General features: G+C 72.5%; 39 protein-coding genes. 23 read left to right on the top strand and 16 right to left on the bottom strand.

From position 1 onward, the window contains the following. Positions 1-71: 71 nt before the first annotated feature. On the bottom strand, positions 72-1,232 hold the full coding sequence (gene rhaI, locus GTY56_RS20045; RefSeq protein ID WP_161366731.1) for an L-rhamnose isomerase: 1,161 nt from the start codon (positions 1,230-1,232) through the stop codon (positions 72-74). Positions 1,233-1,492: 260 nt separating this feature from the next. On the opposite strand from rhaI, the gene GTY56_RS20040 reads away from it, so the two are divergent. The 11 genes from GTY56_RS20040 to GTY56_RS19990 all read left to right on the top strand — a co-directional run bounded on the left by GTY56_RS20040 (position 1,493) and on the right by GTY56_RS19990 (position 13,037). Further along, positions 1,493-3,010, top strand: coding sequence for a sugar ABC transporter ATP-binding protein (locus GTY56_RS20040; protein ID WP_161366730.1), 1,518 nt, complete (start codon positions 1,493-1,495; stop codon positions 3,008-3,010). Further along, positions 3,007-4,047, top strand: a complete 1,041-nt coding sequence (locus GTY56_RS20035) for an ABC transporter permease (RefSeq protein ID WP_161366729.1) — start codon at positions 3,007-3,009, stop codon at positions 4,045-4,047. Before GTY56_RS20040 ends, GTY56_RS20035 begins: the two co-directional genes overlap by 4 nt. Further along, positions 4,040-5,050: an ABC transporter permease gene (locus GTY56_RS20030; RefSeq protein ID WP_161366728.1), complete on the top strand. Its 1,011-nt coding sequence runs from the start codon at positions 4,040-4,042 to the stop codon at positions 5,048-5,050. Before GTY56_RS20035 ends, GTY56_RS20030 begins: the two co-directional genes overlap by 8 nt. Positions 5,051-5,079: 29 nt before the next feature. Next, the gene (gene rhaS, locus GTY56_RS20025; protein WP_030845249.1) at positions 5,080-6,162 is read left to right on the top strand and encodes a rhamnose ABC transporter substrate-binding protein; all 1,083 of its coding nucleotides are present in this window, start codon (positions 5,080-5,082) and stop codon (positions 6,160-6,162) included. Between the two features lie 16 nt (positions 6,163-6,178). After that, positions 6,179-6,499: an L-rhamnose mutarotase gene (locus tag GTY56_RS20020; protein ID WP_033308610.1), complete on the top strand. Its 321-nt coding sequence runs from the start codon at positions 6,179-6,181 to the stop codon at positions 6,497-6,499. Positions 6,500-6,515: 16 nt separating this feature from the next. Further along, entirely contained in the window at positions 6,516-7,940 is a 1,425-nt protein-coding gene (locus GTY56_RS20015) for a BNR repeat-containing protein (RefSeq protein WP_161366727.1), read from the top strand. 89 nt (positions 7,941-8,029) lie between these two features. Then, the gene (locus GTY56_RS20010) at positions 8,030-9,052 is read left to right on the top strand and encodes a LacI family DNA-binding transcriptional regulator (RefSeq protein WP_161366726.1); all 1,023 of its coding nucleotides are present in this window, start codon (positions 8,030-8,032) and stop codon (positions 9,050-9,052) included. 108 nt (positions 9,053-9,160) lie between these two features. Beyond that, on the top strand, positions 9,161-10,462 hold the full coding sequence (locus tag GTY56_RS20005; protein WP_161366725.1) for an alpha/beta fold hydrolase: 1,302 nt from the start codon (positions 9,161-9,163) through the stop codon (positions 10,460-10,462). Between the two features lie 28 nt (positions 10,463-10,490). Continuing rightward, complete coding sequence (locus GTY56_RS20000) at positions 10,491-11,234, top strand: PIG-L deacetylase family protein (RefSeq protein ID WP_161366724.1); 744 nt, start codon at positions 10,491-10,493, stop codon at positions 11,232-11,234. A gap of 33 nt (positions 11,235-11,267) precedes the next feature. Further along, positions 11,268-12,164 (top strand): RNA polymerase sigma factor SigJ, encoded by an 897-nt coding sequence (gene sigJ, locus GTY56_RS19995; protein WP_161366723.1) that lies wholly within the window; start codon positions 11,268-11,270, stop codon positions 12,162-12,164. Positions 12,165-12,194: 30 nt separating this feature from the next. Beyond that, positions 12,195-13,037 carry a pentapeptide repeat-containing protein gene (locus tag GTY56_RS19990; RefSeq protein WP_202510474.1) on the top strand — a complete coding sequence of 281 codons (843 nt, stop codon included), beginning with the start codon at positions 12,195-12,197 and terminating at the stop codon, positions 13,035-13,037. Here the strand turns inward: GTY56_RS19990 and GTY56_RS19985 are convergent. Beyond that, complete coding sequence (locus GTY56_RS19985; protein ID WP_161366721.1) at positions 12,999-14,495, bottom strand: cytochrome P450; 1,497 nt, start codon at positions 14,493-14,495, stop codon at positions 12,999-13,001. The genes GTY56_RS19990 and GTY56_RS19985 overlap by 39 nt on opposite strands. 109 nt (positions 14,496-14,604) lie before the next feature. On the opposite strand from GTY56_RS19985, the gene GTY56_RS19980 reads away from it, so the two are divergent. Then, positions 14,605-15,213 carry a TetR/AcrR family transcriptional regulator gene (locus tag GTY56_RS19980; RefSeq protein ID WP_161366720.1) on the top strand — a complete coding sequence of 203 codons (609 nt, stop codon included), beginning with the start codon at positions 14,605-14,607 and terminating at the stop codon, positions 15,211-15,213. An 85-nt stretch (positions 15,214-15,298) separates the two neighbouring features. Beyond that, positions 15,299-16,027: a DUF2470 domain-containing protein gene (locus GTY56_RS19975; protein WP_161366719.1), complete on the top strand. Its 729-nt coding sequence runs from the start codon at positions 15,299-15,301 to the stop codon at positions 16,025-16,027. Here the strand turns inward: GTY56_RS19975 and GTY56_RS19970 are convergent. The 5 genes from GTY56_RS19970 to GTY56_RS19950 all read right to left on the bottom strand — a co-directional run bounded on the left by GTY56_RS19970 (position 15,995) and on the right by GTY56_RS19950 (position 20,973). Then, on the bottom strand, positions 15,995-17,188 hold the full coding sequence (locus GTY56_RS19970) for a lactonase family protein (protein ID WP_161366734.1): 1,194 nt from the start codon (positions 17,186-17,188) through the stop codon (positions 15,995-15,997). The genes GTY56_RS19975 and GTY56_RS19970 overlap by 33 nt on opposite strands. A 91-nt stretch (positions 17,189-17,279) precedes the next feature. After that, positions 17,280-18,386: a hypothetical protein gene (locus GTY56_RS19965; RefSeq protein ID WP_161366718.1), complete on the bottom strand. Its 1,107-nt coding sequence runs from the start codon at positions 18,384-18,386 to the stop codon at positions 17,280-17,282. A gap of 46 nt (positions 18,387-18,432) precedes the next feature. After that, positions 18,433-19,686 carry an FUSC family protein gene (locus GTY56_RS19960; protein ID WP_161366717.1) on the bottom strand — a complete coding sequence of 418 codons (1,254 nt, stop codon included), beginning with the start codon at positions 19,684-19,686 and terminating at the stop codon, positions 18,433-18,435. Between the two features lie 111 nt (positions 19,687-19,797). Continuing rightward, the gene (locus tag GTY56_RS19955) at positions 19,798-20,292 is read right to left on the bottom strand and encodes an FBP domain-containing protein (protein ID WP_161366716.1); all 495 of its coding nucleotides are present in this window, start codon (positions 20,290-20,292) and stop codon (positions 19,798-19,800) included. A 102-nt stretch (positions 20,293-20,394) separates the two neighbouring features. Continuing rightward, on the bottom strand, positions 20,395-20,973 hold the full coding sequence (locus GTY56_RS19950; RefSeq protein ID WP_237524938.1) for a PAS domain S-box protein: 579 nt from the start codon (positions 20,971-20,973) through the stop codon (positions 20,395-20,397). 221 nt (positions 20,974-21,194) lie between these two features. Between GTY56_RS19950 and GTY56_RS19945 the strand changes: the two genes are divergently transcribed. From GTY56_RS19945 to GTY56_RS19930, 4 genes are all read left to right on the top strand, one after another. Next, positions 21,195-24,377 (top strand): cytochrome P450, encoded by a 3,183-nt coding sequence (locus GTY56_RS19945; RefSeq protein WP_161366715.1) that lies wholly within the window; start codon positions 21,195-21,197, stop codon positions 24,375-24,377. Between the two features lie 30 nt (positions 24,378-24,407). Continuing rightward, a complete protein-coding gene (locus tag GTY56_RS19940) occupies positions 24,408-25,382 on the top strand; it encodes a phosphotransferase (RefSeq protein ID WP_161366714.1) in 975 nt (324 codons plus the stop codon). Between the two features lie 93 nt (positions 25,383-25,475). Then, positions 25,476-26,765, top strand: coding sequence for an ROK family transcriptional regulator (locus tag GTY56_RS19935; protein WP_161366713.1), 1,290 nt, complete (start codon positions 25,476-25,478; stop codon positions 26,763-26,765). Between the two features lie 61 nt (positions 26,766-26,826). After that, a complete protein-coding gene (locus GTY56_RS19930; RefSeq protein WP_161366712.1) occupies positions 26,827-27,102 on the top strand; it encodes a hypothetical protein in 276 nt (91 codons plus the stop codon). A gap of 92 nt (positions 27,103-27,194) precedes the next feature. Here GTY56_RS19930 and GTY56_RS19925 read toward each other — a convergent pair whose 3' ends face one another. From GTY56_RS19925 to GTY56_RS19910, 4 genes are all read right to left on the bottom strand, one after another. After that, positions 27,195-28,223, bottom strand: coding sequence for an NAD-dependent epimerase/dehydratase family protein (locus GTY56_RS19925; RefSeq protein WP_161366711.1), 1,029 nt, complete (start codon positions 28,221-28,223; stop codon positions 27,195-27,197). An 84-nt stretch (positions 28,224-28,307) separates the two neighbouring features. Next, entirely contained in the window at positions 28,308-29,489 is a 1,182-nt protein-coding gene (locus GTY56_RS19920; RefSeq protein WP_237524937.1) for an FUSC family protein, read from the bottom strand. A gap of 166 nt (positions 29,490-29,655) precedes the next feature. Then, entirely contained in the window at positions 29,656-30,321 is a 666-nt protein-coding gene (locus tag GTY56_RS19915) for an HAD family hydrolase (RefSeq protein WP_161366710.1), read from the bottom strand. Positions 30,322-30,360: 39 nt separating this feature from the next. Then, positions 30,361-31,401, bottom strand: a complete 1,041-nt coding sequence (locus GTY56_RS19910) for a PHP domain-containing protein (protein WP_161366709.1) — start codon at positions 31,399-31,401, stop codon at positions 30,361-30,363. Positions 31,402-31,523: 122 nt separating this feature from the next. Here GTY56_RS19910 and GTY56_RS19905 point away from each other — a divergent pair, with 122 nt between their 5' ends. Continuing rightward, positions 31,524-32,333, top strand: a complete 810-nt coding sequence (locus GTY56_RS19905; RefSeq protein ID WP_161366708.1) for an SDR family oxidoreductase — start codon at positions 31,524-31,526, stop codon at positions 32,331-32,333. Positions 32,334-32,370: 37 nt separating this feature from the next. Beyond that, positions 32,371-32,607 carry a hypothetical protein gene (locus GTY56_RS19900; protein ID WP_161366707.1) on the top strand — a complete coding sequence of 79 codons (237 nt, stop codon included), beginning with the start codon at positions 32,371-32,373 and terminating at the stop codon, positions 32,605-32,607. A 20-nt stretch (positions 32,608-32,627) separates the two neighbouring features. Here the strand turns inward: GTY56_RS19900 and GTY56_RS19895 are convergent, their stop codons facing one another. The 4 genes from GTY56_RS19895 to GTY56_RS19880 form a co-directional block, all read right to left on the bottom strand. Beyond that, positions 32,628-33,173: a VanZ family protein gene (locus GTY56_RS19895; protein WP_161366706.1), complete on the bottom strand. Its 546-nt coding sequence runs from the start codon at positions 33,171-33,173 to the stop codon at positions 32,628-32,630. A gap of 197 nt (positions 33,174-33,370) precedes the next feature. Then, entirely contained in the window at positions 33,371-34,033 is a 663-nt protein-coding gene (locus tag GTY56_RS19890; RefSeq protein ID WP_161366705.1) for a DUF4230 domain-containing protein, read from the bottom strand. A 105-nt stretch (positions 34,034-34,138) separates the two neighbouring features. Next, positions 34,139-34,516, bottom strand: coding sequence for an anti-sigma factor antagonist (locus GTY56_RS19885; protein ID WP_346345522.1), 378 nt, complete (start codon positions 34,514-34,516; stop codon positions 34,139-34,141). A gap of 190 nt (positions 34,517-34,706) precedes the next feature. Further along, complete coding sequence (locus tag GTY56_RS19880) at positions 34,707-35,144, bottom strand: MarR family winged helix-turn-helix transcriptional regulator (protein WP_161366703.1); 438 nt, start codon at positions 35,142-35,144, stop codon at positions 34,707-34,709. A gap of 103 nt (positions 35,145-35,247) precedes the next feature. On the opposite strand from GTY56_RS19880, the gene GTY56_RS19875 reads away from it, so the two are divergent. Together GTY56_RS19875 and GTY56_RS19870 are read left to right on the top strand one after the other, a co-directional pair. Then, on the top strand, positions 35,248-36,702 hold the full coding sequence (locus tag GTY56_RS19875; protein WP_161366702.1) for an aldehyde dehydrogenase family protein: 1,455 nt from the start codon (positions 35,248-35,250) through the stop codon (positions 36,700-36,702). Between the two features lie 22 nt (positions 36,703-36,724). Further along, positions 36,725-37,831 carry an NAD(P)-dependent alcohol dehydrogenase gene (locus GTY56_RS19870; protein WP_161366701.1) on the top strand — a complete coding sequence of 369 codons (1,107 nt, stop codon included), beginning with the start codon at positions 36,725-36,727 and terminating at the stop codon, positions 37,829-37,831. A 746-nt stretch (positions 37,832-38,577) separates the two neighbouring features. On the opposite strand, the gene GTY56_RS19865 is transcribed toward GTY56_RS19870, so the two are convergent. Further along, positions 38,578-39,528 (bottom strand): NADP-dependent oxidoreductase, encoded by a 951-nt coding sequence (locus GTY56_RS19865; protein WP_161366700.1) that lies wholly within the window; start codon positions 39,526-39,528, stop codon positions 38,578-38,580. Between the two features lie 71 nt (positions 39,529-39,599). Here GTY56_RS19865 and GTY56_RS19860 point away from each other — a divergent pair, with 71 nt between their 5' ends. Next, on the top strand, positions 39,600-40,544 hold the full coding sequence (locus tag GTY56_RS19860) for a GlxA family transcriptional regulator (protein ID WP_161366699.1): 945 nt from the start codon (positions 39,600-39,602) through the stop codon (positions 40,542-40,544). A 273-nt stretch (positions 40,545-40,817) separates the two neighbouring features. Next, positions 40,818-42,265: ATP-binding protein (locus GTY56_RS19855; protein WP_161366698.1), on the top strand; the 1,448-nt coding region annotated here is incomplete at its 3' end.

Genomic DNA, 42,265 nt, shown 5'->3' with positions numbered 1-42,265 from the left:
AGGGGCGCGGGGAACTGCGCGATCAACCACGGTCGACCCGCACCCCGCGGGCAACAGATCCAGGCAGACGCCTACGCGCCCCACCCCGCCTGCTGCCCGCCGACCCGCTCGGCGACGATCTTCTCGGCCCACCCGGACGCCTGGTACGCGGCGATCGGGTTCGCGTCCAGCCCCATCTCGCCCCGGACCTCCGCGAGCAACGGCCGCACATCCGTGTTGTACGCGTCCATGATCACGGCATTCGCCCCGAGCACGTCACCGGCTGCCTGTGCATCGGCCAAAGCGACGCGGTCGATCAGCAGCGCCTTCGCCGTGGCCTCCTGCACGTTCATCACCGACCGGATGATCGCCGGGATCTTCGCCTCGATGTTGTGGCACTGGTCGAGCATGAACGCGACCTCGGGAGAGAAGCCACCGCCCCGCACGACCTCGTACATGATCCGGAACAACTGGAACGGATCCGCGGCCCCGACCATCAGGTCGTCGTCCGCGTAGAAACGGGAGTTGAAGTCGAATCCCCCGAGCTTCCCCTCGCGCAGCAGCGTCGCCACGATGAACTCGATGTTGGTCCCGGGCGCGTGATGCCCCGTGTCGACCACGACCTGCGCCTTCGGCCCGAGCTTCAGACAGTGGGCGTAGGCGGTGCCCCAGTCCGGCACGTCCGTCGTGTAGAACGCCGGCTCGAAGAACTTGTACTCCAGCAGCATCCGCTGCCCGTCCCCGAGCCGCTCGTAGACCTCCGCCAGCCCCTCGGCCAGCCGGTCCTGCCGCCCTCGGATGTCGTCCTGCCCGGGGTAGTTGGTCCCGTCGGCGAACCACAGCTTCAGATCCGTCGAACCGGTCGCGTCCATGATGTCGACGCACTCCAGCAGGTGATCGACGGCCTTGCGCCGCACGGAGGCCTCCGGATGACAGATGCTCCCGAGCTTGTAGTCGTCGTCCTGGAAGGTGTTGGAGTTGATCGCCCCGAGCTTCACGCCCCGCTGCTCGGCATGCCTGGCCAGCGCCGCGTAGTCGTCGACCTTGTCCCACGGGATGTGCAGGGCCACGGTCGGGGCGACGCCCGTGAACTCGTGCACCTTCGCCGCGTCGTCCAGCTTCTCGAACGGGGTGCGCGGCACACCCTGCTGTGCGAACACCTTGAAGCGCGTGCCCGAGTTCCCGTACGCCCACGACGGCGTCTCGACGGCCTGTGTCTTGAGAGCGGCCTTCGCCGCGGCGAGCTCGGTCACGTCAGGCTCCTGTGACATGGGTCGTGACGACCACTGAATGAAACGATTCAGGACGCGAAGCTATGGGCCCCCCGGAGGGGTGTCAACCCCTGCGGCCAAGACGCCTTCCCGTGATCGGCGCGTGACCTTCTGTCCTCGAAACTTTTTCGACCGGAACCCATTGACGTGACATGCGCGGCCCGCCTAACGTCCCGGCAACCCAGTTGAAACCTTTCACGACGCCGAGAGGGCCGACCCGCCGGCGTCGTCGAGGAGCCCTCATGACCCACCCGTCCATCACGGGTCCGGCCCCGGTCCTCGCACTGAAGGACGTTTCCAAGTCCTTCGGCGCGGTCCGCGCACTGCGGGACGTCTCCCTGGAGCTGTTTCCGGGGGAGGTGCACGCACTCGCCGGTGAGAACGGTGCCGGCAAGTCCACCCTCATCAAGACCCTCGCCGGGGTGCACCGCCCGGACGCCGGCCAGGTGCTGCTCGACGGTGCGCCCGTCGCCTTCCACGGCCCCGGCGACGCCCGCGACGCCGGCATCGCCGTGATCTACCAGGAGCCCACGCTCTTCCCCGACCTGTCGATCGCCGAGAACATCTACATGGGCCGCCAGCCGCGCCGCGCCCTCGGCCGGATCGACCACAAGGCCACCCACAACGCGACGGCCGCCCTGATGGAGCGCCTCGGTGTCGAACTCGACCCCGACCGGCCCGCCCGCGGCCTGTCCATCGCCGACCAGCAGATCGTCGAGATCGCCAAGGCCCTCTCCTTCGACGCCCGGGTCCTGATCATGGACGAGCCGACGGCCGCCCTCACCGGCAGCGAGGTCGCCCGCCTCTTCGGCGTCGTGCGCACCCTGCGCGACCAGGGCGCCGCCGTGCTGTTCATCTCCCACCGGCTGGAGGAGATCTTCGAGATCTGCCGGCGGGTCACCACCCTGCGCGACGGCGCGTGGATCGCCAGCGAGCCGCTGGAGGGCATGACCGAGGACGACCTGGTGCGCCGCATGGTCGGCCGCGACCTCGAGGAGCTGTACCCCAAGCAGGAGGTCGAGCCGGGCGAGGTCGCCCTGAGCGTGCGCCGGCTGACCCGCGAGGGCGTGTTCACCGATGTCTCCTTCGAGGTCCGGCACGGCGAGATCGTCGGTCTGGCCGGACTTGTCGGCGCCGGGCGCACGGAGGTCGCCCGGGCCGTGTTCGGCATCGACCGCTGGGACGCCGGAGAGGTCTCCGTCGACGGCAAGGCCCTGGTCAACGGCGCCCCGTCCACCGCGATGTCCGCCGGACTCGCCCTGGTGCCGGAAGACCGGCGCGCCCAGGGCCTGGTGATGGACATGTCGATCGAGCGGAACATCGGCCTCACCGGGCTCCGCACGACCGTGAAGGCCGGCCTCATGGACCGCGGCGCCGAGCGCAGCCGCTCCCTCGACTGGGCCGTCAGGCTCCAGGTGAAGTACGCCCGGATCGCCGACACCGTCAACACGCTCTCCGGCGGAAACCAGCAGAAGGTCGTGCTCGCCAAGTGGCTGGCCACCGGCCCGAAGGTGCTGATCGTCGACGAGCCCACCCGCGGCATCGACGTCGGCACCAAGGCCGAGGTGCACCGGCTGCTGTCCCAGCTGGCCGCCGACGGCGTGGCCGTCCTGATGATCTCCTCCGACCTGCCCGAGATCCTCGGCATGGCCGACCGCGTACTGGTGATGCACGAGGGCCGCCTCACCGCCGAGATCCCCCGCACCGACGCCACCGAGGAGACCGTGATGGCCGCAGCCACCGGGAGGGCCGCCGCATGACGGTCGTCACCCCGCAGGAAGCCCCCGTGGCCGACGTGCCCAAGTCGAGCGGAACCCGGCTGGTCGACCGCGTCTTCAAGATGCGCGAACTCGCCATCCTGCTCGTCTTCCTGGTGATGATCGCCGTCACCCAGGCCGGCAACAGCGAGTTCCTGTCCGAACAGGGCATCAAGGACCTGTTGCTCAACGCGACGATCCTGGTCCTGGTCGCCACCGGCCAGTCCCTCGTCGTCATCACCCGCAACGTCGACCTGTCCGTCGGATCCACGCTCGGCATCAGTGCGTTCGCCGCCGGCGTCCACCTCCAGGGCGGTGGAAACCCCGTCGTGGCGATCGCCCTGGCCGTGCTGCTCGGGATCGGCTTCGGACTGCTCAACGGACTGCTCGTCAGCCTCGGTCAGGTGCCCGCGCTCGTCGTCACCCTCGGCACGCTCTACATCATCCGCGGCATCGACTCCATCTGGGTCGGCTCCCGCCAGATCACCGCGGCCGATCTGCCCGGCGGATTCGTCGACTTCGGCTCCGGAGGCATCTCGGCGGTGCCGTACCTGGCGCTGATCGCGCTGGCGGTGCTCGTCGCCACCGCCTACTACCTCAAGCACTTCGCAAGCGGACGCGAGCTGTACGCGCTCGGCTCCAATCCCGAGGCCGCCCGCCTCGCCGGCATCCCCGTCCGCAAGCGGATCCTCGCCGCCTACACCTTCTGCGGCGCCCTCGCCGGACTCGCCGGCGCGATGTACCTCGCCCGGTTCGGCAACGTCGACTCCGGCACCGGCAACGGCTACGAACTCACCGTCGTCAGCGCGGTCGTGGTCGGCGGCGTCGTCTTCACCGGCGGCTCCGGCAGCGTCTACGGCGCGGCCCTCGGCGCACTGCTGCTGACCTCCATCAACAGCGTGCTGCCCGCCCTCGGCGTCAGCTCCGTCTGGGTGCTCGCCATCAACGGCATCCTGCTCATCCTCGCCATCGCGGTCGACCGGGTCGTCGCGCTGCGCGTGGCCTCCGCCCTGAAGAAGAGGAACGCCCGCCATGGCTGACATCTCCCCGAGCCGAGCGGCCGGCTGGTCCGGCCTGAAGAGGTGGGATTCCGCCGTCGGCGCCCTGCTCGTCGTGGTCCTGCTGTTCTCCTTCGGCTTCGTCGACGGATTCGGCAACGCGCTCAACCTGTCGTTCCTGATCGGCAACACCCTGCCGATCGCGCTGATCGCCCTGCCGATGACCCTGCTGGTCGTCTCCGGTGAGATCGACCTGTCGGTCGCCTCCACGGCCGGTCTGTCCGGTGCCGTGATGGGCGCCCTGTGGAACCAGGGCATGACCATCGAGACGATCATCCCGATCTGCCTGCTGCTCGGTGTCGTGTGCGGGCTGGTCAACGGTCTGCTGGTGACCAGGCTGGGGCTGCCGTCCCTCGCCGTCACCATCGGCACGCTGGCCGCCTACCGGGGCATCGCGCAGATCGTGCTCGGCTCCGACGCGGTGACCGACTTCCCGACGCAGTACCTGGACTTCGCGGCCGGGCGCATCGGGGACACCTTCATCCCGTACGCACTGCTGCCGTTCCTCGTCCTGCTCGCCATCGCCGTGGTCGCGCTGCACGCCACACCGTTCGGACGCTCGCTGTTCGCGATCGGGGCGAGCGAGGAGGCGGCGCGGTTCGCCGGCATCCGGGTCAAGCGGCAGAAGCTGATCCTTTTCACGCTGACCGGGCTGATGGCCTCGCTGACCGGCGTCTTCTGGGCGCTGCACTACGCCAGCGCCCGCTACGACAACGCCACCGGCCTCGAACTGTCCGTCGTGGCCGCCGTGTTGCTCGGCGGCATCGACTTCGACGGCGGCAAGGGCACACTGGGCGGCGCGATCGCCGGGGTGTTCCTCCTCGGCGCGCTGCAGAACGTGATGAGCCTCCAGGACGTGTCCGCCCAGTCCCAGATCGTCGTCACCGGCATCCTGCTCGTTCTGTCCGTGCTCGGCCCCCGGGTCCTGCGGCAGATCTCCACAGCGAGGGCGGGCCGCAGAGCCGCCTCGACTCCCACCTCGTAACCAGCCCTTCCTCGTAAAGGACCAACGCCATGCGTAAGTCAACCCTGCGCCGCAGCTGCGCGGCCCTCGCCACCGCCACCTCCCTCGCGCTCGCGCTCACCGCCTGCGGCGGCACCACCAAGAAGGACGTCGCGGACGAGGGCGCCTCCGCCGCCACCGCCGGCAAGGCCGACCCGAACGCGGCCACCAAGAAGGGCCTCACCGTCGGGTTCCTGCCCAAGCAGGTCAACAACCCGTACTTCACCAGCGCCGACAAGGGCGGCGAGAAGGCGCTCAAGGAGCTGGGCTCCAGCTACAAGGAGGTCGGCCCGTCCAGCGCGACCGACACCGCGGGGCAGGTCTCCTACGTCAACACGCTCACCCAGCAGCAGGTCGACGCCATGGCCGTCTCCGCGCAGGACCCCGGTGCGCTGTGCACCGCGCTCAAGCAGGCCATGAAGAACGACATCAAGGTCGTCACCTACGACTCCGACACCACACCCGACTGCCGCAACGCCTTCGTCTCCCAGGCCTCCGCCGAGGACCTGGGCCGCACCGAGGTGCAGCTGCTCGCCAAGCAGATCGGCTACAAGGGCGAGATCGCGATCCTGTCCGCCGCGCAGACCGCGACGAACCAGAACACCTGGATCGACTTCATGAAGGACGAGCTGAAGAAGCCCGAGTACAAGAACATGAAGCTGGTGAAGACCGCGTACGGCAACGACGACGCCCAGCAGTCCTTCCAGCAGACCCAGGGCCTGCTCCAGGAGTACCCGAACCTGAAGGGGATCATCTCCCCGACCACCGTCGGCATCAAGGCCGCCGCCCAGTACCTGTCGGGCTCCAAGTACAAGGGCAAGGTCAAGCTGACCGGCCTCGGCACCCCCAACGACATGCGCAAGTACGTCAAGAACGGGACCGTCGAGGCGTTCGAGCTGTGGGACCCGGCCAAGCTCGGCGAGCTGGCCGCCCGCACCGCCGTCGCCCTGTCCTCCGGGCAGATCACCGGCAAGGAGGGCGAGACCTTCAAGGCCGGCTCCATGGGCGAGTACACCATCGGCAAGGACGGCGTGATCAGCCTCGGCAAGCCGACCGTCTTCGACGCCAAGAACATCGACCAGTTCAACTTCTAGATCCTGGGGGTCGTTGATGCAGCGCGTGTGCTTCCTGCTGAAGGTCCGGGCGGAGCGCCTCGACGAGTACCGCGAGCGGCACGCCGCGGTATGGCCCGAGATGCTCCAGGCGCTCTCGGAGACCGGCTGGCACAACTACTCGCTCTTCCTGCGCGAGGACGGACTGCTCGTCGGCTACCTGGAGACCGAGGACTTCGCGGCCGCCCGGGCCGCCATGGAAGCCACCGACGTCAACGCCCGCTGGCAGGCGGAGATGGCGCCGTTCTTCGAGTCGCTGGACGGCGCCCGGCCCGACGAGGCCATGAAACCCCTCACCGAAGTGTTCCACCTCGCATGACGATGGAGTCGACGAGATGCACAGACGTACCTTGCTGGCCGCCGCCCTTGCGGGAGCAGTGGTGACCCCCGCCTTCGCCGCCGGCACGGCACGGGCCGCCGATCCCGGCCCCTCGGTCACCCGGACCGGCACCACCACGCTCGACGCCCAGGCCCTCTTCTTCGTGTCCTACGACGGGCTGGTCAACAACAACGCGTTCCAGAAGAACGGCCTGCTGACCTACAAGGGCTACCAGTACGCCGTCTGGTACACCGCCGACCGCAACGCCGTCGTCGGCCGCCGCGCCCTCGGTGCCAGTTCCTGGTCGACCGTGAAGGTCGGGCACACCCTGCGGTACAACGACTCCCACAACGTCATCTCCATGGGCGTCTCCAAGGTCGACGGCCGGCTGCACCTCAACATGGACTCCCACAGCGACGGCTTCACCTACGTCAAGTCGGTCGCCGGGCTCATGGACAACCCCGGGAGTCTGAGCTGGACCGCGAGCCGCTTCGGCGCACCCCAGTCGACGCTCGACGGCCTGGCGCTGACCTCGCAGTTCACCTACCCCCAGTTCGTCTCCACCCCGGACGGCAAGCTCCAGCTGAGCTACCGCGTCGCCGTCTCCGGCAACGGCCGCAACGCCCTCGCCGAGTACGACGGCACGAAGTGGACCAACCTCGGCGAGTGGTCCAGCTCGACCGGCACGTACACCAGCGAGCACGGCTCCTCGACGGCCCGCAACATGTACCTGCACGGCATCGACTACGACCGCAACGGCCGCCTGCACTCCTTCTTCACCTGGCGCGAGCAGAACGGCGCCGTCATGTGCAACAGCGGTGGCATCACCAACCACGACACCGGCTACGTCTACTCCGACGACCGGGGCCGCACCTGGCGCAACAACGCCGGCACCGTCGTCGGCGTCACCGGCGGCTCCGACAAGGTGTCCGTGACCGACGCCGGCCTGGTCGTGGACCCGCTCAACCCGGACCACTCCCTGATGAACCAGGAGAGCCAGTTCACCGACTCCGCGGGCCGGCCGCACGCGATCATCTCCTACGTCCCGGGCCGCTTCGGCCAGTGCACCACGAACTACGTCGCGAACCGGACCGCGAACGGCCGCGCCTTCCACGTCCGCAGGAACGCCTCCGGCACCTGGCAGAAGACCGAGATACCGGTCCCGCTGAACTCCAGCCAGCGCACCAAGTTGCTCCTGGACAAGTACGACAACGCGTACGCCGTCTTCCCCTTCGGGCGGATCGCCGGCGCCTCGGCGGCCTCCGGGTACACCGACTGGAAGATCCTCTTCGACGGCAGCGGCCTGAGTGCCTTCGGAGAGGTCGTCATCGACGAGACGCGGGTCGCGCAGGACGGGGTGCTGTCCTTCATGTACCAGGAGAAGTCCAGCGGTACGACGCCCTCGGCGCTGCACGTGATCGACTTCCGCCTGCCCGCCTGACCGCATCCGGTTCCCGGGGCGGCGTGCCGGTAGTGTGAAGCCGCCCCGGCCGCCGCCCCCCTTCGTCTCCCTCTGGAGGTCCCTGCCCGATGGCCCAGTCGGTGGGTATCAAGGACGTCGCCCGCGTCGCCGGAGTCTCCGTCGGCACGGTCTCGAACGTGATCAACCGCCCGGACACGGTCGCGACCGAGACCCGGGCCCGGGTGCTGTCCGCGATAGACCGGCTCGGTTACGTCCGCAGCGAGTCGGCCCGCCAGCTGCGCGCCGGCCGCAGCCGCATCATGGGGCTGCTCGTCCTCGACATGGGCAACCCCTTCTTCGTCGACGTGGCGCGCGGGGCCGAGCGCGCCGCCCGCCGGGCCGGACTCGGCGTGATGGTCTGCAACAGTGCCCAGGACCCGGGCGAGGAAGCCGAGTACCTGTCCCTCTTCGCCGAGCAGCGGGTGCGCGGTGTGCTGCTCACGCCCGCCGACGCGACCGGCCGCACCATCGAGGCGTTCCGCCGGCACGGCATCCCGTTCGTCCTGGTCGACCGGGTCGCCGAGGGCACCACCGAGTGCTCCGTCTCCGTCGACGACGTGGCGGGCGGCGCCCTGGCCGTACGCCACCTCGTCGACGCCGGGCACCGCTCCCTCGCGTATGTGAGCGGCCCGCCCGGCCTCAACCAGGTCCGCGACCGGCGCACCGGCGCCCTCGAAGCGCTCGCCGAGGCCGGGCTCGGGCCCGACGCGCTGCGCGAACTGCCCACCGAGCGGCTGGACGTCGCCGCCGGCCGCGACGCCGGGGCCCGCCTCCTCGGCCTCGCCGACCGGCCGACCGCCGTGTTCTGCGCCAATGACCTGCTCGCCCTCGGCGTACTCCAGGCCATGTACGCGGCCGGTGTCGGCGTCCCCGACGACCTCGCCATCGTCGGCTACGACGACATCGAGTTCGCCGCCGCCGCTGCCGTCCCGCTCACCTCGGTGCGCCAGCCCGCCGTCACCATGGGCGCCATGGCCGCCGACCTGCTCCTGGAGGAGACGGAGGAGGGCGCGGGGCGGCCGCACGAGCACCGCAGGGTCGTCCTCCAGCCCGAGCTGGTGGTCCGCCGCTCCAGCCTGTCCGCCCGCTGAGTCTGAACCGCCGTTCAGCAAGGTTTCATGATCGAAGGGCTCACGAGCGGACGTTCACTGTGATGAACTGGGACGCGGCCCGAAAATCCGTCCGTCCCGGGAGCCCTGTTGACCCACAGTTACCGCCAGCCCGGAGTCGTCCTCACCGACCGCCGCTTCACCGTCCCCCTCGACCACGACCGCCCCGGCGGCGAGACGATCGAGCTGTACGCCCGCGAGGTCGTCGCGAGCGACAGGACGCACCAGGACCTCCCGTGGCTGCTCTACCTCCAGGGCGGCCCCGGCTTCGGCGCGGACCGCTCCGTCGGCCGGCCGGGCTGGCTCGGCAGGGCCCTGAAGGAGTACCGCGTCCTCCTCCTCGACCAGCGCGGCACCGGCCACAGCACACCCGCCAACCGCCAGACGCTCCCGGGGGTCGGCGGCCCGGCCGAGCAGGCCGGCTACCTCACGCACTTCCGCGCCGACGCGATCGTCCGCGACTGCGAGGTCATCCGCGCCGAGGTCACCGGCGGCGCCCCCTGGACCGTCCTCGGCCAGAGCTTCGGCGGCTTCTGTCTCACCAGCTACCTGTCCCTCGCCCCCGAGGGCCTGGCGACGGCCGTGATCACCGGCGGTCTGCCCTCCCTGGACGCCCACGCCGACGACGTCTACCGGGCCGCCTTCCCGCGCATCGAACGCAAGGTCGCCGCCCACTACGCCCGCTACCCGCAGGACGCCGAACGCGCCCGCCGCATCGCCGACCATCTGCTGCACCACGACGTGGTCCTGGCAGGCGGCTACCGGCTCACCGTCGAGGCCTTCCAGTCCCTCGGCATCGTCCTCGGCGCCGGCGACGGCACCCACCGCCTGCACTACCTCCTGGAGAACGCCTTCGTCCGCACCCCGCAGGGCTCCACGCTCTCCGACGCGTTCCTGGAGCAGACGCAGGCCATGCTCTCCTACGCCCGCCACCCGCTGTACGCCCTGATCCACGAGTCGATCTACGGCCAGGACGCCCGGCCCACCGACTGGTCGGCCGAGCGGGTCCGCGCCGAGTTCCCGCAGTTCGACGCCGCCAAGGCGCTCGCGGGCGACGAGCCCCTCCTGTTCACGGGAGAATCGATTCACCCCTGGATGTTCGAGTGCGACCCGGCCCTGCGCCCGCTGCGCGAGACCGCCGACCTGCTCGCCGCCCGCACCGACTGGACGCCCCTGTACGACCCGGCCCGCCTCGCCGCCAACGAGGTACCGGTCGTGGCCGCCGTCTACCACGACGACATGTACGTCGACACGGCCCAGTCCTTGCGCACCGCCCGCACGATCCGGGGGCTGCGCACCTGGATCACGGACGAGTTCGAGCACGACGGCATCCGCACCGGCGGCCCCCGCGTCCTCGACCGGCTGCTGGCCCTCGTGCGGGACGAGGCGTGATGCCGGTGGCGGGGACTAACCTGCCGACATGACGGAGCCGACGAGCACGCAACTCCAGCCCATGCCGGGCGACTGGCGGCGCGCCCTCGCGGTCGTGGCCCACCCCGACGACCTCGAGTACGGCTGCTCCGCGGCGATCGCGGCCTGGACCGACGAGGGCCGCGAGGTCGCCTACGTCCTCGCGACCCGGGGCGAGGCGGGCATCGACACCATCGAGCCCGCGCGGTGCGGGCCGCTGCGCGAGCGCGAGCAGCGGGCGAGCGCGGCAGTGGTCGGCGTGTCGGAGGTGGAGTTCCTCGACCACGCGGACGGCGTCATCGAATACGGCACCGCCCTGCGCCGCGACATCGCCGCCGCCATCCGCCGGCACAGGCCCGAGCTGGTCATCACGCTCAACCACCGCGACACCTGGGGCGGCGTCGCCTGGAACACCCCGGACCACGTGGCCGTGGGCCGGGCCACGCTCGACGCGGCCGGCGACGCCGGGAACCGGTGGATCTTCCCCGAGCTCGTCGAGCAGGGCCTCGACCCCTGGGACGGCGTGCGCTGGGTCGCGGTCGCGGGTTCCAGCAGCCCCACCCACGCCGTCGACGCGACGGCCGGCATGGAGCGCGCGGTGGCGTCCCTGCTGGAACACCGCAGCTACATCGAGGTGTTGACCGACGAGGACCCGGAGACGTACGTCCGCGGTTTCCTGACCGGGCACGCCGAGGCCATGGGGGAGCGGTTCGGGGGCAGGCCCGCGGTGACGTTCGAACTGTTCAGCAGATGATCAGCGGTTGATCGACGGATGACGGGGGAGACCATGAGGGGCAGCGAGGAACTGGCCGGGCGGTTCGAGGAGCACCGCGGCCACCTGAAGGCGGTCGCCTACCGCATGCTGGGGTCACTGGCCGAGGCGGAGGACGCCGTCCAGGAGACCTGGCTGCGGCTGAGCCGCTCCGACGCGGACGACATCGGGAACCTGGGCGGCTGGCTGACGACCGTGACCGGCCGCATCTGCCTGGACCTGCTGCGCTCGCGCGCCGCACGCCACGAGGAACCGATCGGCGACGCCTTCGTCCCGGACCCGGTGCTCAGGCCTCTGGCGCACGTGGTCGACCCTGCGGAGGAGGTGCTCCAAGCCGACTCGGTGGGCCTGGCCCTGCTCGTCGTGCTGGAGAACCTGACGCCCGACGAGCGGCTCGCCTTCGTGCTGCACGACATGTTCGCCGTGCCGTTCGACGACATCGCGCCGATCGTGGAGCGCAGCGCGGCCGCGACCCGGCAGCTGGCGAGCCGTGCCCGTCGCCGGGTGCGCGGGGCCACCCCGTCGGCCGATCCCGACCTCGGGCGGCAGAAGCAAGTGCTCGACGCCTTCCTGGCGGCTTCGCGCGGCGGTGATTTCGAGGCGTTGCTGGAACTGCTGCACCCGGACGTGGTGCTGCGGGCCGACTCGGGGGCGCTCGTGCGGGGCGCGGCCGCGTCCAAGGTCGTCCAGGGCGCCAAGACGGTGGCGGAGCAGGCGCTGATGTTCGCCCGCTACGCGCAGGCCGCTCAGCTGGTGCTGGTCAACGGCTCGGTCGGGGTGGTCAACGCGCCCGACGGCCGCGTGCAGTCGGTCATGGGCGTCACGATCACGGACGGCCGCATCACCGGCCTGTACATCCTGGCCGATCCCGAGCGGCTGGAGCGTCTGGAGGTGCCCCGGCCGGCGGTGTGACCGGAATACGCCCGTCAGTTGTCGTTCCGTATGCTGAACGGCATGCGAGAACACCAGGCTGAGCAGGCGGAACTGCGCGGCGACTGCGAGCGGTGCTTCGGGCTGTGCTGCGTGGCCCTGCCCTTCGCCGCCTCGGCCGACTTCGCGGTGGACAAGGCCGCCGGCACGCCCTGCCGCAACCTCCGGGAGGACCACCGCTGCGGCATCCACGCCCGGCTCCGGCAGAAAGGATTCACCGGCTGCACGGTCTACGACTGCTTCGGCGCCGGGCAGCAGGTCTCGCAGGTCATCTTCGGCGGGCGGGACTGGCGCACCGGGCCGCGGGAGGACGCCCGCCGCATGTTCGAGGTGTTCCCCGTTGTGAGGCAGCTGCACGAGCTGCTGTGGTATCTGACCGAGGCGCTCGCCCTGCCGGCGGCCCGTCCCGTCCGGCCGGAGCTGGACAAGGCCCTGCGCAAGACCCGGGAACTCACCGCGGGAACACCCGAGGAGCTCGCCGGGCTCGACGTGGCGGCGCACCGCCAGGAGGTCAACGTCCTGCTGCTCAGGACGAGCGAGCTGGCCAGGGCCAACACCAAGGGCCGCAAGAAGGACCGCCGGGGAGCGGATCTCATGGGCGCCCGGCTCAGGGGCGCCGACCTGCGCGGTGCCAGCCTCCGCGGCGCCTACCTCATCGCCGCCGACCTCACCGGAGCGGACCTGCGGGGCGCCGATCTGATCGGTGCCGACCTGCGCGACGCGGACCTCACGGACGCCGATCTGACCGGCGCGTTCTTCCTCACCCAGCCTCAGCTGAACGCGGCGCGGGGGAGCGCCGGAACCCGGCTGCCCGGCTCACTCGCCCGCCCCGGTCACTGGACGGCGCAGGTCTGAACCCGGCTCCCGCACCGGCGTGCGGCGCTCCGGGTGCAGCCGCAGGCCCTCCGGCATCAGCGTCAGCCGTTCCGTCACGCGCAGCCGGTAGGCCGGGTCGGCCCGCAGCTCGTAGCGCCGCAGCAGCAGCCCGAGTACCAGGGTGGCCTCGTGCAGTGCGAACTGGCGCCCGATGCACGCCCGGGCGCCCGTCCCGAACGGCTTGAAGGTGTGCGCCGGCCGGGACCGCACGGCCTGCGCGTCGAAGCGGTCGGGGTCGAAGCGCTCGGCGTCGGCGCCCCACACCTCGGGGTCCCGGTGCAGCATCGGCGTCAGCACCAGCGCCCACGCCCCGCGCCGCATCGGGTGCTCCCCGGCCAGTACCGTGTCCTCGCGGGCCTGCCGGGAGAACGCGGGCGCGGTGGGCCACAGCCGCAGGGACTCGTCGAGCACCCGGCGGACGTAGCGCAGCCGGGCCACCTGCTCGTAGGCGGGTTCCGCCGCGTCACCCCACACGTGGTCCACCTCGGCGCGGGCCCGGGCGGCGATCTGGGGGTGGCGGGCGAGGTAGTGCAGGGCGAAGGAGAGTGCGCCGGAGGTCGTCTCGTGGCCCGCGACGAGGAACGTGATGACCTGGCGGCGGACGTTCTGCGGTGACAGCCGTTCCCCGGTGTCGGGATGGGCCGTCTCCAGCATGCGGTCGAGCAGGTCGCCGTCACCGCCGCCGGTGGCGCGCCGGGCCCGGACCAGTTCGTCGACCGTGTGGTTGAGGTGGGCGATGTCGGCCTCGTTGCGGCGGCTCGCGCTCCGCAGCAGCAGCGGGGCCAGCGGGAAGGGCACGGTGTTGAGCCGCTGCGCGTAGGTCAGCGTGCCCACCATCGCCGTCACGAAGGGGTGCGGCCGGGAGCGCTCGAAGGAGCCGAAGTCGTGCCCGAAACCGGTGCGCGCGATCGTCTCCAGCGTCAGCTTGGTCATGTCGCCGGGCACGTCCACCGAGCGGCCCGTCGTCGCCGCCCGGTCCCAGTGCTCCGTCAGGCGCTGCGCGACCGACAGCATCATGGGGTGGTAGCCGGCCATGGCGTCGCGGCTGAACCCCGGCGCGAGCACATCGTGGGCCAGCTGCCAGTTGGGCTCGTGGTTGTACGCCGTGAACAGGCCGTCCCCGGCGACCGGCCGCAGGTTGGCCACGCCGAGCCCCACGTGTTTGGCGAACCGCGACTCGTCCGCGAGGTCCGCCGCGTGCCGGGCGCCCCACACGAAGACGAACTCCTTGCCGAACGCCCGCCGCCGGAAGACCGGGCCCAATCGGCGGGCGTAGCGCATCGACTCCTGCACGGGGGTGCTCCGGTTCACGCCGAGCACGTCACCGAGCAGCGGGACCCTGCGCGGCGGATGCGGAATGCGGTCCAGCTCCGGCCATCCCAGCTCGGCGCTGCGGAACCCCTTGGGCTCCCCGGTCCGTATCGGCGCCTGGGTCATGACCCGATCTCCCTTGCTCCGGCGGCGGGTTCGCATGTGTTGTACGTGAGTTCAATAGCGCGGTTCAGTCTGGTCCCGTTGTTGAACCGACGTCAAGTAAAGTGCGGGCATGGCCGCGAACCAGGGCGGGCGCACGCGCCGCCGGCTCAGTACCGAGGAGCGCCGGGAGCAGCTCCTGTCGGTCGGGGCGCGGCTGTTCTCGGAGAGTCCTTTCGACGACGTGTGGATCGAGCAGGTCGCCGAGATCGCCGGGGTCTCGCGCGGGCTGCTCTACCACTACTTCCCGACCAAACGGGACTTCTTCGCGGCGGTCGTCGAGCGCGAGAGCGAGCGCATGCTGCGCATGACGGCGGCGGTGCCCGGCGTACCGGTCCGTGAGCAACTCGCGGCAGGACTCGAGACGTTCCTGGAGTACGTCCAGGCGCACGCGCACGGCTATCGGGCCTTCCACCGCGCCGACGCGGCCGGGGACCAGGCGGTGCGGAGGGTCTACCAGCGGGCCCTGGCCGCACAGGAACGGCAGATCCTCGCCGCGCTGGCCGCGGACCCCGAGTTCGGCCCGGCCTTCGAGGAGCGGCCGGAGATCCGGCTGGCCGTGCGCGGCTGGCTTGCGTTCACCACGGCCGTCTGTCTGGAGTGGCTGCGCGGCACGGAGTTGGGCCGGGAGCAGGTGCGCGAGCTGTGCGCACGCGCCCTGCTGGGCGTCCTCGCTGTCTGAAAGGTCTCGCAAAGACCGCGTGACGTGGTTGGCGTGCACCCGGATCTTCGATAGGTTAGGTGAGGCTTACCTAAGGAGGTCTGGGATGGGTGACGGCAACCACGGCTGGACAGCGGCTCCCGCCGCCGCGGAGCGGGCGCGCTCGGTGCTCGCCGCCGCGTGGTCCTGCTCCGTGACCGCGGAGGGCACGAAGGAGGAACTGGTCGGCGCGCACACCGTGGGCGAGGACGGTCGCGTGTGGGTGGACGTGCCCGAGGACAGCGCCCTGCTCGCGGCCGCGATCTGCGCGCCCCGCGGCGAGCCGTCCGCGGTGCTGGAGTTCGCCGACGTCGCGCCCGTCCCGGTCCGCAACCGGATCCGCGCCCGGCTGTGGCTCGCGGGCTGGTTCGCCGTCGAGGGCGAGCGGCTCGCCTTCACGCCCACGCGCGTGGTGCTGCGGCAGCCGTCCGGCTCGGTGGTCGTGGACCTCGACGAGTTCGCCGCCGCCGGGCCCGACCCGCTCACCACGGCCGAGGCCCGGTTGCTGACCCACCTCGCCGACTGCCACGCCGACGCCGTCGAGCGGCTCACCCGGCTCGTCGACTCCGACAGCCTGCACGGCGCGGTCCGCGTCCAGCCCCTCGCCGTCGACCGGCACGGGCTGACGCTGCGCATCGAACGTGCCCGCGCCCACGGCGACGTACGCCTCGCCTTCCACGCGCCCGCCGACGACGTCGCACAGCTCACCGAGCGCATGCACATCCTGCTCGGCCAGGCCAGTGCCGCCTCCTGCCCGCGGGCCCTACAGCGGCAGCGCACAGACGGCGACGGGTGAGGGGAACGCCTCGCCCGCGCGCCGCAGTCCGCCGTTCGCCTCGTCCACGTGGAAGACGGTGACGTCGGAGGACTTCTGATTCGCCGCGAACAGCAGTGTGCCCTCCGGAGAGAAGGCGATCTGCCGCGGGAAGTCCCCGCCCACCGGAACCGTCCCGAGCAGCCTGAGCCGGGCGCCGTCCGCCTCGACGGCGTACCGGGTGAGGCTGTTGTGACCCCGGTTGGCGAGATAGGCGTGGCGGCCGTCGGCGGTCACCAGGATCTGCGCGGGGTAGCTGGTGCCCGGACCCGTGCCCGTGGACTGCGCCTCGCCGACCTCCACCCGGCCGGAGGCCCGGTCGTACGAGCAGACCGCCACCGTGTTGTCGGCCTCGTTGGCGAGGTACGCGTACCGGCCGCCCGGGTGGAACGTGAGGTGGCGCGGCCCCGCGCCCGGCCGGGTGTGCGCCTGCGCGACCTCGGTGAGCGTGCCGGCCTTGTCGTCCAGCCGGTACGTGTAGACGGTGTCCGTCCCCAGATCGACGGCGAGGACATGCCCCCCGTCCGGGCTCGTCACGAACTGGTGTGCGTGCGGGCCCTCCTGGCCCGGACCCGGCGGCGGACCGGTGTGCCGGACGAGGTCGGAGCGCTCGCCCAGGGCGCCCGAGGCGTCGATGGGGTGCACGGCCACGCTGCCCGAGCCGTAGTTCGCGCTGAGCAGCCAGCGCCCGCCCGGATGCACCGACAGATGGCAGGGGGCCGCCCCGCCGGTGCTGCGGCTGCCCAGGACCTTCCGGTCGGCCAGCCGGACGGCGGTCACGGCTCCGTCGTCGCGCTCGTCCACGGCGTACAGCGTGCGGCGGTCCGGGTGGAGCGCGAGATACGACGGGTCGCCGACGCCGGTGATGGTGCCGCTGCCGGTGATCCGGCCCGTCGCCGCGTCGTACGTGGCCAGGCCGATGCCCTTGCCGCCGCCCTCGGCGGACGTGTAGGTGCCGAGGTACAGCGGCCGGGGTCCGGAGGGGCGACGGGCCTCCCTCGACGCGCTCGTGCTCGCCTCGGGCTCCGGGGCCGGAGTCGCCGCCGGTTCGGGGGCTTTGTCACAGGCCGGCAGCGCCGCCGCGGCGGCCCCGCCCGCCAGTGCGCCGACGAACCGGCGCCTGCTCCAGCCACCACTGTCCATGTCGCCCCTCAGGTCGTCACTCGTCCCCGTCGTGACAGCCACCTTGACGTTTCAGCGCTCCTGAGTGCAACAACGGCAGGCCCCCGGACGCCTACCAGTCCCCGTCCGCGACCGGTTCGCCCGGGGCGTCCTCGATCTGATGGATCTGCCCCGGTGCGGGCGGCTGCCAGGGCTCGTGATCGTCGCCCAGCCAGTCGCCGACCGGCTTCACGGCCTTGAGCGTGCCGGTGGGGGGAAGGTCCTGCGCGTCCTCGTCGTAGTAGTCGAACCAGGGCAGGCCCGCCCGGGTGTACGCGGCCCGGTCGACCGGCGACGGCGGTGCGGCCTCGCCGGTGATGCGGCGCCACTCCGGCGGAGTCACCAGGTGGACGAAGACCCGGCCCGCGGGTCGCTGAGACCAGTCCGTGAGCGGCCGGTCGTCCTGGTAGACCTCCTGCCGCATGGAACCGCCGACGCCCAGACCCATCGCCGCGGCCGCACGAGGCGGGCCCGCCGGAGCGGCTCCCGGGGCCGGTGCCGGAACCGACCCGGGCGCGGGCGGCGCCGCCATGGGCATCGGAGCGCCGAAGCCGGCCGAGACGGGCGGCGCCGCCATCGGCATCGCGGCGCCGTACCCACCCGGCGGCGGCACCGACCGCTGCCGCTCCGCGCGCTGTCGCTCCTCCTCGCGCCACCGCGCCAGCTCCCGGTCGTTCAGCGCGAAGGCCCGGAGCTGGACCCCGCCCCACACCTCCTCGCCCGTGACCTGCCCCTCCACGGTGGCGCCCAGGCCGAGCGGGACGGCCACGAACTGCCGGACCGTGCCCGTGCCGGAGTTGATGCCGTCCAGCCAGGGCTGGCGGGGGAGCACCACGTAGTTCTGCGGGTCGGGGGAAAGACGGTCGCTCCAGGGCCGGCCCGAGACCGCGCACACCTTGCCGACCCCGACCTGGAGCGCGGCCGGCTCCGTGGTGCCCCCGAAGCTCAGCCACATCGCCTCGCGCAGGTACACCGGCAGCATCACGCCGCCACGGGCCCGCCACGCCTCGGGAACCCTGTCCCCGTAGTCCGCGACCCGCCGCACCGGGAACTCGCCGAGGCCGGGCGGCAGCGGATGGGTGCCGGTCTCCGGAAGGCGCAGGGTGCGGATGAACCGCACGGCGGCCCCGCCCGGCAGCCGCAGTGTGTTCCCGTCGATCCGCACGCTCGTGTCGGCCATCGGCCCGCTCCTCACCTCAGGTGCCGGCCCCCTGCCGGCGTTCCCCTCAGCGAGAACGCCCGCCGAACCCCGCGCGGTTCCGCCACATCTGTTCCGTGACGCCGAGCCGCTCCCGCAGCCTGGTCAGACGGGGCATCCGGGCGCGCTGCTCGCGCGACACACGGTCCAGTTCCTCGAACAGGCGCCGGGTGCGGTGCTCGGTGTCGAGCTCGTCGAGGATGCGGTTGACCTCGGCCAGGACGGCTCCGGGAAGCTGCCAGTGCCCGGGCGCCCGCTCCGCCTCCTCGCGCAGCAGCAGGGCCAGCTTGTCGCGGGTGCCCGCCGCCGTGCGCAGTTCCGCGGCGAGACGCTCCTCCGCCGACTCGGCGCTCGTGCTGAGGTGCGTGGTCACCAGCACCGCGAAACTCACCACGGCGTCGGCGATCTCGGACAGCAGCTGCTCCAGGGCGGCGCCCGTCTCGGCCTCGAACAGCGGCTCGGGTTCGCGCTCCTTGGCGAGGTCGGTGAGGGAACGCGCCAGGACCCGCAGGACGACCGTGCAGATCTCCAGCGTGTCCAGGCCGGTGCGCAGTACGACCCGGTGCAGCACGCTGTCCTGCACGCGCGGGTTGAGCCGCAGACTGTCCTCGGCCTGCCGGAGGGCCGCGTCCACCTCGACGATGTCGTGGTCCAGGCGGCGTGCCTCGTGCAGCTGCTTCTCGGCGCGGTCCACGGGCGTGCCGCCCGCGGCCTCCTCACCCATGCGCAGCATGAGCTGCCGCAGCCGCCGGGCCAGGTCGCCGATCGACTCGCCCGCCTCCTCCACCCACACCGGCGGAGCCAGCAGCAGGTTGCAGGCGAGACCGACGACCGCCCCGATCAGCGTCTCCACCACCCGGGCCCAGGCGGTGTCCCCCACGGTGGTGACGCCGAGGACGAGCATCGCGCTGATCGCGACCTCGGGTACGTACTCCTCGACGCGGACCAGCCGCCCCACGGCCAGCGAGGCCACCAGGAGCAGCGCAAGGCTCCACCAGGTCAGGCCCACCAGCAGGCTGAACGCGATGGCGAGGAGCACGCCGGTCACCACGGCGTTCACCCGCCGGAAACCATTGGTGAGCGTGGCGTACAGCGTCACCTGTACGACCAGAAGGGCCGTCAGGGGAGCGGTGAGGGGCGCCGCCTCGGGGCTCAGGCGCAGCGCGATGACGTAGGCGATCGTCGCAGCGGTCGCCGACCGCAGCGTCTGGACGACCACGGGATCACGACGCTTCCTGACGATCCGCCCGGCCTGCGTCGTCCACTCACGTACCTCTCGCATCCTCGGGCTGTTCCCCTTCCCCGGCGCCTCGAACGCATCCGTCGACCACGTCCGTGCAGGACGCTCACGAAGGACGTTAGTGCCGGGCCGGACCACGGGCGACCGAGGGGGTCAGGCGGACACCTTGTCGAGGAAGGCGGCCAGATGGCCCGTGGTCCGCTCGATCTGCTCCTCCACGGTGAGGCTCTCCTCGAACCGGGAACCGGTCTCCAGCGCCTTCTTCCCGCGTACGTACAGGGAGCAGGCGAGGTCGGTGCACATGTACGCCCCGACGGAGTTGCCCTCACGCCCGGCCGCCCCCGCCTTGCGGGCGGTCATCAGCGAGACCCCGCCCCGTGGGTGGGTCGTCAGGCAGAGCGAACACATGCTGCGGTGCAGGAACCCGCGCTGCGCGGCCTGGAAGCGCATCGACACGCCGACGAGCCGTCCCGCCCGCTCGGTCACCAGATAGCTCCGGTCGGGCGCCCCCGGATCACGCCACCCGAGGAAGTCGAGATCGTCCCAGGGCCGTGTGCCGAGGTCCCGGGGCACGGCCAGGCGCTTGGCCTCGCCCTTCGAGCAGTTGATGAAGGAGGCGCGGATGTCCTGCTCGGTGAGCGGCTGCACGGGAGGCTCCTGGGGAGTGGTCGTCGCGAAACCTAGGGGTCCTAGGTTGTGTGGGCCAGGTCAGGTTAGACAGCGTCGGCACCCAGGGCGACCGGATTTCCGTCAGGCCTCGTCGTCCGGGACACCCGGCGGCCACACCCCCGGGGTCAGCACCCCCAGGGCGTACGCCCGGGCCACCAGTTCCGTGCGGTTGGAGGCGCCCCAGCGGGACGACAGGCGGCGCAGGTGGTAGGTCACCCCGTCCGTGGTGAGGGCCGTCTCCCGGGCCGCCCGGGCCGTGGTGGCGCCGGCGGCCAGAAGCGCCAGGATGCGGGCCTCCATCGGGGTGACCGGGGCCCCCGGCCCGGGCCCGGCGGGGGAGGGGGCGCGTTCGGCGTCCACCCGGAGCATCACCAGCAGCGCGGGGGTGTCCTCGACCGTGTCGCTGACCGGATCCGCCGTCAGTTCGCCGCAGCGCTCCACGCCGCCCGGGGCCCGCCAGCGCACCGACACCTGATAGCGCGAGCGGTGGCGCAGGCGCAGCGCCTGCGCGATGCGCTCCACCTGCGTGGCCTCGCGCGGGCTGAACAGCTCCAGCACGTCACGGCCGCGCAGCCGCCCCGGCGTCGTACCGCACTCCGCTGCCATGGCCGGATTGGCCAGCAGCACCGCCCCGTACACGTCGCACACCGCGACCGGCATCGCGACCCGGTCGAACAGCAGCAGGGCGCGGTTGCGCCACGTCACGGCCTCCTGCCGGGCCAGGTCCACGAGCCTCTCCTGCCATGCCGGGCCGCCCCCGCGCAAGAGCGGCACGTGTGCTCCCCCTACACAATCATGCAGTGCCGCGGCGCCGCCTCCCGGGCGCGGTGGATCAGGCTGGAGCGCAGTACTTCCGTACCGCGAAAGGCAGTTGCCGCGTCATGCCCCCCACCGGACAGAACCCCCCGGCCGCCGACACCCTCCCCGGCGTCCCCGTCGCCGACATCTCCGCCACCGGACCCGGCGGTGCGCCCGTCCAGCAGGCCATGGACCTGATGCGCGAGCACGGCCCCGTGTTCGTGCGGCGGCTGTACGGGCGGGACACCCTGTTCGTGGGCGACCCGGACCTCGTTGCCGACCTCGCGGACGAGCAGCGGTTCGCCAAGCACATCGGGCCGGGGCTGGAGAACGTCCGCGAGTTCGCCGCCGACGGCCTGTTCACGGCGTACAACGACGAGCCCAACTGGGCCAAGGCGCACGACATCCTGATGCCCGCCTTCGCGCTGGGCTCGATGCGCACCTACCACCCCGTGATGCTGAAGGTGGCCCGCCGGCTCATCGCGTCCTGGGACCGCGACGCCCGCGCCGGGCAGCCGGTGAACGTTCCCGACGACATGACCCGCATGACGCTCGACACCATCGGACTCGCCGGGTTCGGCTACGACTTCGGCTCCTTCGAACGGGCCGAGCCGCACCCCTTCGTCGCGTCGATGGTCCGCTGCCTGGAGTGGAGCATGACCCGCCTGGCACGCGTCCCGGGCCAGGACTACTCGGCGCAGGACGCGGCCTTCCGCGACGACTCCGCCCACCTCGCCCGGGTCGTCGACGACGTCATCGCCGCCCGCACCGGCACCGACCAGAGCGACGCCGACGACCTCCTCGGCCTGATGCTCACGGCCGAGCACCCGGCCGACGGCACCACACTCGACACCGCCAACATCCGCAACCAGGTCATCACCTTCCTGATCGCGGGCCACGAGACCACCTCCGGCGCCATGTCCTTCGCGCTGTACTACCTCGCCAAGCACCCCACCGCCCTCCGGCTGGTGCAGCGCGAGGCCGACGAACTGTGGGGCGACCAGACCGACCCCGAGCCCACGTACGAGGAGGTCGGCAGGCTCACCTACACCCGCCAGGTGCTCAACGAGGCCCTGCGGCTCTGGCCCACGGCCGCCGTCTTCTCCCGGCAGGCCCGCGAGGACACCCTGCTCGGCGGGCGCATCCCGCTGCGCGCCGGACAGTCCGCCCTGGTCCTCACGCCGATGCTGCACCGGCAGCCCGTGTGGGGCGACAACCCGGAGCTGTTCGACCCCTCCCGCTTCACGCCCGAGGCGGAGGCCGGGCGGCCGGTGCACGCCTTCAAGCCGTTCGGCACCGGTGAACGCGCCTGCCTCGGACGGCAGTTCGCGCTGCACGAGGCGACCATGCTGCTGGCCATGCTCGTCCACCGCTACCGGCTGCGCGACCACGCCGGCTACCGGCTCACGGTCAAGGAGACCCTCACCCTCAAGCCCGATGGCTTCACCCTCGCGCTCGCGCCGCGCACCGCCGCCGACCGCGTCCACCCGCCGCTGCCCGGAGCGGCCCCCGCCAAGGACGCCGAGGCGCCCGCACCGCGGGGCCTGCCCGCCCGTGTCCGCCCCGGCACCGCCGCCCTCTTCCTGCACGGCAGCAACTACGGCACCTGCCGCGACTTCGCCGCACAGCTCGCCGACGAGGCCGCCGCCGTCGGCTGCGCCACCGAGGTGGCACCGCTGGACGCCTACGCGGGCGGCCTGCCCACCGACCGGCCCGTCGTCATCACCGCCGCCTCCTACAACGGCCGCCCCACCGACGACGCCACCGCCTTCGCCGCCCGGCTGGAGGAGCACCACGACCTGTCCGGCGTGACGTACGCCGTCCTCGGCGTCGGCGACCGCAACTGGGCCGCCACCTACCAGCACGTCCCCACCCGCATCGACGAGCGGCTCGCCGCATCCGGCGCCGGCCGGCTGCTGGAACGCGCCGCCGCCGACGCCTCCGGCGACCTCACCGGCACCGTCCGCACCTTCACGGCCGCCCTGCGCACCGCCCTGCTGGAACGCTACGGCGACCCGGACGCCACCACGCCGGACCCCGGGCCCACGACCGCCTACGAGGTCCGGACCCTGACCGGCGGCCCGCTGGACGCCCTCGCCGAACGGCACGAACTCGTCCCCATGCGCGTCACCGAGGTACGCGACCTCACCGCGCCCGGCCACCCGCGCCGCAAGCGGTTCGTCCGGGTCGCGCTGCCCGACGGCGTCACCTACCGCACGGCCGACCACCTCACCGTGCTGCCCGCCAACGCCGCGGACCTCGTCACCCGCGCCGCCGCCGCGCTCGGCGCCGACCTCGACACCGTCCTGGACATCCGCGCCACCCGCCCGCGCCGCGACGGCATCGCCGTGGACCGGCCCGTGACGGTACGGCAGCTCCTCACCCACCACGTGGAGCTTCAGGAGCGCCCCGGCGCCGGGCAACTGGCCGCGCTCGCCGCCGCCAACCCGTGCCCGCCGGAGCGCACGGCCCTGGCCGCCCTCACCGACGACCCGCGCACCCTCGTGGAGATCCTGGAAGACCACCCGGCGCTGCGCGGCGCCCTGGACTGGCCGCAGCTCCTCGACCTCCTCACCCCGCTGCGCCCGCGCCACTACTCCATCTCCTCCTCGCCGGCCGTCGACCCCGGCCACGTGGACCTGATGGTCTCGCTGCTGGAGGCACCCGCCCGCTCCGGCAAGGGCCTCTACCGTGGCACCGGCTCCGGCCACCTGGCCTCCGTGCGACCCGGCGACACGCTGTACGCGCGCGTACAGCCCTGCCGGGAGGCCTTCCGCATCGACGTCACCGGCGATGCGGCACCGGTCGTCATGGTCGCGGCGGGCACCGGCCTCGCCCCCTTCCGCGGCGTCATCGCCGACCGTGCGGCGGCCGTCGCGGCGGGCGCCGAACTCGCCCCGGCCCTGTGCTACTTCGGCTGCGACGCCCCCGACGCGGACTTCCTGCACGCCGCGGAACTGCGCGCCGCCGAAACCGCCGGAGCAGTCTGCTTGCGCCCCGCCTTCAGCGAGGCCCCCGAGGGCGAGGTGCGGTTCGTGCAGCACCGGATCGCCGCCGAGGCCGAGGAGGTCTGGGCCCTGCTGGACGCCGGGGCGCGGGTGTACGTCTGCGGAGACGGTTCGAAAATGGCGCCCGGGGTGCGGGAGGCATTCCGTACGCTGTTCCGCAAGCACACACCGGGAGCCGACGAGGGGGCCGCCGAGCAGTGGCTCGACGGGCTGATCGCGGGCGGGCGTTACACCGAGGACGTGTACGCCGCCGGCTGACCGCGGACACAGGGGAGGGGTGGGCACACGGTGGTGGACTCCTGGGAGCGGGCCCGGCACGTCCTTCGGGAGGCGGGTCTGGACCCCGGCCGCCTCGCCCACCTCGCCCCGATGACCGGCGGCACGTACAACGCCGTCGAGGAACTGCGCCTCACCGACGGCAGCCGGTACGTGCTGAAGATCCCGCCCCCCGCGGTCGTCCCCGGTCTGCGGCACGAGCGCGAGCTGCTGGTCTCGGAGGCCGAGTTCTACCGCTCGGCCGCCCGCGTCGAGGTCACGGCACCCCGGCTGGTGTCCATGAGCGACGGCTTCCTGCTGATGACCGCCTGCCCGGGCGTCCCGTGGGACGGCACCCTCACCGATGCGGAACACGCGTTTCTGCGCACGGAACTCGGCCGCCAGGCGGCCCGGCTGCACCGTGTGACGGGCCCCGGCTTCGGCTACCCGTCGGGCGCCCTCGGGCCGCTCGCCCCCGACTGGCGGACGGCGTTCACGGGAATGCTCGACGCCGTCCTCGACGACGCCCGGCGCTACGGCGCCCGGCTGCCCCGGCCCGTCGACGAGGTGGCCGGGACCGCCGCGTCCGCGTACGGCGCCCTCGACGAGGTCACCGTCCCGTGCCTGGTCCACTTCGACCTGTGGCGGGGCAACATCCTCGTCGACCGTGCGGACGGAGCGGCCCGCATCGGGGGCCTCATCGACGGGGAGCGCATGTTCTGGGGCGACCCCCTGGCCGACTTCGTCTCCCTGGCGCTGCTGGGTGACATCAGGAAGGACGAGGATTTCCTGGCCGGCTACCGGGAGGCCGGCGGCCGGGCGGACTTCGACACCCCGGCCCGTCTGCGTCTCGCCCTGTACCGCGCCTACCTGTACCTGATCATGCTGACCGAGACGATTCCCCGCCGCGTCGGCGCGGAGCAGGAGCGCCGGGTGTGGGAGGGGGTCGCCCCGGAACTCCTCGCGGCCCTGGACGAGATCGCCGGGGCCACCGGGACCCACCGTTAGCTCACATCATGAAATAAGGGGTGGGGGAAGGTCGCGCCGCACCTGGCTCCGACGGTATGTTGCAGGTCGGACAGGGGATGCGGAGGAAACCTCATGGCGGCGGGGAACGGGCGCACGGTACGCGATCTCAGGCGGGCCAACCGCACGGCCGTGCTGCAACGGCTCTACTTCGACGGACCGCTCAGCCGCTTCGAACTCGGCCCGGCGACCGGTCTGAGCTCCGGCTCCGTCAGCAACGTCGTCGCCGACCTGGTCGCCGACGGACTGGTCGAAGAGGCCGGAAGCGTCGACTCCGACGGCGGCCGTCCCCGCACCCTGCTGCGGGTCGCACCCGGCAGCGGCCACATGATCGGTGTCGACGTCGGCGAGACCCGGGTCCGCGTCGAGCTGTTCGACCTCACCCTCACCGAACTCGCCCGGGCGGAGCACCCGCTCACCCCGCAGCGGTACGAGGTCGAGGTCATCGTCGACCACATCCGCCAGGGCATCGCCGAGGTGCTGGACTCCGCGGGTCTCGCCCCCGAGCGGCTCCTCGGCGTCGGCATCGGCGTACCCGGCATCGTCGAGCGCACCCCTGACCGCGGGGCACTCGTGCATGGGCAGACCATCGGCTGGGACGCCGTCCCGCTGGAGGCCCTGCTCCGCTCCGGTTACCCGCTGCCGGAGACCGTCCCGTACTTCATCGACAACGGCGCCAAGACGCTGGGCCAGGCCGAGATGTGGTTCGGCGCCGGGCGCGGGGCCCGCAACGCCGTCGTCGTCCTGTTCGGCTCCGGCGTGGGTGCGAGCCTCGTCACCCCGGACGTGGAGCAGGGCCGCGCGGTCGAGTGGGGGCACCTGACCGTACGGGTGCGGGGCCGCCGCTGCCGCTGCGGGGCGCTCGGCTGTCTGGAGGCCTACGCGGGCGCCGAGTCGCTGCTCGCCCGCTGGCGGGAGGAGGGCGGCCGGGCCCCTGACGGCACCGACGAGGAGACCGCCCTCACCACGATGCTCGCCGCGGCCCATCCACCCGAGGGCGTCGCGGCGGACCCCGTCGCGCTGGCCGTCCTGGAGGAGACCGCCGAGTACCTGGGCGCCGGCCTGTCCGACCTGATCAACCTCTTCCAGCCCGAGCGCATCCTCATCGGCGGCTGGGCCGGCCTGGCGCTCGGCGCGCGCTTCCTGCCCGCCGTACGCCGCCACGCCATGTCGTACGCGCTGCGCCACCCGGCCGGGAAGGTGACCGTCGACCTGGGGCGGCTCGGACCCGACGCGGTCACGGTCGGTGCCGCGATCCTGCCGCTCGCCGACTTCTTCGCCCGCGGCGGGCGGCGCCCCGACCCGGCGCCGCAGTACCCGCTCCCGGCCTGGCGCACGGCCCTTCAGGAGCGGACCCCGCGCTGAGGTTTCGCCGATCACCGCGGAGGTACTCGCGTGGCGCCCGGACCACAGAAGGGAGCACGCCGTGACCGACCACCGCCTCGAAGGACCCGGCGAGAACGGTGACCCCATCCCGCGGGACATGCCGGACCAGCAGGCCGACGACGGCGAGGACCCGTGGGAGGTCGCCCCGCGCTTCACGGGCACCGGCAAGGACGACAAGCAGCAGAACGACGACGAGACCGACGAGCCCGCCGGTGACGTCCCCGACACGGACGAAGCGGGGACGGGCCGGCAGGGAGCACCGCACTCGGGAACGGTTCACCCCGAGCACCCGGTACCGGACGAGCCCTCCGCCTGAGGAGGGCATCCCACCGAGGGCCGCAGCCGGCTGTGGGGGTCGGCTGCGGCCCTCGGGCATGCCCGAGGGCCCGCTCGCGCGGCTCGTCCGGATCAGCCGACCTTGCGCCCCCGCAGCGGCTCCGTCGGCGCCCCCGCGCCCTGCTGGAGGCCCAGCAGGAACTCCTCCAGCACCTCGGGCGCCGTATGCTCCGGCCGCCAGCCGAGCTCCGCTCGCGCCCGCGTGCAGTCCATCAGCGGCAGTCGCAGCACCGCGTCGAACAGGTGCGGGGAGGCGGGCAGCAGGTGCAGGCCCCAGGCGGCGGCGATCGCCGACCGGGCGGCGCCGCGCGGCAGCCGCACCGGACGCGCGTCGAACATCTCGCCCAGCAGCCGCGCGTCGACCGGAGGGTCGGCCGCCAGGTTGAACGCGCCCCGGACATCCGAGCGCAGCGCCAGCCGGTACGCGTTCGCCGCGTCGTCCGTGTGCAGCGCCTGCATCCGCAGCCCGGGGATGTCCGGCAGGAAGGGCAGCAGCTCCGGGCGGGCCAGCGGGCCGGGCAGGAAGCGGCCGCCGAAGATGCGGCGCTGCTCGCTCGCCGATTCCCGCTGGAACAGGAAGGCGGGCCGCATCCGCACCACCCGCGTCCCGGGGTGGTCGCGCTCGAACGTGTCCAGCGCCCGTTCCAGGTAAGCCTTCTCCCGGCAGTACGCGGCGTCCGGCCAGCCGTGCGTCGGCCACGACTCGTCCACCGCCTCGTCCTTCGGGCCGGGGGAGTACGCGCCGACCGACGAGGCGTGCACCAGGGTCGGCACGCCCGCCCCGGCCACCGCCTCGAAGACCCGCATGCTGCCGAGCACATTGGTGCGCCAGGTCGCGGCCGGGTCGTGCGTCGGCTGGAAGGCCCACGCCAGATGGACGACCGCGTCCGCGTCCGTGAACCGCTCCACCAGATCGGCCCGCTCGGCCGCCAGATCGACGGCGGCCCAGTCCGTCTTCGGCGGCGACCAGTCGGGGATCCGCCGGGCCAGGCCCAGCACGGAGGCGACCTCCGGGTCCTCCGACAGCAGCCGCACCACACTGGTGCCCACGTTGCCGGTGGCACCCGTGACCACGATCCTCATGCCCGTTGCGCTGCTCACCTCGTGCTCCTCTCGGCCGCGGCCCCCCGGTCGGTGCCGAGTACCCGAGGGCCGCGGAAAGCACTACGACGGTCGGAAGCCGCGTCACTCGTCCTGGTCGCGGGGGACGGTTTCCGACCAGAGGTTCTCCGCCTGGAGCAGCAGCGTGCCCAGGACGGCCGTGTGGGCGGCCCCCTCCCCGGCGTGCCGGCGCAGGTTCTCCTGCAACTCCTCGTGCAGCTCTCGCATCGCCTTCTCGGTTTCGTCGTCCGGCCGGGCGGTCACGCTGCCGTCGAGCAGATTGTCGGCCTCGGCGCACAGGGCGTCCCCGATCAGCTCCAGCAGACGGGCGTAGGCGCGCAGGGCCGGGCCCTCGGGCGGGGCGGGCGACCGCTTGTCGTCCACCGACACCGCCAGGGCCCGGGTGAGCGTGGCGACGTGCCCGGTGACCCGGCCGAGCCGCTCGTCCTCGTCCACCGCGGGCAGGGCGCCCTCGTGCGGGACGCGGTGCAGGGCGCGCAGCGGGGCGTAGGTCAGGCGCAGGCTCTCCTGGCTCCAGCGGCGTGCCGAGCGCAGCGCCTGCAAACGGTGGTCCAGCCGGACCGAGGCACTGACCCAGCCGGCGGCGGTCTGCCCGTCCCACTCGCCCTCGCGCAGGTCACCGGCGACGGTGTGCAGCACGTCCCCCGTCTCCCGGGCGAGCGCCGCCAGGTTCGCGCGTACGTCGCGCAGGTGGATCGGCGGCAGGACGAGCGCGTTGACGGCGACGCCGATGACCGCGCCGATCGCGGCCTGCCCCACCCGGTGGCCGACGGCGGACAGGCTCACCATGCCCGAGGAGATGGTGAACAGGGCCGTGGTCGCCGCGTAGATGCCCTGGTCGCCGAAGCGGGGCCAGTTCGCCAGCAGCATCAGCACCGGTACCGACAGGGCGAGCGCGCCGGTCGTGTCGTCGGTGATGGCCTGCGCCGCCGAGGCGAGCAGGGTGCCGACGCAGATCGCCCCGAACTGCCGCGCGCCCTGCACCAGAGAGCTGAACACGGTGGCCTGCACCAGCACCAGCGCCACCCAGGGCGCCATCAGGGCCAGCGGGTCGCCCATCCAGACGCCGCCCACCAACCACGCCAGCACCGCCGCCCCGGCCGCCTTCAGCGACTGGACGACCAGATCCCGCTCCCGCCCGGGCCCCCGCCACGCCGCTCGCACGGCGTTCCAGGCGCCCCGCGTGTCGCGCCGCACGGCCTCCACCGGCCGTACGGTGCGCGCTCCCTGCTCAAAGGTGCGCATCCGCCCCTGAGCCGTCGGTGCTCCGTGGGGCCGGCCATCCGTGCCCGCCCCCGTGCTTCTGTCCTCGTCCTTCCGCCCGCGGAGGGCTCCCGCCGCCCGCCGTACCGCATTCATCACACGCGTCATGCGCTGTGGGTATCCGCTCGACCGGCGGTTTCACGCCGCTTCATGCAAGCGCCCCGTCGTCGAGGGCGGACAGCAGGTGTGCGGGATCCGCGTAGACCGCGTCCGCTCCGGACTCCTCCAGGTCGGCGCGCGGGATGCCGCCGCACAGGACGCCCACGCAGCGCACCCCGGCCCGGCTGCCCGCCCGCATGTCCCACACGGTGTCGCCGACGAACACCGCCCGCTCCGCCGGCACCCCCGCCAGCTCCAGGGCGTGCTCCACCGGCTCGGGGGCGGGCTTGCCCTCGTCGACGTCGTCGGCACTGGCCGTGGCGGCGATGGCCTCGTCCGCGTCGATGGCCCGCCGCAACGCGCTCAGCTCGGCGCCGCCCGCCGAGGTGGCCAGCACCACCGTCCAGCCGTCCCGGTGCAGTCGCCGCAGCAGCGCCCCGGCCTCGGGCAGCGCGGGCAGCCGGTCGAAGTACTGCCCGTACAGCGCCTTGTGCCCCGCGCTGATGTCGGCGTCCTGGTCCTCGTCCCGGTCGTCGCCCAGCAGGTGGGCGACCAGATCGGTCGACGGCAGGCCCACGGCCCGGTGGACGGCGTGCATCGGTACCTCGTGGCCCGCCTGCCGGAACGCCTCCCACCAGGCCACGACGTGCAGATGGTTGGTGTCGACCAGCGTGCCGTCGACGTCGAACACGGCCGCCCGTCCCGAGCTTCCCATCAGTGCAGTCCCTTCCTCGGAGGACGCGCGGGTACCACGTCAGCCGCCCGCCACGCCGGACGGCAGCCGTCGCTCACGGGTCCAGGCCAGCAGCTCGTCGAGGGACCACGTGGTCACCACCCGCTCTGGTGGCACCCCGCACTCCTCGGCCCGCGCGCACCCGTTGATCTGCCAGTCCAGCTGCCCGGGCGCGTGCGCGTCGGTGTCGACGGAGAACAGCACCCCCGCGTCCACGGCGCGGCGCAGCAGCCGCCGGGGCGGGTCCAGCCGTTCCGGCCTGCTGTTGATCTCCAGGGCCGTGCCCGTCTCGGCGAGCGCCGCGAACACGTCGTCCGCGTCGAACTCCGACTCCGGCCGCCCGCGCCCGGTCACCAGCCGTCCCGTGCAGTGCCCGAGCACGTCCGCGTGCGGATCGCGTACGGCGGCCACCATCCGCCGGGTCATCGACCGGGCGTCCATGCGCAGCTTGGAGTGCACGGACACCACCACCACGTCGAGCCGGTCCAGCAGCTCCGGCTCCTGGTCGAGCGTGCCGTCCTCGTGGATGTCGCACTCGATGCCGGTCAGCAGCCGGAACGGCGCCCATGTCTTGTTCAGCTCCGCCACCACGTCCAGCTGCTCCCGCAGCCGCTCGGGCGACAGCCCCCGGGCGACGGTCAGCCGCGGCGAGTGGTCGGTCAGCGCCGCCCACTCGTGGCCCAGGTCCGCGGCGGCCCGGCCCATCTCCTCGATCGGGCTGCCGCCGTCCGACCAGTCGGAGTGCAGATGACAGTCACCGCGCAGCAGCGCCCGCAGCTTCTCCCCGCCCCGGACGGCCGGCTGCTCGTGTGCCTCGCCCTCCAGCTTCGCCAGATAGCCGGGCACCTGGTCGGCCAGGGCCTCCCGCACCACCTGTGCGGTCTTCGGGCCGACGCCCTTGAGCTTCTCCAGGGAGCCGTCCGCCGCCCGCCGGCGCACCTCGTCCCCGCCCAGGTCCTTCAGCACCCGGGCCGCCGTGCGGAAGGCGCGCACGCGGTAGGTCGGTGCCAGGGACCGCTCCAGCAGGAAGGCGATCCGGTCCAGTGCCTCGACGGGGTCCATCGCCACCTCCACCTCAAGGGTTCCCCAGTGCCCCGCGGGCCGCACGACGGGCGGACGGTTTGCCCGGTGTCCCCCCGGGTACTGCGATGCCTCGCCCTGCCCCGCCGACGAGGAGGCTCGTCATGTCCGCCCCCAGCGCGTCCCCCAGCAAGGTCGCCGTGATCACCGGCGCCGACTCCGGCATCGGCCGCGCCACCGCCGTCCACCTGGCCCGGGCGGGAATGGACGTCGGCATCACCTATCACAGCGACCGCAAAGGCGCCGAGGAGACGGCCGACGAGGTGCGTGCGCACGGGCAGCGGGCCGAGGTCGCCCGCATGGACCTCACCCGGCTGCCCGACGCCGCCGACACCGTCGACCACCTGTGCGAGCGGCTCGGCCGCATCGACGTGCTGGTCAACAACGCCGGGACCGGCACCATGACGCCCTACCTGGACCTGGAGCTGTCCGACGTGCGCGAGGTCCTGGACGTCGATCTCGTCGGGCCGTTCCTGTGCGGGCAGAAGGCGGCCCGGCACATGATCGACCACGGGGAGGGCGGCCGGATCATCAACGTCACGTCCGTGCACGAGCACCAGCCGCGGGTGGGCGCCGCCCCCTACTGCGCCGCAAAAGGGGGGCTCGGGCTGCTCACCCAGGTCATGGCGCTCGAACTGGCCGAGCACCACATCACCGTCAACGCCGTCGCCCCGGGCGAGATCGCCACGCCCATGACCGGGCAGGAGGACACCGACCCGCACACCGAGAGCCGCCCGGGCATTCCGCTCGGCCGGCCCGGGGACGCCCGGGAGGTCGCCGCGGTCGTCGCCTTCCTCGCCGGTCCGGACGCCTCGTACGTCACCGGCGCGTCCTGGAGCGTCGACGGCGGCATGCTCCGGATGGGTCCGCAGGCCGGTTCGCACCTCACCGGTGACGACTGGCGCCGTCCCTGAACCCGCGCCGCCGCCGGTTGCGTTCTACGCTCGATGCATGACCGAAAGCGCGAGCCCGTACATGTCCCACCCGCGGATCCTGGTGCTCGGGGTGCAACCCGGTACACCGCCCTTCCGGATCGTGCAGATCGACGGCCAGGTGGTCGGGGAGGCCCGGGCCGTCACCGACGTGCTGGCGGCCGCGGCCGCGTTCGGCATCACCGTGCACGACATGGACGACCCGGACGTGGTCCGGTGGGTGGGGGGAGACAAGTTCACCTGGACAGTGCACTAGGCGGTGCGGCGTGACGCGTCCTACGCCTTGCCGGCCGGAGCCTCCTCTCCCGCCCGGCCCCGGCGGGGCCTGCGCGCATGGACGGCCCTGCTGAGACGGCGGCCCAGGAGCAGGTAACCGATGAGCGCGCCCGTCGTGTTGAGGATCACGTCGTCGATGTCGAAGGCGCGGCCGGTGACCAGCGCGCCCTGCGCGAACTCCACCAGGAGCATCACGATCGCGGTCAGGAGCAGCACACGCAGGATGCCCCGGGTGCGCGGGGCGACCACCGGCACGAGGACGCCGAAGGGAACGCCCAGCAGGATGTTGCCGCCGATCTGCTTGACCGCGTCGCGCAGTTCGGGCTGGTCGAGATAGGCCTTCAGGGAGCTGCCCGGCGTCAGGTTGCTGTGGGTCAGCGCCTCCGAGGCGGGCGAGGGCTGGAGGGTCAGCCGGGCCAGCACCACCGCGAAGGCGACCATGAACGTGAACGCGCACAGCATCGCCAGCAGCCGCAGGGGCAGCGGGAGCGGGCGTCGCTCGCTCCCGGACCCGGCGGCCCGGGGACGTGAGGCTGCACTGGCCATTCGGTCCTCCAATCTTGAACTTCCCTGCGTGACACGGCGGTTACCCCCGGTCGGGCCGACGATGCCGTGGGGGTCCGTTCCCGGCCACGGTCCCCGGCGGTTTCGCCGGGGACCGTGGCCGGGGATCGCTCCCACCCTCCGTTTCCCACGTTCGACCGGAGCACACCTGCCCGGGTTCCGCCGTGTACGGAAGCGGGTCAGCTCCCGTAGGAGACGTGCACCTCCTTGAAGCCCAGGGAGCGCAGCAGCCCTTCGAGCATGCCGGTGGTGTTGGACTCGGCGCGTGCGGTCAGCTCGCTCTCCTTCGCCGCGTCGCCGATGTGCCGCACCGCGAGCTTCTGCACGGCCTGTTCGCCGTTGGGGTTGTCCGAGAAGAGGTCGCCGAGGCGGTCGAAGAGACCGCGCTGCTTGGAGACCGCGTAGGAGCGGTCGGGGTCGAGGGCGGGCTTGCCCAGCTCGGCGTGAGGCAGCCGGAGCGTGGCGGACGTGCGGTCGCCGTTGACCTTCACGTCGTTCTCGCCGATCTTGCCCAGGTCGACATAGGCGTCGACGGTGCCCGCGCCGACGTACAGGGTGCGGGTGCCGCGGATGGCGTCGGGCAGCAGTTTGGCGTCCTTCTCCAGGTCGACGACGACCTGGAAGTTGCCGGAGGCGGCGTCGTAACGGCTGATGTCCTGGATGGACTTCAGCAGCGCGGGACCGGACCGGTCGTGCGTCTCGGTGCCGAACAGGTCCTTCAGGCCCGGGATCACGCTCAGCCGGAGCCCGGCGAAGAACACCACGAGCACCAGCACGAGCGCGGCCACCACCTTCGCCCAGCCGGGCATGCGCCTGGGGAGGCGCTTGACGGGAGTCGTCATGCGACGGCCCTCCTTCCTACTGTCCGGATGCCCGCCACGACCCGGGCCAGACCGCCGAGTTGAAGAGACAACGGCTCCGGCGGAAGCGCACAGGGCGCACACCCGTCACGGTCGGGAGGTCGCCTCCGGCTGCTCCAGCGCGGCGTCCAGCGTGGGCTGCGGCGGCAGGATCCTGGACAGGCCGGTGATCCGCAGGACGCGCAGCGTGAGCGGATGCGCGCAGACGAGCAGCACCTGCCCCCGCCGGTCCAGCACCCGGCTGCGGGCCCGGTACAGCAGCCGCAGTCCGGAGCAGTCGAAGAAGTCGATCCCACTGAGGTCGATCACGACGCGGGCGGCGGGGCGGTCCGTCTCCCGGTCCAGGTGCGGTGCGATCTCCGTGGCCGCGACGAGGTCGATCTCACCGCGGAACTCCAGCACCGTGTGCCCACGTTCCTGGCGGACGCGCAGATGCCGGGTGAGCGGTGCAGGTTCCTGCCGCACGACGAGATCGCCTCCAGCCTGCTCCGTGCGTGGGAGGGGCCACGGCTCAACACCGCTCCCCGCCCTGCAAGTTACCCTCCAACGGGTGAATTTGAGCATGTTCGATTGACATATGTCTTTGAATTCCGGCCGAGTTGGCCGGGGTTCACGCCGGGGCGTGCGCGGGGGCGCCGCAGGGGCGCGCTCCGGGCTACGACAGGGCGTGCCAGGCCCTGATGAGTGCCTGGCGGAACTGTTCCGTCTGGTGCGCCGTGAGGTCGCGCACCATCCGCTCCTCCAGTTGCCGGACGGGTCCGGCGTGCCGGGCGAGCAGCTCGCGGCCGGAGTCGGTGAGCAGGATCAGCAGCTCCCGGCGGTTGCGGGGATTGCGCTCGCGGCGCACCAGCCCGCGCCCCTCCAGGGAGCGGACCAGGTCCGCGATGGACTGGGCGGTGACGAAGGAGTCGCGTGCCAGCTGGGCCGCGGACAGCCCGTCGTGCCGCTCCAGCACGGTCAGCGCCGTGTACTGCAAAGCGGTGATCCCGGAAGGTCTGACCAGCTCGTCCAGGTGGGAGCGCACGACGAGCTCCACCTGCTTGACCATGTAGAGCAGGGAAGGGGGCGCCTTGGTCACCTGTGTGTCGAGCATGGGAGCAGGCTAGACCATTGACAGGAAACCTGTCCGTAAACAGACTGCACACAGACAGGAATCCTGTTTGTTGAAAACTTAGCGACGACGCTGAGGAGTGGCGATGACCACCTTCGAGAGCACACCCGGGCAGCTGTTCATCGGGGGCCGATGGCGCGAAGCCGCCGACGGAGCGCGCACCGAGGTGGTCGACCCGTCCCGGGGCACGGCCGTCACCACCGTCGCCGAGGCGGGCCCCGCCGACGTCGACGCCGCCGTGCGCGCCGCCCGCGAGGCCTTCGACGACGGTGCCTGGTCCGGCCTGAGCGGCCGCGAACGCGGCCGGGTGCTGCACCGCGTCGCCGGACTGATCAGGGAGAACGCCGACGACCTCGCCGCACTGGAGAGCCTCGACGTCGGCAAGCCGGTCACGCTGTGCGGAGCGGTCGACGTGACGAACGCGGCCAACGACTACGAGTACTTCGCGAACCTCGCCCAGAGCCAGGACGGCGCCCTGCGCGAGACCCCCATGAACGCCCTCGCCTACACCCGGCGCGAGCCCCTCGGCGTGGTCGCCGCGATCACCCCGTTCAACTTCCCGCTGATCCTCGCCGGCTCCAAGCTCGGTCCCGCCCTCGCGGCCGGCAACACCGTCGTCCACAAGCCCGCCGACGAGACGCCGCTCAGCGCCCTGTACATGGCCCGGCTGCTCCAGGAGGCGGGCGTCCCCGACGGCGTGGTGAACGTCGTGACCGGCACCGGCCCGGTGGCCGGCGAGGCGCTGCTGCGCCACCGCGGCGTCGACAAGGTCGCCTTCACCGGTTCCACCGCGATCGGCCGGCACGTGGCGAGCGTCGCGGGGGAGGCGCTCAAGCCCGTCACCATGGAGCTCGGCGGCAACGCCGCCCACATCGTGTTCGAGGACGCCGACCTGGAGAAGGCGGTCGGGGCGGTCATCAAGGGCTTCGTCTTCAACACCGGCCAGTTCTGCATGGGCGGCCCGCGCCTGCTGGTGGCCCGCTCGGTGTACCCGACCCTGCTCGGCATTCTCGCCGAGGCCGTGCCCGGCGTGCCGGTCGGCGATCCCCGCGACCCGGCCACCGTCGTCGGCCCGATGGCGGCGGAGAAGCACCTGAAGAAGGTCGAGGAGTACGTCGCCCTGGCCCGCATGGAAGGCGCCCGCATCGTCTGCGGCGGCGAACGGCTCGACCTCCACGGCGGCTACTACTACAAGCCCACCGTCATCGCCGACCTGGCGAACGACTCCCGCGTGGTCCAGGAGGAGATCTTCGGCCCGGTCCTCACCGTGCAGCCCTTCGACGACGAGGACGAGGCCGTCGCCCTCGCCAACTCCACGCCCTACGGCCTGGCCTCCGGCGTCCAGACCAGCAACCTCGCCCGCGCCCACCGGGTCGCCGGCCGGCTCCAGGCCGGCATCGTCTGGGTCAACGACTGGGCGATGCTCGACCCGGCGGTGCCCTTCGGCGGAGTGAAGGACTCCGGCTACGGCCGCGAGTACGGGCCCGAGGCCCTCGCCGGTTACACCAAGGTCAAGTCCGTCGTCGTCTCGCTCGACTGAGAACCGTCCAGGAGCCATCACGATGCCCACCACCACCCGTGCCGCGGTCGTCGAGTCCGGCGGCGCGCCCTTCACCCTCTGCGACGTCGTCCTCGACGCACCCGGCCCGCACGAGGCACTGGTCCGCATGACCGCCGCCGGACTGTGCCACACCGACCTGGGCGTGGCGAGCGGCGGACTGCCCTTCCCGCTGCCCGGCGTCCTGGGCCACGAGGGTGCCGGCGTCGTCGAGGCCGTCGGCTCCGCCGTCACCGGCGTCGCGCCGGGCGACCACGTCCTGCTCTCCTTCACCTCCTGCGGCGACTGCCGCAACTGCCGCGGCGGGCACCCCGCGTACTGCGCGACCTGGCTGCCGCTGAACCTCATCGGCGGCGGCCGGGCCGACGGCACCAGCACCATCAGCCGGGACGGCGAGGCCCTGGGCGGCCACTTCTTCGGCCAGTCCTCCTTCGCCGAACGGGCCCTGGCCGACGAGCGCAGCCTCGTGAAGGTCGACCCGGACGTGCCGCTCGCGTCGATCGCCCCGCTGGGCTGCGGCGTACAGACCGGTGTGGGCGCCGTGTGGAACGTCCTGAAGCCGGAGACCGGCGGCACGGTCGTCGTCCTGGGCGCCGGAGCGGTCGGCCTGTCGGCCGTGATGGCGGCCGCCATCACCCCGGCCACCACGATCGTCGCCGTCGACCGGGTCGCCGAACGCCTGTCGCTGGCCGGGGAACTGGGGGCCACCCACACCGTCGACACGAGCGGGACGGACCTCGCCCCGGCCCTCGCAGAGATCACCGGCGGGCAGGGCGCGGACGGGATCGTCGAGACCACGGGCAACGTCGGCGTCCTGCGGCAGGGCGTCGACGCGCTGGCCGCGCGCGGCACCCTGGTCGTCGTCGGCGCCCCGCCCTTCGGCACCGAGGTCGCCCTGGACGTCAACGGCCTCCTCGGCGGCAAGCGGATCGTCGGTCTCACCCTCGGCGACAGCGAGACCCAGACCATGATCCCGGCCCTGGTCCGCCTGGTGAAGGACGGACGCCTCCCGCTGCACCGCCTGATCAGCACGTATCCCTTCGGGGACATCGACCGGGCGGTCCAGGACATGAGGTCGGGCAAGACGATCAAGCCGGTCCTGACGTTCTGACGCGGCCGGCCGACCGACCGGGGCACGGCACCACAGCTGCGCTGCTCGGGTGGGGCGTCTCGGAGCTCGGGGGTTCTGGTGTGCGGGCGGGCGCGGGCCGTCGGTGGCCGGCGCGCAGTTCCCCGCGCCCACAGAAAGGCCGGACCCGCCGGCCGCCTGGAGAACGACCGGCCGGGCCGACAGGCAGACCGGACCGACGGCCTTCGGCGGTGCCCGGCTTCGAGGCCGGCGCGTCGACTGCTCGGGGATCGGGCAGGCAGGAGCGCGTGAGCCCCCGCCGACGGCGGCCTCGCTCCCGGAGCGGCCCGGGCGTACCAATGCATGCCGCTCCGCGCTCGACGGACCGGACCCGGCCGGGCCCGGTCCGTCCCGACGCGTTCGCGGTCACCCGGTGGAGCCGTCCGGGCCTCGTCGTGCGCGGAGTCGCCTCCCGCCCGGCGGCGGAGCCGTGTTCGGCCGGTCGCGGCCCCTCGCGCCAGAGGGCAGCCCGGCCGGTGGCCGGTTGCGCGCGTCGTGGTGCGCCGCTGTGGTGGACCCGCGCTGGGCCGTGGCCCCTGCTGCGGACCGGCCGCAGGTGGAGGCCCCGGGGCCTCCACCTCCTCTGGGCCGGGGCTCCCGGCGGCGGCCCGCCTCGCGCCCGCGTCTCCCGGCGAGGCGGCTACAGCCCGATGTCGAGGTCGTCTCCGAGAAGCACGCCCTCACGAGGCACGGCACAGGCGACGGGCCCGCCGCCCGGGCCGGCGTGTTCAGTCGTTCAGCAGCACCAGCTTCCCCGTCGTGCGGCCGGTGTCGCCGAGGGCGTGTGCCTCGGCGGCGTCGGCCAGCGGGAACGCGCCGGCGATCGTGGCGCGCAGCTTCCCCGCCCCGACCAGGTCCGCGATCGCCTCCATGCCGGTGCGGTCGGCGTCCACCAGCATCCGCAGCGCCCGCACACCGAGCCGCTCGGCCTCCTCGTAGAGGTCGTCCGAGCCGACCGGGAGGATCGACACCAGGACGCCGCCGGGGCGCAGCACGCGCAGGGAACGCAGGGCGTTGTCGCCGCCGATCGTGTCCAGGACGACGTCGGCGTCCTTCACGGCCTCGGTGAAGTCCGTCTCCCGGTAGTCGATCGTCTCGTCGACACCGATCCCGCGCAGGAACTCGTGCTTGCCCGCGCTCGCGGTGCCGATCACGTACGCACCGCGCGCCTTGGCGATCTGCACCGCCACGTGCCCGACCCCGCCCGCCGCCGCGTGGATCAGCACCCGCTGCCCGGGCCGGAGGTCCGCGTGCTCGGTGAGTGCCTGCCAGGCGGTGAGCGACACCAGCGGGAGCGCGCCCGCCTGGGTGTGGTCGACGCCGGCCGGCTTGCGGGCGAGGGCACGGACGGGGGCGATGACGTACTCGGCGTGCGAGCCGTGCCCGTACGGGTACGGCAGCATGCCGAAGACCTCGTCGCCGGGCGCGAAGGCCACCACGCCGATGCCGACCGCTTCCACGACCCCGGAGACGTCCCAGCCCAGGACGAAGGGCGGCTCGCCCAGGAACCCGCCGGTCGCCCGGTGCTTCCAGTCGGTCGGGTTGACCCCGGCGGCCCGCACCCGGACCAGCACCTCGTTCGGCTTCGGCACCGGGCGCTCGATCTCCACTTCCTTGAGGACCTCGGGGCCGCCGAGGACGTTCTGGCTGATGGCTCGCATCGTGTTCTGTGTGCTCATGGTCAACCAGCGTGCCGGGCGACGGACCCCGCGCCAATGGCAAGATTGCCAACATTCGATACGATCGTGCCATGCGGCGTGAACGAGTGGTGGTCTTGGCCCTGGACGGGGTGTACCCCTTCGAGCTGGGCATCCCCAGCCGGATCCTCGGCGCGGCCGACGGCCGGTACGAGGTCCTCACCTGCTCGGTCGACGGCCGTCCGGTACACACCAACGCGGACTTCGGCGTCACCGTGGAGCACGGCCCCGAGGCTCTGGCCACGGCGGACACGGTGGTGATCGCGCCCGTCGCGCCCGACCGGCTCACCGACGAGGTGCCCGGCGACGTCCTGGCCGCCCTCGCGCTCATCCGCCCCGGCACCCGCATCGTCTCCATCTGCACCGGCGCCTTCGTGCTCGCCGCCGCGGGCCTCCTCGACGGGCGCCGGGCGACGACCCACTGGCAGGTCGCCGACCACTTCCGCCGCATGTTCCCGCGGGTCGACCTCGACCCGGACGTGCTCTTCGTCGACGACCATCCGTTCCTCACCTCCGCCGGGGCTGCCTCCGGCGTGGACGTGTGCCTCCACATCGTCCGCAAGGACCACGGCAGCCAGCTCGCCAACAGCGTCGCCCGCCGCTGCGTCGTCCCGCCCTTCCGGGACGGCGGCCAGGCCCAGTACATCGAGCAGCCCGTCCCCGAGCAGGGCGCCGCCGGCACGGCGGCCACCCGCGCCTGGGCGCTGGAGCGCCTCGGTGAACCCCTCACCCTGGCCGACCTTTCCGCCCACGCGCGGATGAGCCGGCGCACCTTCGCCCGCCGCTTCCACGACGAGGTGGGTCTCAGCCCCGGGCGCTGGCTGATCCAGCAGCGCGTGGCGCGGGCCCGGCATCTGCTGGAATCCAGCGACCTGACGGTCGACCAGATCGCCGGCCGGGTCGGCTTCGCGACCGGTGCCTCCCTGCGCCAGCACTTGAACACGGCGATCGGTGTCTCACCGCAGGCCTACCGTCGCACCTTCCAGACCGCGCGCTGACACCGACGGCGGGAGGCAGGTGCCCGCTTCACCTGAGGCGACGCCAATTCCACTGACAGCAAAGCCATTTGTCGACCTGTTGCCTTCTCTCGGAGCGTGACGGAACCCTCACGTCCCCAGGGGGTCGAGATTGATCCTTTCGGGTCCAAACCCGATAGGGTTCCGATCGGCGCTGCGAGTTGACGCGATCGCGTCCAGTCGACTCGCGGTGCGTACTCATGAGTGCGGTCCACACACCCCCCCCGTTCGATCGTGTTGCTTCGAAGGATGCAGATGGAACTCGCCACTCCGCCACCGGCGGCGCGGGCCCCTGTCGCCTGGTACAGCTGGTGGTTGATGCCGCTGGGCTTGGGAGGCGGGACCGTTGCCGCCACGTTCATGAGCTCGGATCGAATAACCGCGGCCGTCGCCGGAATCGCGGCGACGGCGGCCGGTGCCGTGTGCGTACGGCTGCTGCTGCGCACCCGGGCCCAACTGCACCGGGCGGAAGGCTCCTTCCGCACCACGCAGGCCGAGCACAACCAGCAGTGGCAGCAGCATGTAGCAGGTCTGGAACGCAAGTTCACCGCTGAACGCGCCGCGCTGGAATCCCAGCTCAACGAGCAGAACGCGGCGTACGAGCGACGCCTGGCCGACCAGAGCGCGACGTACGAGAAACAGCTCGCCGACCAGAGCAGCACGTACGAGACGCAGCTCGCCGACCGGTCCCGCGCCTATGAGGAACGGCTGACCGAGCAGGCCACCTCCTACGAGGCCCAGCTCGCCGACCAGGCCGAGGTCTGGCAGGAACAGCTCACCCACCAGCTCGCCGCGGTCGCCCGGCTCGCCGACGAGCAACTGCCCGACGCGATGGAGAAGCTGCGCGCCGGCGACGCCATCGACGACCTGCTGCCCACCGTCAACCAGTGCGCCAAGGTCAGTTCGGAACTCCAGGCCGAACTGCGCAAGCTGTTGCGGACCTCCCTGATCGGCCTGGAGGCGGAGTTCGACCGCTCCACCTCCGCCGAACAGGCCGTGATCAGCATCGGCAACCGTATCCACGTCCTGACCAGCAAACTGCGCGGACGTCTGCACGAGATGCAGGGCGAGCACGGCCGGCTGCCGGCCGTCGCCCGGGGCCTGATGGAGCTCGACCAGGAGCTCGGCCCCGCCGACTCGCTCGCCGCGAGCATCGGTGTGCTCGGCGGTTCCGACCGGCCCGGCCGGCAGTGGCAGGAGCCGCAGCGGCTGCTGAGCGTGGTGCGCGGCGGCATCGGCCGGATCAAGGACTTCCACCGGATCCAGGTGCGCCACCTGCCCGAACTGGGCGTCGACGGCGGCCTGGTCGACCACCTCACGCTGATCCTGGCCCACCTCCTGGACAACGCGGCCCGCTACTCGCCGCCCACCGAGCCGGTGCTCATCTCCGGCAAGGAGGTCCCCAACGGCGTCGGCATCGAGATCCAGGACTCCGGCAAGGGCCTGAGCGAGGAGAAGAAGCGCGAGGCCGAGCACGCCCTCGCGGGCACCGCACCCGGCGCGGGCCTCGGCGGCATCACCGAGGACGCCAACATCGGCCTGCGTGTCGTCGGTGCCCTCGCCCGCCGCTACGGCATCCGCGTCACCTTCGCGGACTCGCCGTGGCTCGGAACCTCCGTGGTGGTCGTGGTCCCGCACAAGTACTTCAGCCCGCTGCCCGCGGCCGCGACCGCACCGGCCGCCCCCGCCCCGGAGGCGCGCAC

Source organism: Streptomyces sp. SID5643, assembly GCF_009872555.1.
Classification (GTDB): domain Bacteria; phylum Actinomycetota; class Actinomycetes; order Streptomycetales; family Streptomycetaceae; genus Streptomyces; species Streptomyces iakyrus.
Note: the sequence above shows the minus strand (reverse complement) of the source record. Positions and strands in the feature narration are given on the sequence as shown.

Excerpts from the sequence above, each read along its gene's own strand:
- GTY56_RS19960 (WP_161366717.1), bottom strand. The coding sequence starts at position 19,686 with ATGCGAGAGGTACGTGAGTGGACGACGCAGGCCGGGCGGATCGTCAGG.
- GTY56_RS19975 (WP_161366719.1), top strand. The coding sequence starts at position 15,299 with ATGGGTGACGGCAACCACGGCTGGACAGCGGCTCCCGCCGCCGCGGAG.
- sigJ (WP_161366723.1), top strand. The coding sequence starts at position 11,268 with ATGAGGGGCAGCGAGGAACTGGCCGGGCGGTTCGAGGAGCACCGCGGC.
- GTY56_RS20015 (WP_161366727.1), top strand. The coding sequence starts at position 6,516 with ATGCACAGACGTACCTTGCTGGCCGCCGCCCTTGCGGGAGCAGTGGTG.
- GTY56_RS20020 (WP_033308610.1), top strand. The coding sequence starts at position 6,179 with ATGCAGCGCGTGTGCTTCCTGCTGAAGGTCCGGGCGGAGCGCCTCGAC.
- GTY56_RS19875 (WP_161366702.1), top strand. The coding sequence starts at position 35,248 with ATGACCACCTTCGAGAGCACACCCGGGCAGCTGTTCATCGGGGGCCGA.
- GTY56_RS20000 (WP_161366724.1), top strand. The coding sequence starts at position 10,491 with ATGACGGAGCCGACGAGCACGCAACTCCAGCCCATGCCGGGCGACTGG.
- GTY56_RS19865 (WP_161366700.1), bottom strand. The coding sequence starts at position 39,528 with ATGAGCACACAGAACACGATGCGAGCCATCAGCCAGAACGTCCTCGGC.
- GTY56_RS20030 (WP_161366728.1), top strand. The coding sequence starts at position 4,040 with ATGGCTGACATCTCCCCGAGCCGAGCGGCCGGCTGGTCCGGCCTGAAG.
- GTY56_RS19890 (WP_161366705.1), bottom strand. The coding sequence starts at position 34,033 with ATGACGACTCCCGTCAAGCGCCTCCCCAGGCGCATGCCCGGCTGGGCG.
- GTY56_RS19980 (WP_161366720.1), top strand. The coding sequence starts at position 14,605 with ATGGCCGCGAACCAGGGCGGGCGCACGCGCCGCCGGCTCAGTACCGAG.
- GTY56_RS19935 (WP_161366713.1), top strand. The coding sequence starts at position 25,476 with ATGGCGGCGGGGAACGGGCGCACGGTACGCGATCTCAGGCGGGCCAAC.
- GTY56_RS19920 (WP_237524937.1), bottom strand. The coding sequence starts at position 29,489 with ATGCGCACCTTTGAGCAGGGAGCGCGCACCGTACGGCCGGTGGAGGCC.
- GTY56_RS19915 (WP_161366710.1), bottom strand. The coding sequence starts at position 30,321 with ATGGGAAGCTCGGGACGGGCGGCCGTGTTCGACGTCGACGGCACGCTG.
- rhaS (WP_030845249.1), top strand. The coding sequence starts at position 5,080 with ATGCGTAAGTCAACCCTGCGCCGCAGCTGCGCGGCCCTCGCCACCGCC.
- GTY56_RS19905 (WP_161366708.1), top strand. The coding sequence starts at position 31,524 with ATGTCCGCCCCCAGCGCGTCCCCCAGCAAGGTCGCCGTGATCACCGGC.
- GTY56_RS19870 (WP_161366701.1), top strand. The coding sequence starts at position 36,725 with ATGCCCACCACCACCCGTGCCGCGGTCGTCGAGTCCGGCGGCGCGCCC.
- GTY56_RS19985 (WP_161366721.1), bottom strand. The coding sequence starts at position 14,495 with ATGACCCAGGCGCCGATACGGACCGGGGAGCCCAAGGGGTTCCGCAGC.
- GTY56_RS19900 (WP_161366707.1), top strand. The coding sequence starts at position 32,371 with ATGACCGAAAGCGCGAGCCCGTACATGTCCCACCCGCGGATCCTGGTG.
- GTY56_RS20010 (WP_161366726.1), top strand. The coding sequence starts at position 8,030 with ATGGCCCAGTCGGTGGGTATCAAGGACGTCGCCCGCGTCGCCGGAGTC.
- GTY56_RS19860 (WP_161366699.1), top strand. The coding sequence starts at position 39,600 with ATGCGGCGTGAACGAGTGGTGGTCTTGGCCCTGGACGGGGTGTACCCC.
- GTY56_RS19990 (WP_202510474.1), top strand. The coding sequence starts at position 12,195 with ATGCTGAACGGCATGCGAGAACACCAGGCTGAGCAGGCGGAACTGCGC.
- GTY56_RS19910 (WP_161366709.1), bottom strand. The coding sequence starts at position 31,401 with ATGGACCCCGTCGAGGCACTGGACCGGATCGCCTTCCTGCTGGAGCGG.
- GTY56_RS19965 (WP_161366718.1), bottom strand. The coding sequence starts at position 18,386 with ATGGCCGACACGAGCGTGCGGATCGACGGGAACACACTGCGGCTGCCG.
- GTY56_RS19970 (WP_161366734.1), bottom strand. The coding sequence starts at position 17,188 with ATGGACAGTGGTGGCTGGAGCAGGCGCCGGTTCGTCGGCGCACTGGCG.
- GTY56_RS20040 (WP_161366730.1), top strand. The coding sequence starts at position 1,493 with ATGACCCACCCGTCCATCACGGGTCCGGCCCCGGTCCTCGCACTGAAG.
- GTY56_RS19945 (WP_161366715.1), top strand. The coding sequence starts at position 21,195 with ATGCCCCCCACCGGACAGAACCCCCCGGCCGCCGACACCCTCCCCGGC.
- GTY56_RS19880 (WP_161366703.1), bottom strand. The coding sequence starts at position 35,144 with ATGCTCGACACACAGGTGACCAAGGCGCCCCCTTCCCTGCTCTACATG.
- GTY56_RS19895 (WP_161366706.1), bottom strand. The coding sequence starts at position 33,173 with ATGGCCAGTGCAGCCTCACGTCCCCGGGCCGCCGGGTCCGGGAGCGAG.
- GTY56_RS19950 (WP_237524938.1), bottom strand. The coding sequence starts at position 20,973 with ATGCCGGTCGCGGTGTGCGACGTGTACGGGGCGGTGCTGCTGGCCAAT.
- GTY56_RS20035 (WP_161366729.1), top strand. The coding sequence starts at position 3,007 with ATGACGGTCGTCACCCCGCAGGAAGCCCCCGTGGCCGACGTGCCCAAG.